The organism is Kitasatospora sp. NPDC059648 (assembly GCF_042734825.1).
Classification (GTDB): domain Bacteria; phylum Actinomycetota; class Actinomycetes; order Streptomycetales; family Streptomycetaceae; genus Kitasatospora.
Map to the genome: position 1 here is coordinate 11,814 of NZ_JBHWDU010000002.1, position 55,455 is coordinate 67,268.

The 55,455-nt window shown below is 72.0% G+C and carries 54 protein-coding genes and 2 riboswitches (1 of these 56 cut by a window edge); of the genes, 28 read left to right on the forward strand and 26 right to left on the reverse strand.

Going from position 1 to position 55,455, the window contains the following annotated elements; all coding sequences use genetic code 11:
* The first annotated feature begins 197 nt into the window (after positions 1–197).
* A complete protein-coding gene (locus ACFV1W_RS01645; protein ID WP_380411921.1) occupies positions 198–785 on the forward strand; it encodes a CGNR zinc finger domain-containing protein in 588 nt (195 codons plus the stop codon).
* 8 nt (positions 786–793) lie between these two features.
* Here ACFV1W_RS01645 and sodX read toward each other — a convergent pair whose 3' ends face one another.
* Positions 794–1,156, reverse strand: a complete 363-nt coding sequence (gene sodX, locus ACFV1W_RS01650; protein WP_380412436.1) for a nickel-type superoxide dismutase maturation protease — start codon at positions 1,154–1,156, stop codon at positions 794–796.
* Between the two features lie 257 nt (positions 1,157–1,413).
* Between sodX and sodN the strand changes: the two genes are divergently transcribed.
* From sodN to ACFV1W_RS01685, 7 genes are all read left to right on the forward strand, one after another.
* Positions 1,414–1,809, forward strand: coding sequence for a superoxide dismutase, Ni (gene sodN / locus ACFV1W_RS01655; RefSeq protein ID WP_030057980.1), 396 nt, complete (start codon positions 1,414–1,416; stop codon positions 1,807–1,809).
* A gap of 99 nt (positions 1,810–1,908) precedes the next feature.
* Positions 1,909–2,018, forward strand: a riboswitch (cobalamin riboswitch).
* Positions 2,019–2,144: 126 nt separating this feature from the next.
* Positions 2,145–3,182 (forward strand): FecCD family ABC transporter permease, encoded by a 1,038-nt coding sequence (locus tag ACFV1W_RS01660; protein WP_380411924.1) that lies wholly within the window; start codon positions 2,145–2,147, stop codon positions 3,180–3,182.
* Entirely contained in the window at positions 3,113–3,382 is a 270-nt protein-coding gene (locus ACFV1W_RS01665) for a hypothetical protein (RefSeq protein ID WP_380411926.1), read from the forward strand. Before ACFV1W_RS01660 ends, ACFV1W_RS01665 begins: the two co-directional genes overlap by 70 nt.
* Before the next feature lie 91 nt (positions 3,383–3,473).
* Positions 3,474–3,857, forward strand: a complete 384-nt coding sequence (locus tag ACFV1W_RS01670) for a nuclear transport factor 2 family protein (RefSeq protein ID WP_380411927.1) — start codon at positions 3,474–3,476, stop codon at positions 3,855–3,857.
* A gap of 9 nt (positions 3,858–3,866) precedes the next feature.
* Entirely contained in the window at positions 3,867–4,343 is a 477-nt protein-coding gene (locus tag ACFV1W_RS01675; protein WP_380411929.1) for a GNAT family N-acetyltransferase, read from the forward strand.
* Between the two features lie 260 nt (positions 4,344–4,603).
* Entirely contained in the window at positions 4,604–5,014 is a 411-nt protein-coding gene (locus tag ACFV1W_RS01680) for an anti-sigma regulatory factor (protein ID WP_380411932.1), read from the forward strand.
* 157 nt (positions 5,015–5,171) lie between these two features.
* Positions 5,172–6,164: an RNA polymerase sigma factor SigF gene (locus ACFV1W_RS01685; RefSeq protein ID WP_380411934.1), complete on the forward strand. Its 993-nt coding sequence runs from the start codon at positions 5,172–5,174 to the stop codon at positions 6,162–6,164.
* Between the two features lie 95 nt (positions 6,165–6,259).
* Here ACFV1W_RS01685 and ACFV1W_RS01690 read toward each other — a convergent pair whose 3' ends face one another.
* Entirely contained in the window at positions 6,260–6,676 is a 417-nt protein-coding gene (locus ACFV1W_RS01690; protein WP_380411937.1) for a hypothetical protein, read from the reverse strand.
* A gap of 51 nt (positions 6,677–6,727) precedes the next feature.
* Here ACFV1W_RS01690 and ACFV1W_RS01695 point away from each other — a divergent pair, with 51 nt between their 5' ends.
* Entirely contained in the window at positions 6,728–7,699 is a 972-nt protein-coding gene (locus ACFV1W_RS01695) for a diacylglycerol/lipid kinase family protein (RefSeq protein WP_380411939.1), read from the forward strand.
* A 369-nt stretch (positions 7,700–8,068) separates the two neighbouring features.
* The gene (locus ACFV1W_RS01700; protein ID WP_014138019.1) at positions 8,069–8,320 is read left to right on the forward strand and encodes a WhiB family transcriptional regulator; all 252 of its coding nucleotides are present in this window, start codon (positions 8,069–8,071) and stop codon (positions 8,318–8,320) included.
* Between the two features lie 444 nt (positions 8,321–8,764).
* On the opposite strand, the gene ACFV1W_RS01705 is transcribed toward ACFV1W_RS01700, so the two are convergent.
* From ACFV1W_RS01705 to ACFV1W_RS01735, 7 genes are all read right to left on the reverse strand, one after another.
* A complete protein-coding gene (locus ACFV1W_RS01705) occupies positions 8,765–10,285 on the reverse strand; it encodes a sensor histidine kinase (RefSeq protein ID WP_380411942.1) in 1,521 nt (506 codons plus the stop codon).
* Positions 10,286–10,732: 447 nt separating this feature from the next.
* The gene (locus ACFV1W_RS01710) at positions 10,733–11,818 is read right to left on the reverse strand and encodes an SIS domain-containing protein (protein ID WP_380411944.1); all 1,086 of its coding nucleotides are present in this window, start codon (positions 11,816–11,818) and stop codon (positions 10,733–10,735) included.
* Between the two features lie 202 nt (positions 11,819–12,020).
* Positions 12,021–13,295 carry an extracellular solute-binding protein gene (locus tag ACFV1W_RS01715; RefSeq protein WP_380412437.1) on the reverse strand — a complete coding sequence of 425 codons (1,275 nt, stop codon included), beginning with the start codon at positions 13,293–13,295 and terminating at the stop codon, positions 12,021–12,023.
* A 372-nt stretch (positions 13,296–13,667) separates the two neighbouring features.
* A complete protein-coding gene (locus tag ACFV1W_RS01720; protein ID WP_380411947.1) occupies positions 13,668–15,221 on the reverse strand; it encodes a glycoside hydrolase family 3 protein in 1,554 nt (517 codons plus the stop codon).
* A 6-nt stretch (positions 15,222–15,227) separates the two neighbouring features.
* On the reverse strand, positions 15,228–16,055 hold the full coding sequence (locus tag ACFV1W_RS01725) for a carbohydrate ABC transporter permease (protein WP_380411949.1): 828 nt from the start codon (positions 16,053–16,055) through the stop codon (positions 15,228–15,230).
* The gene (locus tag ACFV1W_RS01730; protein ID WP_380411951.1) at positions 16,052–17,080 is read right to left on the reverse strand and encodes a carbohydrate ABC transporter permease; all 1,029 of its coding nucleotides are present in this window, start codon (positions 17,078–17,080) and stop codon (positions 16,052–16,054) included. Before ACFV1W_RS01730 ends, ACFV1W_RS01725 begins: the two co-directional genes overlap by 4 nt.
* Positions 17,081–17,170: 90 nt before the next feature.
* Positions 17,171–18,454: an extracellular solute-binding protein gene (locus tag ACFV1W_RS01735; RefSeq protein WP_380411953.1), complete on the reverse strand. Its 1,284-nt coding sequence runs from the start codon at positions 18,452–18,454 to the stop codon at positions 17,171–17,173.
* 334 nt (positions 18,455–18,788) lie between these two features.
* Here ACFV1W_RS01735 and ACFV1W_RS01740 point away from each other — a divergent pair, with 334 nt between their 5' ends.
* From ACFV1W_RS01740 to ACFV1W_RS01755, 4 genes are all read left to right on the forward strand, one after another.
* Positions 18,789–19,577: a GntR family transcriptional regulator gene (locus ACFV1W_RS01740; RefSeq protein ID WP_033350422.1), complete on the forward strand. Its 789-nt coding sequence runs from the start codon at positions 18,789–18,791 to the stop codon at positions 19,575–19,577.
* Between the two features lie 396 nt (positions 19,578–19,973).
* Positions 19,974–20,237, forward strand: coding sequence for a DUF3311 domain-containing protein (locus tag ACFV1W_RS01745; protein ID WP_380411957.1), 264 nt, complete (start codon positions 19,974–19,976; stop codon positions 20,235–20,237).
* The gene (mctP, locus tag ACFV1W_RS01750; protein ID WP_380411959.1) at positions 20,234–21,844 is read left to right on the forward strand and encodes a monocarboxylate uptake permease MctP; all 1,611 of its coding nucleotides are present in this window, start codon (positions 20,234–20,236) and stop codon (positions 21,842–21,844) included. The genes ACFV1W_RS01745 and mctP overlap by 4 nt, the downstream gene beginning before the upstream one ends.
* Positions 21,845–21,998: 154 nt before the next feature.
* Entirely contained in the window at positions 21,999–22,862 is an 864-nt protein-coding gene (locus ACFV1W_RS01755; protein ID WP_380411962.1) for a histidine phosphatase family protein, read from the forward strand.
* A 7-nt stretch (positions 22,863–22,869) separates the two neighbouring features.
* Here the strand turns inward: ACFV1W_RS01755 and ACFV1W_RS01760 are convergent, their stop codons facing one another.
* Positions 22,870–23,817 (reverse strand): helix-turn-helix domain-containing protein, encoded by a 948-nt coding sequence (locus ACFV1W_RS01760; RefSeq protein ID WP_380411964.1) that lies wholly within the window; start codon positions 23,815–23,817, stop codon positions 22,870–22,872.
* Positions 23,818–24,217: 400 nt separating this feature from the next.
* Between ACFV1W_RS01760 and ACFV1W_RS01765 the strand changes: the two genes are divergently transcribed.
* Both ACFV1W_RS01765 and ACFV1W_RS01770 read left to right on the forward strand, forming a co-directional pair.
* The gene (locus ACFV1W_RS01765) at positions 24,218–24,712 is read left to right on the forward strand and encodes a GNAT family N-acetyltransferase (protein WP_380411967.1); all 495 of its coding nucleotides are present in this window, start codon (positions 24,218–24,220) and stop codon (positions 24,710–24,712) included.
* 194 nt (positions 24,713–24,906) lie between these two features.
* Entirely contained in the window at positions 24,907–27,066 is a 2,160-nt protein-coding gene (locus ACFV1W_RS01770; protein WP_380411969.1) for an acyltransferase family protein, read from the forward strand.
* A gap of 22 nt (positions 27,067–27,088) precedes the next feature.
* On the opposite strand, the gene ACFV1W_RS01775 is transcribed toward ACFV1W_RS01770, so the two are convergent.
* The 5 genes from ACFV1W_RS01775 to ACFV1W_RS01795 all read right to left on the reverse strand — a co-directional run bounded on the left by ACFV1W_RS01775 (position 27,089) and on the right by ACFV1W_RS01795 (position 33,323).
* Positions 27,089–28,288: a glycoside hydrolase family 113 gene (locus ACFV1W_RS01775; protein ID WP_380411972.1), complete on the reverse strand. Its 1,200-nt coding sequence runs from the start codon at positions 28,286–28,288 to the stop codon at positions 27,089–27,091.
* Positions 28,289–28,303: 15 nt separating this feature from the next.
* Positions 28,304–29,755, reverse strand: a complete 1,452-nt coding sequence (locus tag ACFV1W_RS01780; protein WP_380411974.1) for a glycosyltransferase family 2 protein — start codon at positions 29,753–29,755, stop codon at positions 28,304–28,306.
* 66 nt (positions 29,756–29,821) lie between these two features.
* Positions 29,822–30,679, reverse strand: a complete 858-nt coding sequence (locus ACFV1W_RS01785; RefSeq protein ID WP_380411977.1) for a hypothetical protein — start codon at positions 30,677–30,679, stop codon at positions 29,822–29,824.
* Between the two features lie 192 nt (positions 30,680–30,871).
* On the reverse strand, positions 30,872–32,326 hold the full coding sequence (locus ACFV1W_RS01790) for a glycoside hydrolase family 26 protein (RefSeq protein ID WP_380411979.1): 1,455 nt from the start codon (positions 32,324–32,326) through the stop codon (positions 30,872–30,874).
* A 139-nt stretch (positions 32,327–32,465) separates the two neighbouring features.
* Positions 32,466–33,323 (reverse strand): hypothetical protein, encoded by an 858-nt coding sequence (locus ACFV1W_RS01795; protein ID WP_380411982.1) that lies wholly within the window; start codon positions 33,321–33,323, stop codon positions 32,466–32,468.
* 503 nt (positions 33,324–33,826) lie between these two features.
* Positions 33,827–33,969, forward strand: a riboswitch (cobalamin riboswitch).
* 191 nt (positions 33,970–34,160) lie between these two features.
* Here ACFV1W_RS01795 and ACFV1W_RS01800 point away from each other — a divergent pair.
* From ACFV1W_RS01800 to ACFV1W_RS01810, 3 genes are all read left to right on the forward strand, one after another.
* Positions 34,161–36,581 carry a ribonucleoside-diphosphate reductase subunit alpha gene (locus ACFV1W_RS01800; protein WP_380412439.1) on the forward strand — a complete coding sequence of 807 codons (2,421 nt, stop codon included), beginning with the start codon at positions 34,161–34,163 and terminating at the stop codon, positions 36,579–36,581.
* A complete protein-coding gene (locus ACFV1W_RS01805) occupies positions 36,572–37,597 on the forward strand; it encodes a ribonucleotide-diphosphate reductase subunit beta (RefSeq protein WP_380411984.1) in 1,026 nt (341 codons plus the stop codon). The genes ACFV1W_RS01800 and ACFV1W_RS01805 overlap by 10 nt, the downstream gene beginning before the upstream one ends.
* Before the next feature lie 84 nt (positions 37,598–37,681).
* Positions 37,682–38,155 (forward strand): hypothetical protein, encoded by a 474-nt coding sequence (locus tag ACFV1W_RS01810; RefSeq protein WP_380411987.1) that lies wholly within the window; start codon positions 37,682–37,684, stop codon positions 38,153–38,155.
* Between the two features lie 58 nt (positions 38,156–38,213).
* Here the strand turns inward: ACFV1W_RS01810 and ACFV1W_RS01815 are convergent, their stop codons facing one another.
* Together ACFV1W_RS01815 and ACFV1W_RS01820 are read right to left on the reverse strand one after the other, a co-directional pair.
* Positions 38,214–38,402, reverse strand: a complete 189-nt coding sequence (locus tag ACFV1W_RS01815; RefSeq protein ID WP_380411990.1) for a DUF397 domain-containing protein — start codon at positions 38,400–38,402, stop codon at positions 38,214–38,216.
* A 25-nt stretch (positions 38,403–38,427) separates the two neighbouring features.
* The gene (locus tag ACFV1W_RS01820; protein WP_380411992.1) at positions 38,428–39,291 is read right to left on the reverse strand and encodes a helix-turn-helix domain-containing protein; all 864 of its coding nucleotides are present in this window, start codon (positions 39,289–39,291) and stop codon (positions 38,428–38,430) included.
* 205 nt (positions 39,292–39,496) lie between these two features.
* Between ACFV1W_RS01820 and ACFV1W_RS01825 the strand changes: the two genes are divergently transcribed.
* From ACFV1W_RS01825 to ACFV1W_RS01840, 4 genes are all read left to right on the forward strand, one after another.
* Complete coding sequence (locus tag ACFV1W_RS01825; RefSeq protein WP_380411994.1) at positions 39,497–39,910, forward strand: ATP-binding protein; 414 nt, start codon at positions 39,497–39,499, stop codon at positions 39,908–39,910.
* The gene (locus ACFV1W_RS01830; RefSeq protein ID WP_380411996.1) at positions 39,907–40,179 is read left to right on the forward strand and encodes a hypothetical protein; all 273 of its coding nucleotides are present in this window, start codon (positions 39,907–39,909) and stop codon (positions 40,177–40,179) included. The genes ACFV1W_RS01825 and ACFV1W_RS01830 overlap by 4 nt, the downstream gene beginning before the upstream one ends.
* 97 nt (positions 40,180–40,276) lie before the next feature.
* On the forward strand, positions 40,277–40,495 hold the full coding sequence (locus ACFV1W_RS01835) for a hypothetical protein (RefSeq protein WP_380411999.1): 219 nt from the start codon (positions 40,277–40,279) through the stop codon (positions 40,493–40,495).
* A 173-nt stretch (positions 40,496–40,668) separates the two neighbouring features.
* Entirely contained in the window at positions 40,669–41,712 is a 1,044-nt protein-coding gene (locus ACFV1W_RS01840; protein WP_380412002.1) for a ferritin-like protein, read from the forward strand.
* Positions 41,713–41,773: 61 nt separating this feature from the next.
* Here ACFV1W_RS01840 and def read toward each other — a convergent pair whose 3' ends face one another.
* The 8 genes from def to ACFV1W_RS01880 form a co-directional block, all read right to left on the reverse strand.
* Positions 41,774–42,427: a peptide deformylase gene (gene def, locus ACFV1W_RS01845; protein ID WP_380412005.1), complete on the reverse strand. Its 654-nt coding sequence runs from the start codon at positions 42,425–42,427 to the stop codon at positions 41,774–41,776.
* Positions 42,428–42,455: 28 nt separating this feature from the next.
* Positions 42,456–43,442 (reverse strand): tetratricopeptide repeat protein, encoded by a 987-nt coding sequence (locus ACFV1W_RS01850; RefSeq protein ID WP_380412007.1) that lies wholly within the window; start codon positions 43,440–43,442, stop codon positions 42,456–42,458.
* A 353-nt stretch (positions 43,443–43,795) separates the two neighbouring features.
* A complete protein-coding gene (locus ACFV1W_RS01855) occupies positions 43,796–45,070 on the reverse strand; it encodes an HD-GYP domain-containing protein (protein WP_380412010.1) in 1,275 nt (424 codons plus the stop codon).
* Positions 45,071–45,147: 77 nt separating this feature from the next.
* Entirely contained in the window at positions 45,148–46,569 is a 1,422-nt protein-coding gene (locus tag ACFV1W_RS01860; protein WP_380412012.1) for an HD-GYP domain-containing protein, read from the reverse strand.
* Between the two features lie 339 nt (positions 46,570–46,908).
* On the reverse strand, positions 46,909–47,358 hold the full coding sequence (gene rsrA / locus ACFV1W_RS01865; RefSeq protein WP_380412015.1) for a mycothiol system anti-sigma-R factor: 450 nt from the start codon (positions 47,356–47,358) through the stop codon (positions 46,909–46,911).
* Positions 47,355–48,005: a sigma-70 family RNA polymerase sigma factor gene (locus ACFV1W_RS01870; protein ID WP_167352976.1), complete on the reverse strand. Its 651-nt coding sequence runs from the start codon at positions 48,003–48,005 to the stop codon at positions 47,355–47,357. The genes rsrA and ACFV1W_RS01870 overlap by 4 nt, the downstream gene beginning before the upstream one ends.
* A gap of 430 nt (positions 48,006–48,435) precedes the next feature.
* Positions 48,436–49,074 (reverse strand): alpha/beta family hydrolase, encoded by a 639-nt coding sequence (locus tag ACFV1W_RS01875; RefSeq protein ID WP_380412017.1) that lies wholly within the window; start codon positions 49,072–49,074, stop codon positions 48,436–48,438.
* Positions 49,075–49,095: 21 nt separating this feature from the next.
* Positions 49,096–49,848, reverse strand: coding sequence for an SOS response-associated peptidase (locus ACFV1W_RS01880; protein ID WP_380412019.1), 753 nt, complete (start codon positions 49,846–49,848; stop codon positions 49,096–49,098).
* Between the two features lie 138 nt (positions 49,849–49,986).
* Between ACFV1W_RS01880 and ACFV1W_RS01885 the strand changes: the two genes are divergently transcribed.
* From ACFV1W_RS01885 to hisN, 5 genes are all read left to right on the forward strand, one after another.
* Positions 49,987–50,709: a M50 family metallopeptidase gene (locus ACFV1W_RS01885; RefSeq protein WP_380412021.1), complete on the forward strand. Its 723-nt coding sequence runs from the start codon at positions 49,987–49,989 to the stop codon at positions 50,707–50,709.
* A gap of 57 nt (positions 50,710–50,766) precedes the next feature.
* Positions 50,767–52,119: a 3-phosphoshikimate 1-carboxyvinyltransferase gene (aroA, locus tag ACFV1W_RS01890; protein ID WP_380412024.1), complete on the forward strand. Its 1,353-nt coding sequence runs from the start codon at positions 50,767–50,769 to the stop codon at positions 52,117–52,119.
* Between the two features lie 15 nt (positions 52,120–52,134).
* On the forward strand, positions 52,135–53,190 hold the full coding sequence (rsgA, locus tag ACFV1W_RS01895) for a ribosome small subunit-dependent GTPase A (RefSeq protein ID WP_380412026.1): 1,056 nt from the start codon (positions 52,135–52,137) through the stop codon (positions 53,188–53,190).
* Between the two features lie 119 nt (positions 53,191–53,309).
* Positions 53,310–53,633: a DMT family transporter gene (locus tag ACFV1W_RS01900; RefSeq protein ID WP_380412029.1), complete on the forward strand. Its 324-nt coding sequence runs from the start codon at positions 53,310–53,312 to the stop codon at positions 53,631–53,633.
* A gap of 52 nt (positions 53,634–53,685) precedes the next feature.
* Positions 53,686–54,483 (forward strand): histidinol-phosphatase, encoded by a 798-nt coding sequence (hisN, locus tag ACFV1W_RS01905; RefSeq protein ID WP_380412032.1) that lies wholly within the window; start codon positions 53,686–53,688, stop codon positions 54,481–54,483.
* Positions 54,484–54,558: 75 nt separating this feature from the next.
* Here hisN and ACFV1W_RS01910 read toward each other — a convergent pair whose 3' ends face one another.
* Positions 54,559–55,455, reverse strand: the 3' portion of a protein-coding gene (locus tag ACFV1W_RS01910) for a catalase (RefSeq protein ID WP_380412035.1). It continues 579 nt past the right edge of the window; the window shows 897 of its 1,476 coding nt (coding positions 580–1,476); its start codon lies off the right edge, out of view — the gene reads right to left on this strand; the stop codon is at positions 54,559–54,561.

A 55,455-nucleotide genomic window follows, 5' to 3' on the forward strand; every position in this document is an offset into this window, starting at 1 on the left:
CGCCCGCCCCCCACCCCCCGGGGGGGCCACACAACCCCCCCCCCCGCCCCCCCCGGGCCATCCAACCCATGGGTTCTCTCCCCCCGTCCGGGGGGCCCCGGCCGGGCAATGCCGGGCCGGGCGCCGCCGTTTTCCCCAGCCGGGTAATAGGCTGGAAGCAGTCAGCCCGTTACCAATAACCCCCTGGAAGGACCGCCGTGGAGCTCGCCTCGTACGCCGATCTCGCCGTTCGGCTGGTGAACACCGAGGAACCCGAGCGCGGCACCGACACGCTGACCTCGGTGGACGCGGTGCGCGCCCTGTTCTCCGACTCCGCCCGCGCCGCCGCGCTGGCCGACGAGTCCGACGTGCCCCGGCTGCGGGCGGTGCGGACCAGGCTGCGCGGGGTCTTCGAGGCCGCCGCCGAGGGCGACGAGGTCCGGGCCGTCGACCTGCTGAACAGCCTGCTGATGGAGTACCCCGTCAGCCCGCTGGTCTCCGGGCACGACCACCTGGACGACGCCGGCCGGCCGCGCTGGCACCTGCACCTGGCCGACAACTCGCCCACCGCCACCGCGCACTTCAGCGCCGTGGCCTGCATGGGCCTGGCCGTCCACCTCACCGAGCTGGGCGCCGACCGGCTCGGCATCTGCCAGGCCGCGCCGTGCCGCAACGCCTACCTGGACACCTCGACCAACCGCTCCCGCCGCTACTGCTCCGACCGCTGCGCCACCCGCGCCAACGTCGCCGCGTACCGGGCCCGCAAGCGGCAGGAGGCCGAGGCCGCCCTGCACCCGGGGGGCTAGCCGGCGGATCAGACCTCTTCGACCCACACGCCGAGGCGGCGGGCCAGGCCCGGCAGCCGGGACAGCCGGGGGCCGAGCAGCAGCCGCTCCAGCCTCCGGCCCGGCGCCAGCCAGGCCGGGCTCGGGCGCAACCGCAGCAGGACCCGGCCGAGCACCAGTTCGTCGGGGACCGGGCCGTAGCTGCGGCTGTCGCTGTCCACCGGGCGGTTGTCGGACAGCAGCCACCAGCCCTTCGCGCGGCGCTCGGCGGCCCGCTTCACCACCAGCAGGTCCTGCTGGAAGGGGTGCCGGAACAGCACCACCGCGCCGGGCCGGATCGGCGCGCCGTAGCGGACCAGCAGCTGGTCGCCCTCGCGCAGGGTCGGGACCATCGACGGGCCCGCCACGTCGACCAGCCCGAACGGCACCACGCCGCCGCCCGCGCCGCCCTGCGGTTCCGTGCTCCGCGACACGACTCCTCCTCCTGGCCGCCCGTCCCCAGTCTGCCGTACGGACCGTCATCCGTTCGATGTCCGGATTACCCCGGTTGCGGGTCCGCCTTTTGCCCTAGGCCCACCGCCCGGCCGCGAAACCCGGAGGCCGGAAGGGTAGTCTCGGGCGCGGGAAGACGATCTAAGGAAGGACTCCCATGTTCTCTCGTCTGTTTGCACCGCGTGCCACCGCCCACGCCCACTGCGACCTGCCGTGCGGTGTGTACGACCCGGCGCAGGCAAAGCTGGAGGCCGAGTCGGTCAAGGCCACCCAGGAGAAGTACCAGGCCAACGAGGACCCGCACTTCCGCGCCCGCGCCATCATCATCAAGGAGCAGCGCGCCGAGGCCGTCAAGCACCACATCTCGGTGCTGTGGAGCGACTACTTCAAGGCCCCGCACTTCGAGAAGTACCCGCAGCTGCACAAGCTGATCAACGACACCCTGAAGGCCGCCTCGGCCGCCAAGGCGTCCACCGACCCGGCCACCGGCCAGGCGCTGCTGGACCTGATCGCCGAGGTCGACAAGATCTTCTGGGAGACCAAGCAGGCCTGAGCCTGACGCGTCGCCACCCGGCCGCCCCCGCCCGATCCGTCGGACGGGGGCGGCCGTGCGTTCACGTGCGATCCGCGCCGGTAAGGAGTGCTCGGCATGAGTGACTGTTATGCTGCCCGGGGCGTCCGAGGGGGAAGTCCGGTGCGAATCCGGCGCTGACCCGCAACGGTGAGCACGGCCCGAAGCCCTCGGGTCGCGCCAGCCCGATCGCCCCCGGCCGCTGACCTCCCGACAACTCGCCGTGGACTGCGAGGGGAAGGCGCCCGGGCACGTCCCCCGGCCGGCGCCCGCCCCGGCACACCCCGCGGCCCGTGGCAAGGCGCGACCGCACGTGAGTGATCCCGTTCGCCGAATCGACCGTCCCGCTCGCCCTCGGCCTGGCCGCCGCCCTGCTGCTCTCCCTGCTCTGCGGGGTCGCGCTCGGCGCCTCCGGGATCGAACTCCCGCAGGCGCTGCGCCTGTTGGGCGCCGGGCTGACGGGTGGCCGGCTGGCCGCGGACGAGGCCGCCGGGTACGCCATCGTCTGGGAGATCCGGCTGCCGCGCACCGTGCTGGCCGCCGTGGTCGGGGCCGGACTGGCCGCCACCGGGGTCGCCGTCCAGGCGCTGGTGCGCAACGCCCTCGCCGACCCCTTCGTGCTCGGCATCTCCTCCGGCGCGGCCGTCGGCGCCAACGCCGTGCTGCTGTTCGGCGCCTTCGCCTCGCTCGGGGTGTGGGCGATCTCCGTCTCCGCGTTCGGCTCCGCGCTGGCCGCCATGGCGCTGGTCTACCTCGCCGCCCGCACCGCCTACGGGCTCACCCCGCTGCGGCTGGTGCTCACCGGCACCGCCTTCTCCTACGGCTTCTCCGCCGCCACCACCCTGATGGTCTTCTCCGCCGACCACGCCGAGGCCGCCCGTGACGCCATGATGTGGCTGCTCGGCAGCCTCGGCGGCGCCACCTGGGGCTCGGTGCCGATCGCCGCCGGCACCGTCCTGGCCGGGCTGGCCCGTCTCGCCTTCGCCGCCGGACGGTTGGACGCACTCGCCATGGGCGACGAGACCTCCGCCTCGCTCGGCGTGGACCCGGGCCGGCTGCGCCGGGAGCTCTTCACGGTGACCGCCGCCGTCACCGGCACCGCGGTCGCGGTCAGCGGGGCGATCGGCTTCGTCGGGCTGCTGGTGCCGCACCTGGCCCGGATGCTGGTCGGCGCCGGGCACCGCCGGGTGCTGGTGGTCGCGCCGCTCGCGGGGGTGCTGCTGCTGGTCTGGGTGGACATCGCCTCGCGCACCCGGTCATCGCGAGGACCGGCGGCACCAACATCATGGGCGACCTCGCGGACACCTGGGTCACCGCCGGCTGGGAGAGCGTGGTGCGGCGCGATCCCGAGGTGATCGTGATCAACAGCTACGCGACCCCGAGCGCCGAGGAGAAGCGGGCCTTCCTCAAGTCCTTCCCGCCGCTGGCGAACGTCTCCGCGATCAGGAACGACCGGATCGTCGTCATGGACTACGCCGACCTGGTCGAGAGCCCGCGCAACCCGGCCGCGATAGGCACCCCGGCCGACTTCCTGCGCACCGTCCCGGCCGGCTGACCGGCCCGCCGGGAGCCCCCGTTCGAAGCCTCCGGTCGGGCGTACGCTCGAAGGTGCGAAGCCGACGGAACCCGACCGGAGGAGCGAGACCATGAGCACCATGGCGGCCCCCGCCGCCTTCGACACCCGAGCGCTGCGCGAGGGCATCGAGCGCCGCGACGCGGAGGCCCTGCTGGCGCTGTACGCCGAGGACGCCGAGCTGCGCGTGGTCGACCGCACGACCCAGCCCAGCCACCCCCTGGTGATGCACGGGCGGGACGAGATCGGCGCCATGCTGGACGACGTCTACGGCCGCGAGATGACCCACAAGCTGGAACAGGTGGTGGTCCAGGGCGACCACGTCGCCTTCCTGGAGTCCTGCCGCTACCCCGACGGGGTGCGGGTGCTCATGGCGTCGATGGCCGATCTGCGGGACGGCCGGATCGTCGACCAGACTTCCGTCCAGGCCTGGGACGAGACCGGGCCCGAGCAGTAGGCTCGCGGCATGATCCGCACCGCCGTCGTCACCGACGTCCCCGTCGTCCTGGCCATGATCCGCGAACTGGCGGAGTACGAGAAGGCCCCGCAGGAGGCGGTGGCCACCGAGGAGCAGCTGCGCGAGGCGCTGTTCGGTGCCGACCCGGCACTGTTCGGCCTGATCGCCGAGGACGACGCCACCGGCGAGCCGGTGGGCTTCGCGGTCTGGTTCCTCAACTTCTCGACCTGGCGCGGCACCCACGGGATCTACCTGGAGGACCTGTACGTCCGCCCCGCGGCCCGCGGCGGCGGCCACGGCAAGGCGCTGCTGCTGGAGCTGGCGCGGATCGCCGTCGAGCGCGGCTACGCGCGGGTGGAGTGGTCGGTGCTCGACTGGAACCAGCCCTCGATCGACTTCTACAAGTCGCTCGGCGCGGTTCCGATGGACGAGTGGACCGTCTACCGGCTCACCGGCGAGGCACTCCGGGCCGCCGGTAGCCGTTGAACACCCGGAGCACGGGCGACGTAGTGCCGGTCCCGGGGAATGGAGTACGGACAAAGGCCCTGCCACCCTGCGTCGCAATGCCTTACCATGAGTAACTCCCGCACCGGGTGCGGAGGACACGCCCGACGCTGGCGGAACTTCGGCTTCGATACCCCCGGTTAGGGGTACCAACGGCGGAACCGGTAGCGGTAGAACAGCGGTAGCAACGGCCCCCCACCGGGGGAACCAAGCAAGCACAGCGCGTCACCCAGGAGGCAAGGGTGTCCCAGATCGACAGCGATCTCGGAGTTCAGGACTTCGTGGAGGTCCGGCTGCCCGCGGCGGGGGCCTATCTCTCCGTGCTGCGAACAGCAACGGCCGGGCTCGCGGCCCGGTTGGACTTCACCCTCGACGAGATCGAGGACCTGCGGATCGCGGTCGACGAGGCCTGCGCCATCCTGCTCCAGCAGGCGGTGCCGGGCTCCGTGCTGTCCTGCGAGTTCCGGTTGGTCGGCGACTCGCTGAAGGTGACCGTCGCCGCTCCGACCACGGACGGCAAGGCGCCCGAGCGCGACACCTTCGCGTGGACGGTGCTCTCCGCGCTGGCCGGCGAGGTGGACTCCTCGGTCGCGGAGGACAACACCGTGTCGATCAGCCTGCACAAGAAGCGCGGCGGGTCCGCCGCCCACTGACGGGCACCGAGCAGCAGCACCCTGCAAGGGCCGTCCGCCGTTCCCCGCCCGGGGGCCCGGCGGGCGGCTCCCGGTACCGCCCCCGGGCGGTACGACCAACGAGACGATGCCGGGGCCGACGGCCCCGGTGCTCCCGGAACGGAACGGGGGAATGGCCGTGAGTGATCTGGACCGTACCGGCCTCGCGACGGCGGGACCTGCCGTACCGACCCAGGCGAGCGTTTCCGGCCTCGCCGCCAACGACGAAGCGCACCCGAAGGACGCCCACCGGATGAGCCACCCGACCGAGCCGACGTCCGAGCCGACGCCCGCCTCCGCTCCTCCGCCGGAACCGGCGGAGGACGCCGCGGAGCTGCACGGGGCCGTGCCCGCCCAGGGCTCGCACCGCACCGGCGCCCCGGACCGGGAGGCCGCCCGCGCGCTGTTCGTCCGGCTGTCCGCGCTGCCCGAGGGCTCCCCGGAGCGCGTCGAGCTGCGCAACCAGCTGGTGCGGATGCACATCCCGCTGGTCGAGCACCTCGCCCGCCGGTTCCGCAACCGGGGCGAGCCGCTGGACGACCTGACCCAGGTCGCCACCATCGGACTGATCAAGTCGGTGGACCGCTTCGACCACGAGCGCGGGGTCGAGTTCTCCACCTACGCGACGCCGACCATCGTCGGCGAGATCAAGCGGCACTTCCGCGACAAGGGCTGGGCGGTGCGAGTCCCGCGCCGCCTGCAGGAACTGCGGCTGTCGCTCACCACGGCGACCAGCGAGCTCTCCCAGCGGCACGGCCGCTCCCCCACGGTGCACGAGCTGGCCGAGCACCTGGGCATCTCCGAGGAGGACGTCCTGGAGGGCCTGGAGTCCGCCAACGCGTACTCCACGCTGTCCCTGGACGTGCCGGACAGCGACGACGAGTCGCCGGCCGTGGCGGACACCCTGGGCGCCACCGACGAGGCCCTGGAGGGCGTCGAGTACCGCGAGTCGCTCAAGCCGCTGCTGGCCCAACTGCCGCCCCGCGAGCAGAAGATCCTGGTGCTGCGGTTCTTCCGGAACATGACCCAGTCGCAGATCGCCGCCGAGGTGGGGATCTCCCAGATGCACGTGTCCCGGCTGCTGGCACGGACCCTGGCCCAGCTGCGGGAGAAGCTCCTCGTGGAGGAGTGACCGCGCGCGGGAATACCGACGGCCGCCCAGCTCCCGCTGTGGCGGCCGTCCCGGCTGTCCGGGGCGCTCCGGGGCCTCCCTGCGGCCCCGTGCGCTCAGCTCTCCCGCGGCGCGTACAGGGCCGCCGTGGACTTCGGGTTGAGCAGCGCGCCGATGCCCACCAGGCCGAGCAGGCCGACCAGCACGCCGACCGCGACCATCGCGCCGCCGCTCTGGGTCATGTAGTAAGCGACCGGCAGGCAGATCGAGTTGGTCAGCACCGCCGGGCTGCGGCCCCAGCGACGCTCCTTGAGCAGCGCCCGGGCGGCCAGCACCGGCAGCACCCCCAGCAGCACGATGACCAGGCCGCCGAACTCGTTCAGGGCCAGCTGCTTGGCCTGCCCGGACAGCGCGGACACCATGTCCGAGACGCCGACGACGGCCAGCGCGGCGCCCTCCAGGGCGGTGATGGCGGCGCCCAGGGTGAGCGAAACCGGGCGAGCGGATGCGGGGGCGGAGGTTTCTGCGGTCACTCCAGCAGGGTAGCCGCCGACCGGTCCGTACCGCCCCGTAGGCTTTCCCCCATGCGCGCTCTCCTGGTCGTGAACCACAAGGCCACCACCACCAGTGGCCGGACCAGGGACGTACTGATCCACGCCCTGCGCAGCGACCTCAAGCTGGACGTCGCCGAGACGCAGTACCGGGGCCACGCGCGCGACCTGGCCCGCGAGGCGGCGGCGGACGGCACGGTGGACCTGGTGGTGGCGCTCGGCGGTGACGGCACCGTCAACGAGGTGGTGAACGGGCTGCTGACCCACGGCCCGGGCGAGAAGGTCCCGCGACTGGCCGTGGTGCCGGGCGGTTCGACCAACGTCTTCGCCCGCGCGCTGGGCCTGCCCAACGACCCGGTGGAGGCCACCGGCGCCCTGCTGAACGCGCTGGAGCGGGGGCACGAGCGGCCGATCGGGCTGGGCAAGGCGATGACCGAGGGCCTGCCGGACCGCTGGTTCACCTTCACCGCCGGCCTCGGCTTCGACGCCGGGGTGGTCGGCCGGGTCGAGGAGCAGCGCCGGGCCGGCCGCAGGTCCACCCACGCGCTGTACGTCGGGCAGGCCCTCCGGCACTACTTCACCCAGCGTGAGCAGCGCCGCTCGGGGCCGGTCGTCCTCGAACTCCCGGGCCGCGAAGCCGTTCCGGGCCTGGTGCTGGCCATAGTCAGCAACACCTCGCCGTGGACGTTCCTCGGCAACCGTCCGGTCTATCCCTCGCCCCTCGCCTCCTTCGACACGGATCTGGACGTCTTCGGCGTCACCCGGATGACGGCGTTCGGCACGGCTCGAACGGTCCGTCAGATCCTGCGGTCGCACACGCCTTCGAGCGACGGCGCCCCGCCTGCCGGCCCGTCCGGAAAACACGTCGTCTCCTATCACGACGTCAGGCACTTCACCTTGGTTTCCCAGGAACCCGTCCCGTTCCAGGTCGACGGGGACCATCTTGGAGACCGGAGTCGCGTCAGTTTCACAGGCGTACGGCGGGCACTGCGTGTGATTGTGTGACCGGAAGCGGGGTTCGCCCTTCTTCTCGAACGCACAAGCCCCCTTCACTCCATAGAAGTACTGGCTGTGAGCTAGGCGACACCGAAGAATCAAAAATTCCTCCCCGAAGGGGGTTGTATCCGAGCCTGAGGTTTGCGAACCTCTACATGGCGATCGGGACACGTCGCAGCGACGGCGACTCCGGAACCACAGGAGCACCGACCGCGGGGTGTCCCTCGAATCGCCGAATCCCCTCCCAGCACAGACCACCCGGGCCCGGCGGCCTCTGGTCTCTTTTGCTGTTGTGGGATTCGTGAAAGCGTTCACATTCACAAGCCATTCGATTATGCCGATCGGGCCACCCCCCGCGGCAGGAGGAGTTGGACGACCATGGACTGGCGCCACCGCGCTGTCTGCCGCGAAGAGGACCCGGAGCTGTTCTTCCCGATCGGGAACACCGGTCCTGCTCTGCTGCAGATCGAGGAAGCCAAGGCCGTGTGCCGCCGCTGTCCGGTGATGGAGCAGTGCCTCCAGTGGGCGCTCGAGACCGGCCAGGACGCCGGCGTCTGGGGCGGTATGAGCGAGGACGAGCGCCGCGCGATGAAGCGCCGTGCCGCCCGCAACCGCGCCCGCACCGCCTGATCAGCAGCGTCTGATCACACGCCGTAGCACCAGCAGTAACCGCCGTACCGATCAACACATGATCAAAGGCTTCCCTGCACCTCCTGGTGAAGCCTTCCGCACCAAGGGCCTTGCCCGGCGAGGTCCCGCGACACAGGACCGTCCAGCCACTTGATACTGTTCACTTAGAGCAATATCGTGGAGCTGTGGCGCTCACCGTGTGCAACGCACATGTCAGGTGTCGCACCACCCAGAGCCCCCGCTCCGGCCGACTCCCCCCGACGGCCGGAACGGGTTGAGAGGCCCTGTCGACCCACCCCCCCCGGTCGACAGGGCCTCGTTTCTGTTTCCGCCCCCACCCCTGGTTCCGCACGCCCGTTCCGCGACCCGATTCGCCCCCCGGCGCACGGAGCGTGCACCCGGCGCGCCCGCCGAACGCACGCCCCGGCCGCGCGCCGCAACGCATCAACGCACCGGGATCTCCAGGATCACCTTGGTCCCGCCGTCGGGGCCGGCCACCATGTCGAAGGTCCCGCCCAGCTCGCCGGTGGCCAGCGTCCGGACGATCTGCAGCCCGAGGTTCCCGGCCGTCTTCGGGTCGAAGCCCTCGGGCATGCCGCGGCCGTCGTCCTGCACGGTGATCAGCAGGTACTCCTCCGGCCGGGCGCCGCCGTTCCAGCTGTCCGACCAGCCCTTGCCGGTCGCCGGAGCCCGTCCGCGCAGGGCGCTCACCTCCAGGTTCCCGGAGGCCGTCGGGCCGAAGGCGTGCTCCAGGGCGTTCTGCAGCAGCTCGGTCAGCACCATCGACAGCGGGGTGGCCACCTCGGCGGAGAGGATGCCGAAGCTGCCGCTGCGGCGGGTCGCCACCCGGCCGTCCTGGGACAGCTCCATCACCATCGCCAGCACCCGGTCGGCGATCTCGTCGAAGGCCACCTGCTCGTCCAGCGCCTGGGAGAGCGTCTCGTGCACGATCGCGATCGAGCCGACCCGGCGCACCGCCTCGTCGAGCGCGGCCCGGCCGGACTCGGACTCCATCCGGCGGGACTGCAGCCGGAGCAGGGCGGCGACGGTCTGCAGGTTGTTCTTCACCCGGTGGTGGATCTCCCGGATGGTGGCGTCCTTGGTCATCAGCTCGCGGTCGCGCCGGCGCAGCTCGGTGACGTCCCGGCAGAGCACCAGCGAGCCGGTGAGGGTCCCCTTGGGCTTGAGCGGGATGGCGCGCAGGGTCACCACTCCCCCCTGCGCCTCCACCTCGGTCTGCCGGGGCGCCCAGCCGCTGGCGAGCTTCACCAGCGCCTCGTGGACGGCCGAGCGGGAGGGCGGGGCGAGGTCGGCGGTGGCCCGGCCGAGGTGGCTGCCGACCAGGTCGGAGGTGAGGCCGAGCCGGTGGTAGGCGGAGAGGGCGTTGGGGCTGGCGTAGGTGACGATGCCGTCCGCGTCCAGGCGGATCAGGCCGTCGCCGACCCGGGGGGCGGCGTCCATGTCGGCCTGCTCCACGCCGGGGAACGGGAAGCTGCCGGCCGCGATCATCTGGGCCAGGTCGGAGGCGCTCTGCAGGTAGGTGAGCTCCAGCCGGCTGGGAGTACGGACGGTCAGCAGGTTGGTGTTGCGGGCGATCACCCCGAGCACCTTGCCCTCGCGCCGGACCGGGATCGACTCGACCCGCACCGGCACCTCCTCGCGCCACTCCGGATCGCCCTCGCGCACGATCCGCCCCTCGTCGAAGGCGGCGTCCAGCAGCGGGCGGCGCCCGCGCGGGACGAGGTGGCCGACCATGTCGTCCTGGTAGGAGGTGGGTCCGGTGTTGGGCCGCATCTGCGCCACCGAGACGTAGCGGATGCCGTCCCAGGTGGGGATCCACAGCACCAGATCGGCGAAGGAGAGGTCGGAGAGCAGCTGCCACTCCGAGACCAGCATGTGGAGCCATTCCACGTCGGCCCCGGTCAGGGTGGTGTGGCGGCGGACGAGTTCGTTCAACGAGGGCACATGGCGAGGGTAGCGCCGCCGGTCGGGGGCGGGCTCGGCGGACCGCGCGGTGGCGGTGGACGACTGCCCGGAGTTGTTTAGACCAATTTGCCAGGTGGCCTGGACAACCCGGATTGGTCTAGTCCACAATGGAGGAGCACCAAGGAGAGGCCCGCCGCGCAACTGCCCTGACCGCGCGCGGCTTCTCCTCGGTCGGACGCCGCCGATCGAGGACACCGCACAGTCCTCGATCGACACCGGTGCCCGACGACAGCTCCGGGCTGCGGTGCCGCACGGGTTGAGGGTCCCGTGTCGGCGCCGTGGCCCGTAGTGTTTGCCGGCCCTTTCCGCGACCCCGCGAACCACGTTCCGCCGCTCAGCGGGCCGGTCCCCGTCCACAGCCTGTGGACGGGGACCGGTTCGCCACCCCGGGCCGGGCCGCCGTAGGCGAGTGGGCGAGTGGCGGCCTCAGTGGGTCTCGGTGACCTTGGCCAGGGCGCGCGGGGCATCCGGGTCCTGGCCGCGGGCGATGGTGACCTCGTAGGCCAGCTGCTGCAGCGGCAGGATCTCCAGGATCGGCTGCACCTCCTCCGGCACGCCGGCCGGCAGCGCGAAGCCCGCCGAGGCGGCGTCCACCTGGGCCTGCTGCCCGATCACCACCAGGTCCGCGCCGCGGCCGCGCAGCCGGTCCAGCACCGGCTGGAGGGCCTCGCCGCCCTTGCCGTCCGGAACGATCGCGATCACCGGTGAGACGTTGTCCACCATGGCCAGCGGGCCGTGCAGCAGGTCCGCGCCGGAGAACGGGGTGGCCGGGATGTACGTGGTCTCCATCAGCTTCAGCGCCGCCTCCCGGGCGGTCGGGTAGCCGTAGCCGCGCGAGGTGATCACCAGGCGCTGGGCGAAGCGGTAGCGCTCGGCCAGCGCCTTCACCTCGGCCTGGCGGGCCAGCACGCCGGCCGCCAGGCCCGGCAGCTCCTTGACGGCCGAGCCTCCCCCAGCTTCCGGGCGGAAGGTGCCCCCATCGCCGCGCAGACCCTCGACCAGCAGGTAGAGCGCCAGCAGTTCGGCAGTGTAGGTCTTGGTGGCCGGCAGCGCCTTCTCCGGGCCGGCCAGCACGTCGATGTGGAACTCGGAGACCTCGGCGAGCGGGGAGTCGGGGTTGTTGGTGACGGCGAGGGTGATGGCCCCGGCCTCGCGGGCGGCCTTGGTGGAGGCCACCAGGTCCGGCGAGCCCCCTGACTGGCTGACGGTGATCGCCAGGACGTCGGTGAGGTCCGGCTGGGCGCCGTACGCCGTGATGGTGGACATCGAGGTCAGGCCGGCCGGCTTGCCGAGCAGGATCTCGACCAGGTACTTGGCGTAGAGCGCCGCGTTGTCGGACGTGCCGCGCGCGGTGAGCAGGACGAAACGGGGGCTGCGGGCGGCGATCCCGGCCGCGATCTCGCGGATCTTCGGCGCTCCCTCGTCGAGGATGCGCTGGAGGACGGCCGGCTGCTCGGCCATCTCCGCCGCCATGATCCGGCCGGGGACGGAACCGGTGTGCGGGTCGGACATCTGGATGCCTCCGATGGGACGGGTCGACCCCGCCCGGGCGGGTTGCCCGGCGGGGACCTCCACGGCGGCGAGTCCGCACACTCGCTGCGGTTCTTCGCGGGCAATCCTACGAGCGCGCCCCCGCCGTGGCACCCCCGTACCGCCGCTTCCCGGAGGGCGGGAGGGGCGGGCCGGGGGCGCTCTGCGGTACGGATCCGGACCGTCAGGACGGCTTGTTGATCAGCTGGTCGATCGCCGCGTCGGCGTCCTTGGTGGCCTGGTCCACCGACTTGCCCCTGAGGATCGCGGTCAGCATGCCGGGGATGATCTTCTGCTTCTCCACCGCGCCCCAGCCGGGCGCCAGCGGGGTGAACCAGGCGTCCGGCACGGCGTTAGCCGCGGCGGCGGTGGTGGGCTTGGTCTTCAGCGGGTTCAGCTGGGTGAGGTTGTTCGGCAGGATGTCCTTGTCGGCGAGCGCCTGCTCGGACTTGGCGCTGGTGAACATCCGGATCCAGTCGGTGGCCGGCAGCACCTGCTGGGACTTGGCGGTGACGGCCAGGTCCGAGCCGCCGATGAAGGTGGGCAGCGGCTTGCCGTCCGGGCCGGGCATGGTGGCCACCTTGACGGCGTCCTTGAGGCCCGGGTCGCCGGTGACCGGCGCGATGACGCCGGCCGCCTCGAAGCCGTTGCCGTAGAAGGACGCGGCGTGTCCGCGGGCCATCGCCTGGTACTGGTCCTGCTCGTTCTGCGTCAGGTCGCCCCTGTTGTACCTGCGGACGAGGTCGACGAAGTGGCCGATGCCCTGCTGGGACCTGGCGTCGTGCAGGGTGCCGTGCCAGTTGCCGGAGCTGTCGAACCTGGCGATGCTGCCGCCGTACGCGGCCACGTAGCTCATCGCGGCGTACCAGTACGGTCCGGGCAGGTAGAGCGGGGAGAAGGTCCGGTCGCTCCGGTTCTTGTCCGAGATCCTGTCCAGGGCGGTCAGCAGGTCGCTCTCGCTCCTGGGGAACTCGGCGCTGCCGGTGGCCTGCTGGAAGGCGGAGGAGTTGTAGATGGCGACCCGGGCCCCGGCGTAGTACGGGACGCACCACAGCTTGTCCTGGTAGGCGCAGGTGTTGGCGAGCGCCTTGATCCAGCTGTCGGAGTTGTCGAAGGTCGTGCGGTCCACCGGGGCGAGCGCGCCGGAGAGCACGTACTTCATCGTCTCGGTGTTGCCCAGCTCGACCACGTCGGGCGCGTTGCCGTCGGCGAGGGCCTTGTCGAGCCTGCCGACCTTGTCGGCCCAGCCCTGGTACGCGAGCTTGAGGCTCACCCGCGGGTACTTGGCCGCGAACTCGTCGTTGACCCGCTGGACCAGGTCGGGCCAGTTCTTCTGGGCGTCGTCCATCAGCCAGACGGTCACGGTGCCGGTGGCGGCCTTCGGGTCCGCCGCGGCGCTCCCGCCGCCCGAGGGCGATCCGGACGAGGAGCAGGCCGTCAGTCCGACCGCCAGGGTCATGATTCCGAATGCGGACACGAACTGACGCTTCGTCACGTCATTCTCCGAGGTGCTAGAGCCGAGGGCGGTGCCGGGAGGGACTGGAGTGGACTTTGGCCTAGACCAACGGTGGTGTCAACGCTCAACTCCCCTTCCTGTCAAGGCCGTTGTCGTTCCGTTGCACCTGTCGGAGTTCGGTGGCGATCGGTCGTCGGCCTGTCACCCCAGGTCGCGCTCAAGGCGGATCCAAGGCCCTCTTGAGGGGACGCGGTCACATGGCGACGACGCAGGTCGACAGCCGGGAAGCGGGATGGGCCCGCCATGTGGCATGCACATGACGGGCCCGTCGGCCGATGCCTCCCGGACACGGCCGGTGACGTCGCCCCGTGCGGTTCAGCCGATCGCTCCCGGCTGCCCGGTGAGCACCTCCACGGCCGCCAGCCCGCAGACCCGGGCGGCGCCGTGGGTGGCGACGTACAGCCCGCCGACCGGCTCGGACTGGGGCAGCCCCATCTCCACCACGGCGGCGTCCGGCCGGGCCGCCACCAGGCGGCTCAGCGCAGCGGCCATCCAGGCGTGCCGGTGCGCGTCCCGCACCACTAGCACCAGGCGGCGGCCCTCGGCGCCGGCCACCAGCTCGGCGACCAGCGCGTCCAGCAGCTCCGGCACGGCCTCGGCGGCCGACACCTCGCGGGTGCGGCTGCCCGGGAAGCGGTCGGCCAGCATCCCGGCCACGCCCCACGGGGTCACGTCGCCGACCGCGATGTTCGGCTCGTCCGAGAACGAGGCCACGTACGGGCGCTCGCTCACCGGCAGCACCTCGCGGCCCGGCGCCCGGACCACCTTCAGCGCCCGGCGGGCGGCCCGCAGGCCCACCGCGAGGTCCGGCTCGGGCTGCTCGCCCTGGGCCGCGATCCGGCCCCAGCTGCCCAGTGCCCGGACACGGTCGGCGGCGTCCGCCAGTCGCTCCTCGGAGAGCCCGCCGGAGCGCACGCCCGCCACGATGGCGTCGCGCAGCATCAGCACGGTCTCCTCGTCGGCCAGCCCGCCTCCGACGCAGATCGCGTCCGCGCCGGCCGCCAGCGCGAGCACGGTGCCCTCGCCCATGCCGAAGGTGTCGGCGATGGCGCCCATCTCGATCGCGTCGCTGACGATCAGGCCCTGGTAGCCGAGGCCGCCGTCGGCCGGGGCGGCGCGCAGCAGGTCCCGCAGCACGGTCGGGCTCAGGGTGGCCGGCAGCTTCGGGTCCAGCGCCGGGACCATGATGTGGGCGGTCATCACCGCCTTGGTGCCGGCCGCGATCGCGGCCTGGAACGGCACCAGGTCGCGGGCGCGCAGCACGTCCAGGTCGACGTCGATGACCGGCAGGCCGTGGTGCGAGTCCACCGCGGTGTCGCCGTGGCCGGGGAAGTGCTTGGAGCAGGCGGCCACTCCGGCCGACTGCAGGCCCTCCACCCAGGCGGCGGTGTGCCGGGCGCACAGCTCCGGGTCGGCGCCGAAGGAGCGCACGCCGATCACCGGGTTGCGCGGGTTGGAGTTGACGTCCGCGGTGGGCGCCCAGTTGTAGTTGACGCCGGCCGCGGCCAGCGCCCGGCCCAGCTCGCGGGCGACGTCCCGGGTCAGCGCCGGGTCGTCGATCGCGCCGAGGGCGAGGTTGCCCGGCCAGGAGGAGCCGGAGCCGGCCTCCAGCCGGGTGACGTCGCCGCTCTCCTCGTCGATCGCGATCAGGAGGTCGGGGTTCTCCGCGCGCAGCGCCCGGGTGAGCGTGGAGAGCTGGTCGAGGTCGACCACGTTGCGGTCGAACAGCGCGACCGAGCCGAGCCCGGCGGCCAGGTGGCGGCGCAGCCAGGCGGGCGGCTCGGTGCCGACGAAGCCGGGCTGCAGGACGGTCAGGGCGTCCCGGTGCAGCTGGTCGCTGGCCGGGGCGGTGGGTACGAGGATGCTCACGGTGGCTCAGCCCTTCACGGCGCCGTCGGTCAGACCGCCGACCGCCTTGCGCTGCAGGAAGACGAACAGGATCAGCACGGGGATGGCGAACATCGTGGAGGCCGCCATGGTCGCGCCCCAGTCGTTGCCGAAGGCCGTCTTGAAGGAGGACAGCCACAGCGGGAGGGTCTTGCCCTGCTCCTTGTTGACGATCAGGACGAGCGGGAACTCGTTCCACGCCGTGATGAAGCCGAACAGCGAGGTCGACATCAGACCGGGGGCCAGGAGGGGGAGGATCACCTTCGCGAAGGCCTGGGTGCGGGTGCAGCCGTCCACCATGGCCGACTCCTCCAGCTCCTTCGGCACCGCGGCGATGAAGCCGCGCAGCGTCCAGATGGTGAAGGGCAGGACCATCATCATGTAGAAGAGGGTCAGCGGCAGCAGGCTGTTCAGCATGTCGTTGTCGCGGGAGATCATGTAGACCGCGATGGTCATGACCTCCCAGGGCGCCATCTGCGCCATCATGATGACCAGCACGAAGGCCTTGCGGCCGCGGAACCTCATCCGGGCGACGGCGAAGGCCGCCAGGGTCGCGACCACCAGCGAGATCAGCACCGCGCCGACCGTGACGGTGACGCTGTTGGTGACGTACGTCCAGAAGTTCGGCGCGTCGACCGCGGTGGTGAAGTGCTCGAAGGTCGCGTCGAAGGGGATGAAGACCGGCGTCTTGCTGATGATGTCGTTGTTCTGTTTGAACGCGGTCGCGATCATCCAGTAGACGGGGAAGACGAAGAAGACGATGAGGACGACCGCGATCACGTTCGGCCAGGCACGTCCGAAGAGAGAGCGCCTCACAGCTCGTCCTCCTGCTTGATCATGATGCGGAAGTAGTAGGCCATCAGGACGCCCAGCATCAGGATGGTGAGCACCGCGATCGCGGCGCCGACGCCGTAGTGCTGGCTGCCCGAGCCCTCCAGGAAGGCGTGCACCGGCAGGGTCCGGGTGAGCTTCTCGGGGCCGCCGCCGTTGATCGCGTAGATCTGGGTGAAGGACTTGAACACCCAGATGACCTCCAGGAAGGTCGTGGCCAGGAAGAACGGCTTCAGGTTCGGGAAGATCACCGCGCTGAAGATCTTCGAGGAGCCTGCGCCGTCCATCCGGGCGGCCTCGTAGAGCTCCTTGGGGATGGTGGTCAGCCCGGCGTACATGTTGAAGGCGACGAAGGGGATCGACTGCCAGACGATCAGCAGGATGACGACGAAGAAGGTCGAGTACTCGTCGCTCATCCAGTTGTAGTGCGCCATCGAGTGCCAGCCCAGCTGGTCCAGCAGCCAGTTGACGACGCCCCACTGCTCGTCGAACAGCCAGGTGTAGACCGTGGTCGCGGCGACCACCGGCATCGCCCAGGCCAGCAGCAGCGCGATCGACAGCGCCAGCCGCATCCTCTTGCCGAGGTGGTTGAGCAGCAGGCCGACCAGAGTGCCGCCGACCATGATCAGCACCACGTTGACCAGGGTGAAGGCGACGGTGCGGCCGGTGACCGACCAGAACTCCGGGTCGCCCAACTGCTCCTTGTAGTTGTCGAAGCCGGTCCACTCGGTCAGGTGCATCACCAGCTGGCGCCGGTTGAGGTCCTGGAACGACAGCAGGAAGGTCTTCAGCAGCGGCCAGCCGAGCAGGACGATGGTCGCCACGACGGCCGGCAGCAGCAGCAGGTACGGGGCGAGGCGGGAGCCGATGCCCGGTCCGCCCGCCGGTCTGGTGCGCTTCGGCGCGGCGGCCTCGGCCCCGCCGCCGGCGGCACTGGTGTCGATCTCGGCCACAACGGCCTTCCCTGACTCCGGGGACCGCGTCCGCACCCGATCCGAATGCACAGCCATCGTTCTCACTTCCTCACAACCCGGCCACGACGGACGGGCGTCGCCCACCGGCCCTCCGCCGGGGGCCGGTGAGCGACGCCGCTCAATGCCTCAGTTCTTCTGGTTGAGCCGCTTGGCGATCTCGTCGTCGTACTTCTTCGCGGTGGACGCGTAGTCGGCGCCCTGGAGGACCGCGGTCAGGAAGTCCTTGATCGGGTTCGGGACGTTCTCGACGCTGGCCCAGTTCGGGGTGATCGGGGTGGTCCCGCCGACCGCGGTGCCCACCTGGGCGGCCTTCGCGAAGTCACCGGTGAGCTGGCTGTTCAGGGCCGGCTTGTTCGGGATGTTGCCGGCCGCGGCGACCATGCCCTCGTTCTTGTCGTTGAGGGCGACCTTCAGGAAGTCCTTCGCCATCTCGGTGTTCTTGCTCTGCGAGGAGATCGCGAGGTTCGAGCCGCCGATGAAGACGCCGGACGGCTTGTCGGCGGTCTTGCCCGGGATCGGGAAGAAGCCGATCTTGTCCTTGGCCATGGCCTTCTCGTCCGGGAGCTCCCAGCCGAGGGCGACCATGGTGCCGATGTCACCCTTGGCGAAGACGTCCTTCTGCTGCGGGGTCGCCTCGTCCTTGTCCTTCGGACCGGTGACCGAGTAGCCCTGCAGCTTCTTGTAGGTCTCGAAGGCCCGCTGCGCCTCGGGCGACTCCAGGCCGCCGACCCACTTGCCGCCCTCCTGCTTGGCGATCTTGCCGCCCTCGCCGGTGAGGAAGCCGAAGTAGGTGTACCACTCCTGGCCGGGCAGGTAGATCGGGTCGGCGACGCCCTGGGTGGCCTTGAGCTTGTCCAGGTCGGCGTAGAACTCGTCCAGGGTCTTCGGGGCGGCGCTCAGGCCGGCCTTGGCCCACAGGTCCTTGTTGTAGGCGATCACGCGGTTGGAGACCCACCACGGGGCGGCGTACTGCTTGCCGTCCAGCATCGCGGCCTCGTTCTGGTTGGCGGCCCAACCGTCACCACCCAGCGCGGACTTGTCCTTGGTGATGTCCAGCAGGCCGCCCGAGGCGGCGTAGCCGGAGGTCTGGGTGTTGCCCAGCTCCAGGACGTCGACCGAGCCCTCGGACAGCGCGGCGGTGATCTTCGGGCCGATGTCGGTCCACTCCTGGGTCTGGAAGTCGACCTTGGAGCCCGGGTAGGTGGACTCGAACTCGTTCTTGACCGAGTCGGTCCAGCCCTTGGGGGCCGAGCCGCTCATCACCCACACCTTGAGCGTCTTGCCCTTGTACCGGTCGGCGGCGGTGGAGGACGACGAGCCGCCGTCGTCCTTCTTGCCGTCCGAGCCACAAGCCGCGAGACCGACGACCATTGCTGCGACGCCGACCGCCGCGATGAGCTGACGCTTCACGCCATCCTCCTGAGGGATGCCTGGGTTACCCCCGTCGGGCGGCGGCGGCAGATCCACGCAAAGCGGGAGAACTGGTGCCGCGGACCCCTTCGAACGGGTGGGGATTCATCGATACCGGCCTAGTGGTGTAGACCAGATGCCTGGAGCTTGGCCTAGACCAATGGGCCTGTCAACGGCTGTTCGACGGATCCCGACCACCCGTTATCAAGCCGACACCGCACATCGTTCATCGCGTGATGAGGTATTCGTTCCGTAGCCATACATGCAACGATGTGGTCCGTTAACGATGTGGCGGGGCGGTAGAAGCCCCGCGAGAAGCGGGAGAACAGGTCCGATGAGCAGCGACGGGGGAACCACCGCCCAGGCCGACGACCCCGAGGTGAGGAACCTCCCGACGCAGAGCGCCGACCCGACCGCGCGCGTCCCCAAGTACTACGGCCTCAAGCGCCACCTCCTCCAGCTCACCGAGACCCAGCCCGCGGGCACCCCGGTCCCGCCCGAGCGGGCGCTGGCAGCCCAGTTCGACACCTCGCGCACCACCGTCCGCCAGGCCCTGCAGGAACTGGTCGTCGAGGGCAGGCTGGAGCGCATCCAGGGCAAGGGCACCTTCGTGGCCAAGCCCAAGGTCGCCCAGGCGCTGCAGCTCACCTCCTACACGGAGGACATGCGCGCCCAGGGCCTGGAGCCCACCTCCCGGCTGATCGAGATCGGTTACATCACCGCCGACGACCGGCTCGCCCCGCTGCTGGACATCAAGCCCGGCGGCCGGGTGCTGCGGATCGAGCGGCTGCGCCTGGCCAACGGCGACCCGATGGCCATCGAGGTCGCCCACCTGTCCGCCAAGCGCTTCCCCGCTCTGCGGCGCAACCTCGCCAAGCACAACTCGCTGTACGCGGCGCTGCGCGAGGTCTACGGGGTCACCGTGGCCGAGGCCGAGGAGACCATCGAGACCACCCTCGCCAACCCGCGCGAGGCCGGGCTGCTCGGCTCCGACCTCGGCCTGCCGATGCTCCAGCTCTCCCGGCACTCCTTCGACGGCGAGGGCGACCCGGTGGAGTGGGTCCGCTCGATCTACCGCGGCGACCGCTACAAGTTCATCACCCGGCTGAAGCGTCCGGAGTGACCGGGCGCCGTCGTTCCACCACGGGCACCGGCGCACGCGACCCGCGCGCCGGTGCCCGCACCTCCCCGAGCCGAAGGCCCGCACTGGTGCCGAAAGGGAGGAGCGAGGGAGCGCCGGAGAAGCGAGGGAGCGCCGACCGTCGGCACCGGGTCGGAGCGGCCCGGGGGCGAGCGGGCGGGTGGCGGCGTCCGGATGGCGGGAAGTTGCGCCAATTCCGGTGACATGGATCACTCCATGCTCTAGATTGCGCAGCCGTACTGACTGCCGATCACCGATGGTGCTGCTCGGCGGGCCCACGGGGGTGCGCAGCGCTTCCGGGGGCTGCGGCGCCGACGGGGAGAACCCTCCGGAGCGGAGCCCGAGATGCCCTCTGACCCATCCCCCGACAAAGCTGTCATGCCCGAGCCAGTCGGAGCCCCGGTCCCGGCGGTGACCCCCGAGCGGGTGCTGGCCGGACTCGCCCTGCTCGTGCCGATCGTCGCGATGCTCTGGGTCTCCTCGTACGACAAGTCCGACCCGGCGGTGGCCGGGATGCCCTTCTTCTACTGGTACCAGCTGCTCTGGGTGCCGGTTTCGGCGGTCTTCACGGTCGCCGCCTACCTGCTGATCAACCGGGACGAGAAGGCCCGCAAGGCGGCCGGGAACGGCGGTGCGCGATGAAGGACGTCAACGTGCCGGCCCTCGTGGTCTTCGTGCTGTTCTTCCTGCTGGTCACCGTGATGGGCTTCCTCGCCTCGCGCTGGCGCCGCGCGGACGACGCGGCGCACCTGGACGAGTGGGGCCTGGGCGGGCGCAGCTTCGGTACCTGGGTGACCTGGTTCCTGCTCGGCGGCGACCTCTACACCGCGTACACCTTCGTGGCCGTCCCGGCAGCCGTCTACGCGACCGGTGCGGCGGGCTTCTTCGCGGTGCCGTACACGATCATCGCCTACCCGCTGGTCTTCCTGTTCCTGCCGCGGCTCTGGTCGGTCTCCCGGGTGCACGGCTACGTCACCCCGGCCGACTTCGTCCGCGGCCGCTACGGCTCCCGGCCGCTGTCCCTGGTCGTCGCGCTGACCGGGATCCTGGCCACCATGCCGTACATCGCCCTGCAGCTGGTCGGCATCCAGGCGGTGCTGGACGTGCTCGGCGTCGGCGGCGGGGAGCACGCCAACTGGTTCGTCAAGGACCTGCCGCTGTTCATCGCCTTCGGCGTGCTGGCCGCCTACACCTACTCCTCGGGCCTGCGCGCCCCGGCGCTGATCGCATTCGTCAAGGACGCCCTGGTCTACATCGTGATCATCGTCGCGGTGATCTACATCCCGATCCGCCTCGGCGGCTACGGGCACATCTTCGGCGCGGCCGCCGACCACTTCAAGCAGGCCAAGGCCGGGTCGATGACCGTCCCGGACAACAAGCAGTGGACGTACGCCACGCTGGGGCTGGGCTCGGCGATGGCGCTGTTCATGTACCCGCACTCGGTGACCGGCGTGCTGGCCTCCAAGTCCCGCAACACCGTGCGCCGCAACATGGCGATCATGCCCGCGTACTCGCTGATGCTCGGCCTGCTGGCGCTGCTCGGCTTCATGGCGATCGCGGCCGGCGTGGGCAGCGGCGTCAAGGGCTACAACTCCCAGCTGTCGGTGCCGCAGCTGTTCGCGAACATGTTCCCGGACTGGTTCACCGGCGTGGCCTTCGCCGCGATCGGGATCGGCGCGCTGGTGCCGGCCGCCATCATGTCCATCGCGGCGGCCAACCTGTTCACCCGCAACGTCTACAAGGAGTGGCTGAAGCCCGCCGCCACCCCCGCCGACGAGACCCGGATCGCCAAGCTGGTCTCGCTGCTGGTCAAGGTCGGCGCGCTGGTCTTCGTCCTCGGCATGGACAAGCAGGCCGCGATCAACCTCCAGCTGCTGGGCGGCCTGTGGATCCTGCAGACCTTCGTGGCGATCGTGGGCGGCCTGTTCACCCGCTGGTTCCACCACTGGGCGCTGTTCGCCGGCTGGGCGGCCGGCATGGTCTACGGCACCTGGAAGGCGTACGGGCTGGCCAGCCCGGCCACCAAGCACTTCGGCGGCAACGCGGCCGAGATCCCCGGCATCGGCGAGCTCGGCTACATCGGCCTGACCGCCTTCGTGCTCAACCTCCTCGTGGCGGTGGCGCTCACCCTGGTGCTGCGGGCGGTCAAGGCACCCGACGGCCCGGACGAGACCAAGCCCTCCGACTACAGCGCCGAGGCCGGCGACGAAGAGCTGAAGAACGCGCCGGAGCCCGTAGCGGCGCACTGATTGGCCGTGCGCGCGCCCTGTGATCGCGCCGCCTTCTCCGTGAACACTGGAGGAGGCGGCGCGATCATATGTATGAACAGGCGTGCACGCCGGGCACCACCAGACCGGACCGGCATCCGGCCGGGACCTGATCGACCACGGGGAGCTCGCGGCCATGGCAGAACTCGGCATCACCCTGAACGGCCAGCACAAGTCCACCCAGCACCAGCCGGTCCTGACCACGGTGACCGCGGTCGGCGTGGCCGGCACGAACGGCGCGGCCGGCGCGGTCGGCGCGGCCGGTTCGACGGATGCGACCAACGGCTCGGCGGCCACCCGGCTGCCGTCCGTCCTGATCGCCACCCGGCACGGCGAGTCCACCGCCAACGTCGAGTTCCAGCTGGCCGAGGCCGCCGGCGCGCTCAGCGTCCCGATCAGCTGCCGCGACGCCGACATCCCGCTGTCGCTGCGCGGCCAGCGGCAGGCCCGGGCGCTCGGCCGGTGGTGGGCCGCCCTGCCCAGCGCCGACCGGCCCCGCAGCGTCTGGTGCTCCCCGTACGTGCGCACCGCCGAGACCGCCCGGATCGCACTCGCCCAGGCCGCCGGGCTCGGCGCCGTGCCCGTCACCCTGGCCGTCCGCTACGACGAGCGGCTGCGCGACCGCGAACTCGGCGTCCTGGAGATGCTGCCGAAGGCCGCCATCGAGGCCAAGCACCCGGAGGAGGCCGCCCGGCGGCGCAAGATGGGCGAGCTGTACTACCGCCCGCCCGGCGGCGAGTCCTGGGCCGACGTCGCCCTGCGGGTGCGCAGCCTGCTGCGGGACGTCTGCGAGGAGGACGCCGGACGGCCCGTCCTGCTGGTCGCCCACGACTGCACGGTGCTGATGCTGCGCTACGCGCTGGACCGGCTCACCGAGCGGCAGCTCACCGGGCTCGGGCCGGTGCACAACTGCTCCACCAGTCTCTGGCGCGCCCAGGAGGGGCGACTGCGGCCGGACGGCTGGAACGGCGTGGCCCACCTCGGCGCCGAGACGGACTGACCTCCCCTCACCCGCCCCCGAAGCAGCGCCGGTAGGCCAGCGGCGTGGTGCCCAGCCGGCGCCCGAAGTGGTGCCGCAGCGCCGCCGCGTTGCCGAAGCCGCAGCGGGCGGCTATCGCGTCCACCGACTCGGTGGTCGACTCCAGCAGCCGCTGGGCCAGCAGCACCCGCTGCCCCACCAGCCAGCGGTGCGGGGTGGTGCCGGTCTCCTGCTGGAAGCGCCGGGCGAAGGTGCGCGGCGACATGTGCACCCGGGCGGCCAGCTGCTCGACGCTCGCCTCCTGGTCCGGGTGGTGGCGCATCCAGTCCAGCAGCGGGGCCAGCGAGTCGCCGCCGCCCTGGGGCAGCGGGCGGTTCACGAACTGCGCCTGCCCGCCCTCCCGGTGCGGCGCCACCACCATCCGGCGGGCGATCCCCCGGGCCACCTCGGCGCCCTGCACCTTGCGCACCAGGTGCAGGCAGGCGTCGATGCCGGCCGCCGTACCGGCCGAGGTGATCACCGGGTCGTCGTCCACGTACAGCACGTCCGGCTCGACCACCGTCGCCGGGAAGCGCTCTGCCAGCTCGTCGCTGTGCCGCCAGTGGGTGGTGGAGCGGCGGCCGTCCAGCAGTCCGGCGGCGCCGAGCACGAAGGCGCCGCTGCAGATGGACAGCACCCGGCCGCCGTCCGCCACCACCGCGCGCAGCGCCTCCAGCAGCGGTTCCGGGTAGTGCGCGCGGATCGCCGAGGCGGTGACCACCGCCAGGTCCGCCCCGGCGAGGCGCTCCGGGCCGTACGGGACGTCCACCGCGAAGCCCGAGTGGGTCGCGTGCGGCCCGGGCCGGGCGCCGGCCAGCGCGAAGTCGTACCCCGGCAGCCCGTCCGCGGTCCGGTCCAGACCGAACACCTCGCAGGCCACCCCCAGTTCGAAGGGGTGGACCTCCTCCAGCACCACCGCGACCACGTTCTTCAGCATGCCGCCCAGGATGCCCCGCCGGTCCCGGCCCGGGAAGGGCCGGCCCTGGCAGGATTTCGACGGAACCCGGCATTCCTGCCGCTCGTGGGCACCCGGGCCGCCCGGCCACAGTGGTGGCCATGGACAGCGACACCCTCGCCAGCGCACTCGGCCTGCTCGGCGCGGTCGGCGGCTTCGGCCTGCTCGGCACCCTGATCGGCCGCGAACTCTCCCGCGGCCCCGCCGCCGCCCGCGACAACTACCACCGCCCCGGCGGCTACCCGGCCGACCCCGGTCGTGCCGACCGGCTGTACGGCACCCTGCCCGCCGCCTCGCTGCGCCCCTCCGCCGACCCGGCCACCCTCCCGGTCCGCTCGACCCCCGGGATCAGGGCCCCGCACGGCTCCGGCACACTGGCCCGATGGACTACCTCATCCGCCACGCCCTCCCCCGGGACCTCGAAGAGGCCGGCCGGATCACCGTCGACGCCTTCGTCGGCGGCGGCTTCACCGACCCGGCCGGCGGCTACGTCGACCTGCTGCGCGACGCCGGGCGCCGCTCCCGGGAGGCCGAGCTCCTGGTCGCGGTCGCCGGGGCGGACGAACGGGTCCTCGGCTGTGTGACCTTCGCCGTCGGCGGCACCGAGTGGGCCGACATCGCCACCCCGCGCGAGGGCGAGATACGGATGCTCGCCACCGCCGCCGCCTCCCGCGGCCGCGGCGTCGGCGAGGCCCTGGTCCGTGCCTCCGTCACCCGCAGCCGCGAACTCGGCCTGGCCGGCATGGCGTTCTCCACCCGCCCTGAGATGACCACCGCCCACCGCGTCTACGAACGCGTCGGCTTCCGCCGCACCCCGGAACGCGACTGGGCTCCCTTCCCCGGGATGGACCTGATGGTCTACACCATGGCGTTCTGACGCCCCCACGGCCGCTCACCGGCCTCCCCTTCCCGGTGACCGGCAGACGATCAACAGACGTCTTTTGATATAAACCACAGATCAAGACACGTCTCATTGACACGTCGCGACAGACGATCGACCCCGGGGGGACGCACCACATGGACGACGGGCCCGGCCTCGGCGCCCCCGGAAGCGGCCCCACGCTCCAGGACATGCGCGAAGCACGGGGCCGCCAAGCCCCGACCGCCAGCCGTTACGCGATCCCCGCGCCGGTCCCCGCGCCGCGCGGTCCCCTGCCGCCCTCGGTCCGCTTCAAGGCGGTCGACGGGCTGCGCGGCCTCGCCATCGCCTCCGTGCTGCTGTACCACACCGACTGGTTCCAGAACGGCCTGTTCGGCGTGGACGTCTTCTTCGTGCTCTCCGGCTTCCTGGTCAGCCTGGTGCTGATCCGCGAGCTGGACCGCACGGACGGCATCCGGCTCGGCGTCTTCTACCGCCGCCGCGCCAAGCGGCTGCTGCCCGGACTGTTCGCCACCATCATCCTGGTGGTGGGGCTGTCCGCCCTGGTCAGCCCGCTACGGGACGTCAAGGACCTGCGCCCGCAGGCGCTCGCCACACTCGCCCAGATCGCCAACTGGGCCCAGTTGGAGCGCGGCGACGCGTACTGGCAGCACTTCGCCTCGATCGACCCGCTCGCCGCCATGTGGTCGCTCAGCATCACCGAGCAGTTCTACGCGCTCTGGCCGCTGCTGCTGCTCACGGTCTTCGGCCTGTGCCGGCGCTCGCTGCGCGCCACCGGCATCGTCACCGCCGTCCTGTTCGCCGCCTCCGCCGCCGTCGCCCCGCTGATGTGGAACGGCGACAACAGCGACCGCCTCTACCTTGGCACCGAGACCCGCGCCGTCGGCTTCGCGGCCGGCGCCACCGCCGCCTTCGGGGTCTACCTGTGGCTGCGCGGCCGGGTCCGCGCGCAGGCCGCCTCCGGCGCGGACGGCGCCCGGACCGGGCGCGGCCTCCCGGGCGGCGCCGCCCTGCCCACCCTGGTCGGCACCGCCGCCCTCGGCGGTCTGGTCTGGGCCAGCCTGTCCGTCGGCTCGTACCACGAACCCTGGCTCTACCAGGGCGGACTGGCCGTGGTCGCGGCACTCGCCGCCGTCCTGACCGCCTCGCTCTGCTTCGACCGCGGCCCCCTGGTACGGCTGCTGTCGCTGCCCCCGGTACGGCTCACCGGCACCATCTCGTACAGCCTCTACCTCCTCCACCTGCCGGTGTACTGGCTGCTGCAGCACTACGTCGACGACATCTCGCCGCAGAAGCTGCTGCTGATCGGCGGACCGGTCTCCTGGGTGCTGGCCTGGCTGCTGCACACCGCCACCGAGAAGCTGCGGGTGCTGCGCTGGCGGGCCTTCCCCGCGGTCCCGCTGCTGGCCGTCACGGCCGCGGTGGCCACCACCGGCGCCTGGTACCTGCCGGCCTGGGTCACCCACGACATGAAGTCCGGGCCGAGTGACGAGCCCGTCGTCCTCGTCCTCGGCGACTCCTTCGCCCAGGACCTCGCCACCGGCCTGTACCGGCACGGCGACCGCTACCGGGTGGTCGACGGCGGCATCAGCGGATGCGGCGTGTTCGACCCGGACAAGGTGCGCACCACCTCCGGGACGGAGTTCGAGACCAGCCCGGACTGCCGCGACCGGACCGCCGAGTGGGACCGGAGCCTCGCCTCCGCCGCACCGAAGGCCGTCGTGATCCACCTCGGCTGGGACGCCGCCGAGCAGTACCTGGACGGCACCTGGCTCAACCCCTGCGACGACGACTACCGCAGCCGGTACCGCACCCAGCTCACCCAGGCCGTGGAGCAGGTCCGCCGGCGCGCCCCCGGCGCCCAGGTGCTGCTGATGAACGAACGCGTCGAGAACGGCGCCATCAACAAGACCTGGGGCGGCTGCTACAACCAGCAGGTCGGCGACTTCGTGAAGTCCGCCGGCGGCACCGTCCGGCTGGTCGACCTCGACACCTTCTACTGCCCGTACGACACCTGCGTCTGGAAGGACAAGGACGGCCACTGGGTCACCCCCGCCAACGACGGCGTGCACCTCACCCCGGCGGGCATGCGGTTCGTGACGCCGTGGCTGGAGAAGGAGATCGCGGGCGCGCTGTCCGGTGCCAAGCCCGACCAGCCGGCCGGCCCGGCGCCCACGCCGAGCCCCACCGCGGTCCCGACGCCCACCCCCGCGCCCACGGCCACGGCCGCCCCGACGCCCACGGCGACCACCAGGCCGACGGGCCGTCCGTCCACCGCCAAGCCGAACCGGACGCCGACCGGCAAGGCGACCTCCGGCGCCGGAGAGCACCCGGCCGGGCCCCAGCAGTAGCCGGGGCCCGGTCCGGGGGCCGCTACTGCTGCGGCACCTCGTAGGTCTGCGCGAAGCAGTCGCGGATCGCCTTCTCCGACTTCGGGCGCCCGGCGTAGTCCATCCGCGGGGTGTCCGGCGTGGTCGGCAGGGTCGGGTCGATGCCGAAGTACAGCGACCAGAAGTACAACCCGCGCAGCTTGCGCTCCTGCGCCACCTGACAGACCGCGGTGAACCAGGTGGCCTGGACGGTCTCGTTCAGCTCGGTCTTCTTGTAGTACTCGCCGGGGGTCTTGTAGGCGCCGTTCTGCGCCGGGATGCCCACCTCGGTGAGCTTGGTGGTCGGCTGGGGGCCCTTGGCGCGCTTGTCGAGCCAGGCGTTCCAGCTGGCCTCCAGGTCGGCGATCGGCGCGTCGTCGTCGGAGTTCTTGGCCGGGGGGTAGGCGTCCGCGCCCGTCCCGTCGGCCGGCACCGCTATCGCGCCCTTGGCCCAGTTGTCGAAGTTCGCGTCGTACACCAGCTCGCCGTGGAAGGTCTTCCGGGCATCGTCGATCAGGCCCTGCCAGCGCGGGTCGCCCTCCAGCGAGTTGAACTCGGTGCCGATGGTGAACTCGGCCGCCGAGTGGTCCTGGGCGGTCTTCAGGTACGGCGCCAGGAAGGCGGCGTAGCTGGCGAACCAGGCGTCCCGGTCGGTCGGCGTGATGTTGCCGCGCCACTTGAGGGTGTGGACGTAGTCGAACACCTCCTCGTCCATGATCGGACGCACGGTGGTGCGCAGCCCGGCCCGGTGGGCGGCGTCCAGCAGCAGCGCGAGGCGCTCGGGGCTGGGCGAGGTCGGCCGGGCGGCGACGGCGTTCGACTTGGTGCCCGTGGTGTAGTAGGGGAACGTCACCGACAGGGAGTTGGCGTTGAGCCCGACCACGTACTTGACGATGCGGTCGACCTTCCCTTGGACGTAGCTGTCCGGGTCCGCCGGGTCGTCCAGCCAGTACACCTGCACACCCCACTCCGGGCTGCCCTTGGTCCACGGACGGGCCACCCTGGGGCCGGTGTCCGCGGGGGTCTGCGGCACGTCCTTGCCGAAGCCCCAGACCCGGCCCTGCTCGGTCGGGGCACCGGCCCAGTGCACCTCGGTGGGGCGGCGGTGGTCGAAGCGGATCGGGTGGTCACCCCAGACCATCGGGACGACGACGGTGATGCCGAGCACCAGGGTGGGCAGGACGAAGATCGCGGGGCGTTTCACAGGCGTGGTTTCCGATCAGGCCGGCTTGGCGATGACGACGAACTTGTTCTCCTCGCGCTTGAGGAACTTGATCAGTCCCCGCAGGCCGCCCCAGCCCTCCAGGAAGGAGAAGAGCGGTATGCAGGCCACCACGACGATCGGCTCCCACCACTTGCGCCGGTGGTTGGCCGAGGCGACCACGTTCAGCCGCAGCCCCTCCCAGTAGGTCCAGATCACGTAGGCGAAGTTGATCGCCCACAGCAGCACCACGGACTGGGTGACGGGCGAGGTGTTCCAGGTGCCGGTGAACCAGGCGACCATCAGCACCAGGCCGACGTGCTGGAGCGGGCCGAGCACCCAACTGACCATGCCCATCCCGATGAAGAGCCGGTACCGCAGCGGGATCGTCTTGTTGAAGCAGAGCGCGACCAGGCCCCAGGCCCAGCGCTCGCGCTGCTTGAGGAAGTCCTTGACGCCGGCCGGCGAGGCCCCGTAGCAGCGCCCGTTGAACCAGTCGCTGCGCCCCGGGTAGCGCTGGCAGAAGTTCAGCGCCATCTGGGCGTCCTCGACGATGGTCTTCGGCCCGAAGTCCCAGCCGATGGTGGCCTCCACCGAGGAGCGCACGATCAGCAGTTCGCCGTGCACGCCGGCGATCGGGGTGCCGGTGCCGGTCATCGCGCGGAAGCGGGCGATGTCGTCGGCCGGGCGGATCGCGTCGGCGAGCCAGGTGAAGGTGGAGACGGCGTTCTCCCGCGGGTACGTCAGGATGCCCTGCGCCATGTGCTTGGCGTCGTCCCCGGCCCGGCGCTGCCGGTTGACGAACTGGGCGACGGCGGCGGCGGTGTCCGGCCCGACGCCGGTGTCGTCGTCCATGTGCAGCACCCAGACGTCGTCCTCGGCCTCGCCCTCCTCGATCCGCAGCTCGTGCGAGTAGTGGTTGGCGCGGGCCTTGAACTTGGTGCCGTTGGCCGTCTCGTACGCCTTCGGCACGGTCACCACCCGGATCAGCGGGTGGCGCTCGGCCAGTTCGTCGATCTTCTCGGCGGCGGCGCAGCCCTCCTCGGTGAGGATGTCCACCCGCATCCACGGGAAGTACGGGGGCAGGTGCTCGACGTACGAGAGCACCGAGCGCTCCAGCGCCGGGTAGGTGTCGTGGCGGCCGATCGTCGGCACCAGCACGATCAGGAAGTCGTCCTCGACCGGAGCCGGCGGGGTCATCCTGCTCACGTGGCGCAGCCGCCGGCGCACCATCAGCACGCCCTGGAAGCCGATCAGCACACCGAACACCGGCATGCCCCACAGGATGGTGATCGCCCAGCCCAGCGGGGTCGGGTTGGGCACGTACGCCCAGAGCGAGAAGGCGAAGATGATCAGGAAGGCGACGTAGAACGGCAGCACCCGGGGCTTCCACGACATCTGTCGCTCGGCGAGCCGGGCGGCCTCGCGGGACGTGGTGAGCACCGTCCGCACCGGGGCTGTCGATGTCATGGCGAAAGTCGTTCCTCGTCTGGTAGCGGTCCGGCCCCGGGGTGGGGCGCGGGTCTCGGTGAGCGGTCAGGCCTGCGGCGGGCGGTCCGCCGGCGGGGCGGCGGCCGGTGGCGGCGCCACCGGTCCGGGGGCGACCGGCCCCGGGGCCACCGGGCCGGCGGCCGGCTGTCCGGGAGCGGGCGGCGCGGCGGGCCACGGCTGCGGGGCGGGGGCCGGGGCCGGGGCCGGGGCCGGCTGGTACGACGTCGCGGTCTGAGTCGGCTGCTGGGCGTACGGCAGCGGCTGCGGCGGCTGGGCCTGCACGGGCTGCGGCTGAACCTGCTGGGGCTGGGCCGGGGGCCAGGCGGCGGGCTGGGGCGCGGCCGGCTGCTGCGGCCACGCGGGCTGCGCCGGCGGCTGCTGCGGCCAGCCGGGCTGGGGCTGGGGCTGGGCGTACGGCACGGGTGTCGGCGCGGCCGGGACGGTCTGCAGGATCGACCAGTGCGGCTCCCCGCCCTGCGCGCCCTCCGACTGCTCCCGCCACTTGGAGCGGGCCAGCAGCACGATCAGCGCCGCGGTGACGACCACGCCGAGCGCGAAGGTCGCGAGCTTCAGCCCGCCCTCGGTGGTCCCGGTGAACCACTCCCGCTGCGGCTCGTCCAGCAGCGCGCCGGTCAGGCTGCGCACCCGGTTGTAGCCCTCGACCAGGGCCACACCCGCCGCCACCCCGAGCGCCCAGTTGCGCCCGCGCAGCAGCAGGATGCCCGCGATCAGGTACAGCAGGCCGTAGTTGAGGCTTCCGGTCTCGGCATCGACCGAAGTCCCGCCGTAGTAGAAGATGCCCTTGAGGTACGTGGCGAAGCCGACCTGGCCGAAGCAGTTGTAGGCCGCCCAGCCGAGCAGCACCACGCCCCAGCCGATCGCCAGGCCCCCGGCCCCACGCATCGGACGCGTCCGTTCCATCCCCTACCCCCGCCCCTTCGGCCCTCTCCCGACCGTCCACCCAGCCCTCGGTTTCGCCGCCACAGGATGCCACACGGCGCAACGGACCCGGAATCCAGCCCGTTCAACGGGTTCCGGGCCGGGCCCCGTGGATCTCACCGGAGCCCGGCGGGCCCCGTCGTACCCGGGCAGGCCTCAGCGGACGTGCAGCCCGGCCCAGTCGATGCTCCCGCCGGAGGGGCCGGACCCACCGGTGATCGCCAAGGGGCTGTGGTAGGTGGCGTTGACGTCCGCGGCGGAGTTGCGCGGCTGGTCCGGGGCCAGGTTGTCGGCGGTGAGCGACTGCCCCCAGACCGTCCAGATCGTCCAGGGCGTGCGACGAAGGGTGTCCGGCTGGCGGGAGTTGACGGGTACGGCGAAGGACTCGGCCAGCATCCGCGGCTTGTCGTAGGCGGCGAGCCCGTCGTAGTAGCGCTTGGTCCACACCTCGCCGGTGCCGATCGGATGCGCCGGGCTGCCGCTGTAGTCGTCCACTCCGACCACGTCGACGTACTGGGCACCCGGGTAGTAGTCCCACGGGTCCACGCCCGGGGCTCCGTCCCAGGACACCGGGCTCCAGACGAACAGCAGGTTGTGCAGGCCCCTGGTCTCCACCAGGTACTTGTAGGTGATCTTCCACAGCGCCTGGTAGTCGCCCGGCTTCTGGCCCGCCCACCAGAACCGGCTGGAACAGTCCTGGACGTTCATCTCGTGGTACGGGCGCAGCAGCACCGGCACGTCGTGGGCGGCCAGGTAGTCCAGGTGGTCGGCCAGGTAGGACAGGTCGGTGATCAGCGCGCGGTACTCGGGGGTGCCGTCCGCGGCGTCCACGACCCGGCCGAACCAGCCCGGGTCCTTGGCCGCCGGGGAGTTCGAACAGAGCACCCGGTCGAAGGACTTGACGTCCGATCCGGGGTAGGGCTCGTGGAAGGACATGCCGACGATCCCGGCCGGGGCGCCGCCGTTGTCGGGCAGCTCCGTGCTGCTGCCGTCGCAGTTCCGCTGGACGCCGGAGCTGTCGTAGGTGCCGTCGTCGGCCCTCGGGTGGCCGGACCAGACGGCGGTCATCAGGTCGACCGCGTCGTCGGTGTACTGCCAGCCGGTCCGGCAGGTGGGCCAGCGGCCGGCCGAGTAGGAGCGCGGGTTGCCGACGCCCCAGGCGTTCTGGCCGTAGCCGGGGCCGAGGTCGGTCTCCAGGAAGCCGGGCAGCCGGCCGGTGATGTCGGCGGCCTTCTTGTAGTAGTAGCCGACCTGCTTGGTGCCCCGGTAGTCGCCGTACTCGGGGTTGTTGCGCTCGTTGTGCGCCTCGACGTGCTGGCCGATCACCGTGCCGCCGCTCTGCCCGGTGCGGGCCTGGGTCTCCAGGTCGGTGAGGAACTGTTCGACGGCGCGGGCGTTCGGCGAGGCCTTCGGGTCCCGGGCGAGAAGGTCCCGGCCCACGTCCGGCGGCAGGGTGCGCCCGGGGGCGCCGACCGACACCGGCACCCGCGCGGACCCGCCGACGCCGGTCCGGTCGTCGCGGTCCAGCAGCGCGAAGGTGCCCGCGACGACCACGATCCCCGCTGCGGCCAGGACGGCCGACTTCCCGCGCAGGGCACTGGGCAGGGCCACGACCGCTCCTCCGGTTGCTCGCCGGTACCGACCCCCACGGACGCAACCGGAACACGCGTACGAATGACTCCGACGAGAGCCTGCCACACTCCCCCGGTCCCGGCGAACGGATCCGCCGGCACCGGGGCGTCACGGCGGGTCAGCCGGCCGGGGTGCCCTGCGAGCCGGGCGTGGCGGAGCCCGCCGCCTTGGCCCGCTGGAGCAGCTGGCCCTTCACGTGCTCGGCGAACCCGGAGGCCGCCGCCGTCGCGGTGGCGTCAGGGGCGTTGCCGCCCTTCGCCGAGCCCTCGACGGTGAAGTAGGCGTACCGGCCGAGGCTGTTGTGCGTGCTGGTGCAGCCGGGGTTGGCACAGAAGGCCGGAGCGCCCGGCGCGGGCAGGCCCTTGAGCTGGCCCGTGTAGCTCTTCATCGCGGTCTCGGCCTGGATCTTGTGGTCGAAGACCGCGACGCCGACGGTCACCGCGCTGTCGCCGGAGACGTACGTCGCCCGGAGCACCTTCTGGCAGCCCTGGTCGCCGAGCGCCTTGCCGAGCCCGCCGGTGGTGGAGTTGCCGTCCCAGCAGGGCTGGTCGAGCGAGACCACGGTCCGGTTCCAGGTCGCGCCGTTCACCGTCACCTGCATCGCGGAGAACAGCGCCCCCGCGTCCTGCGGCGCCGGGTCGGTGGCGGCCTCCCAGATCGGCTTCGACGGGTCGTCCGGCTGACCGCCCGGGCCCGAGCTCGCGCTCGACGGGCCGGGGGCCGGCTTGCTGGAGGTGGACGAGGTGACGACCGGGCCGGTCTTCTTGGGATCGTCCTTGCCGAGCAGCAGCACACCGCCCGCGACACCGCCGCCCACCAGGACGACGGCGGCCACGATGCCGATGACCTTCATCCGGCGCTTGCGCTTGCCGGCGGCCTCGTTGCGGTCCGCCAGCGCCTGCCAGTCCGGCTCGACGCGCTGCGGCGGCACGGCCTGCTGGGGCGGCTGCTGCTGCCACTGCGGCTGAGGGGCCATCGGCTGACCCGGCTGCGGCTGCGCGACGGGCTGGGGCGCCGGCGGGACGGGCTGGGGCTGGGGCACCGGCGGGACGGGCTGCGGAAGCGGCTGCGCGGACGGCGCCACCGGCCCGTACGAGGCCGGCGGCGGTCCGAAGCCACCGCTCGGCGGCGGCACCGGACCTGGCACCGCCGGCTGCTGATTCTGTGCGCCCCCCGGCCCGGCGGGAGGCGTTCCCTGCGGCCCGTGCCCAGGTACGCCGGTTCCGTCGCTCATGCGCCCAGATCGTAGGGCATCCACCTGACCGTCGATCCGCCCGGTGACCATTCCGTATCGAAACCAGGACGACCGGCGCGCGGATCCGGCCCGTCCGACGCGCCGGCCCGGCTCTCCCGGGGCCCGGTTCCGGCCCGCCCCAGGCGCGGATCCCGACTCCGGACGGACACGAACCACCCCTGCCCCGGCACCGCCGGTCATCGCGCCGACACACCGCGCCGCACTACATGTGGTGTCGCATCACCGAGACACCACTACATGTATGCTCATCCTGCTGTCGATGCAGGGGAACCCGGTGGGAGTCCGGGACTGCCCCGCAGCGGTGTGCGGGCGGCTCCAGCAGCTGTGCCCGCGAGTCCGAGTACCTGCCGACAGCGTGCGCCACGGCCCTCCCGCAGAGGCCGCGCCGGCACTCAGCACCACCCCTCCGGGCCTCGCGGGCGGGCCGGGGAGACACCTCGCGCGGCGCTTCCTCGCGTCCGCGCCGTGCTCCCCTGCCCAGATCGGCCCGGGTGACCCCGATCACGCCGCCGATCGCCGCCAGGAGAGAGCGCCTTGACCACCGCTGCCTCAGCCACCCTGCCCGCCCAGGGCTCCGGTACCGCCTTCACCGACCCGACGGTCTCCGACCCCGGGGGCGCGCTGCTGCGGCTGCTCACCGACCGCAGCGCCGACCTCACCGAGGTCGACCCCGGCCATGTCGCCGCCGCCGCGCTGCGCGGCCGCCACGCCGGCTCGGACTTCGCCGAGCTGCGCGGGCTGGCCGTGGACGCCGCCGCGTCGATGATCGCCGAGGACCCCCAGTACTCGAAGCTCGCGGCCCGCCTGCTCGCCCTGGAGATCGTCGACGAGGCGAACAGCCAGGGCTCGGTCTCCTTCTCCGCCTCGATCGCCGTCGGCCACGCCGAGGGCCTGATCGGCGACACCACCGCGGCCTTCGTCGCCAAGCACGCCGCCGCCCTCGACGCCCTGGTCGACGCCCAGGGCGACGACCGCTTCGAGTACTTCGGCCTGCGCACCGTGCAGTCCCGCTACCTGCTGCGCCACCCGATCACCCGCAAGGTCATCGAGACCCCGCAGCACTTCCTGCTCCGCGTCGCCTGCGGCCTGGCGGTCGGCGACTCCGAGCAGTCGGTGCGCGAGGTGGCCGAGCTGTACGGCCTGATGAGCCGCCTGGAGTACCTGACCTCCTCGCCGACGCTCTTCAACTCCGGCACCCGGCACCCGCAGATGTCCAGCTGCTACCTGCTCGACTCGCCGCTGGACAACCTGGACTCGATCTACAACCGCTACGCGCAGATCGCCCGCCTCTCCAAGCACGCCGGCGGCATCGGCCTGTCGTACTCGCGCATCCGCTCGCGCGGCAGCCTGATCCGCGGCACCAACGGCAAGTCCAACGGCATCGTCCCGTTCCTGCGCACCCTCGACTCCTCGGTCGCCGCCGTCAACCAGGGCGGCCGCCGCAAGGGCGCGGCCTGCGTCTACCTGGAGACCTGGCACGCGGACATCGAGGAGTTCCTGGAGCTGCGCGACAACACCGGTGAGGAGGCTCGCCGGACCCACAACCTCAACCTGGCCCACTGGATCCCGGACGAGTTCATGCGCCGGGTCAACGCCAACGCCGACTGGTCGCTGTTCTCCCCGGCCGACGTGCCCGAGCTGGTCGACCTCTGGGGCGAGGAGTTCGACGAGGCCTACCGCAAGGCCGAGCAGGCCGGCAAGGCCGTCCGCACCATCCCGGCGCAGACCCTCTACGCCCGCATGATGCGCACCCTCGCGCAGACCGGCAACGGCTGGATGACCTTCAAGGACGCCTCCAACCGCGCCGCCAACCAGACCGCGCTGCCGGGCCGCACGGTGCACTCCTCCAACCTGTGCACCGAGATCCTGGAGGTCACGGACGACTCCGAGACCGCCGTCTGCAACCTCGGCTCGGTCAACCTCGGCGCCCACGTGGCCGCCGGCGCCTCGGCCGACGACCTGCTGGGCGCGATGGACTGGGAGCGCCTCGACGCCACCGTCCGCACGGCCGTGACCTTCCTCGACCGCGTGGTGGACATCAACTTCTACCCGACCACCGAGGCCGGCACCTCCAACTCCCGCTGGCGCCCGGTCGGCCTCGGCGTGATGGGCCTGCAGGACGTCTTCTTCAAGCTGCGGATCGACTTCGACTCGGCCGAGGCCAAGCAGCTGTCGACGCTCATCTCCGAGCGCATCATGCTCACCGCCTACGAGCGCTCCGCCGACCTGGCCGAGCAGCTGGGCCGCCACGAGGCCTACGGCGAGACCCGCGCCGCCCGCGGCGAGCTGCACATCGACCACTTCCCGTCGGCCGCCCCGCAGTGGGCGGACCGCTGGACGGCCCTGCGCGCCCGCATCGCCGAGACCGGCCTGCGCAACTCGCTGCTGCTCGCGATCGCGCCGACCGCGACCATCGCCTCCATCGCCGGTGTGTACGAGTGCATCGAGCCGCAGGTGTCCAACCTGTTCAAGCGCGAGACGCTCTCCGGCGAGTTCCTCCAGGTCAACCCCTACCTGGTGCGCGAGCTCAAGGAGCTCGGCGTCTGGGACCAGCAGACCCGCGACGCGCTGCGCGACGCCAACGGCTCGGTGCAGGAGCTGAACTGGCTCCCGGCCGAGGTCCGCTCGCTGTACCGCACCGCCTGGGAGCTGCCGCAGCGCGCGCTGATCGACCTGGCCGCGGCCCGCATGCCGTACCTGGACCAGAGCCAGTCGCTGAACCTGTTCATGGCGGCGCCGACCATCGGCAAGCTCAGCTCGATGTACGCCTACGCGTGGAAGGTCGGTCTCAAGACCACCTACTACCTGCGCTCGCGCCCGGCGACCCGCATCGCCCAGGCCGCCTCCGGTGCCGCCCGCACCGCCGCGCCCGTGCCCGCCAACACGATTCCCGTGGGCACCCCCGCCCTCACGCCGGAGCAGGAAGCCGCCATCGCCTGCTCCCTGGAGAACCCCGAGTCCTGCGAGGCATGCCAGTAATGACCGCCGACGACCGCAAGATGCTGCTCGACCCCGGCTTCGAGCTGACCCTGCGCCCGATGCGCTACCCGTCGTTCTACGACCGGTACCGCGACGCGATCAAGAACACCTGGACCGTCGAGGAGGTGGACCTGCACTCCGACGTCGCCGACCTCGCCAAGCTGAGCGAGGGCGAGCGGCACATGATCGGCCGCCTGGTCGCCTTCTTCGCGACGGGCGACTCGATCGTCGCCAACAACGTCGTGCTGAGCCTCTACAAGCACATCAACTCCCCGGAGGCGCGCCTGTACCTGTCGCGCCAGCTGTTCGAGGAGGCCGTGCACGTCCAGTTCTACCTGACGCTGCTGGACACCTACCTCCCGGACCCGGAGGACCGCGCGGCGGCCTTCGCCGCGGTGGAGAACATCCCCTCCATCGCGCAGAAGGCCAAGTTCTGCTTCAAGTACATGAACGCGGTCGACCACATCGAGTCGCTGCAGACCAAGGAGGACCGGCGGGCCTTCCTGCTGAACCTGATCTGCTTCGCGGCCTGCGTCGAGGGCCTGTTCTTCTACGGCGCGTTCGCGTACGTGTACTGGTTCCGGAGCCGCGGTCTGCTGCACGGCCTGGCGACCGGCACCAACTGGGTGTTCCGCGACGAGTCCATGCACATGGACTTCGCGTTCTCCGTGGTGGACACCGTCCGCGAGGAGGAGCCCGACCTCTTCGACGACGAGATGGCCAAGCAGGTCACGGAGATGCTGGAGGAGGCCGTCGAGGCCGAGCTCCAGTTCGCCCAGGACCTGTGCGGTGACGGCCTGCCCGGCATGAACACCGCGTCGATGCGGGAGTACCTCCAGGCCGTGGCCGACCAGCGCCTGGCGCGCCTGGGCCTGCCGATCCGGTACGGGTCGACCAACCCGTTCGGGTTCATGGAGCTCCAGAACGTCCAGGAGCTGACCAACTTCTTCGAGCGCCGGGTGTCGGCGTACCAGGTCGCGGTCGAGGGCTCGGTGTCCTTCGACGACGACTTCTAAGTCGAATATCGTTCAGCAAAACAGCGGAGCTGCCGTTTACGGCAGCTCCGCTGTCGGTTCTCGGTGCTCGGGGGAAGAGCAGGCATGTCCAAGCTCCAACAGCGTGTGGTCGACGGCCCCTTCGGGCCGATACAGGTCAGTCACGACCGCTGGCCGTCCGTCGTGGCGCGGGTGCAGGGGGCGGGGATGCCCACCGTCACCGTGGTGCCCGACCGCGACCACGGCGCGATGAACATCAACGGCCACAGCGTGCCGACCACCCGGAAGTCCCGCACCCGCACTGCCGTTGTCGGCGACCGCAGCTACGAACTGCGGTCGACCAGCCTGCGCAGGGCGGAGCTGCGGCGCAACGGGACGCTCATCGCCCACGCGCGCGGCACGTTCCGCTCGTACGCCCCCGACCGCACCATCCCCGGCCTGGATGCCGAGGTGTCGTGGTCGCACGGCATCGACCCCACCGATGTCGCGGTCGGACAGGCCATGGTCCTCGCCTTCGGCGCCGGCGGCCCGGGTGCGGTCCTACGGACCATCTTCTTCTGGTACGACAACCTCAGCTGAGGCGAGTGACAGAGTGGTGCCCCGCACGCCACAGCCCGTGCGGGGCACCACTGTCAGGTCAATCGGTCGGAAACTCGCCAGACTTGACCCCCGCGACGAACGAAGACCAGGCCTCAGCCGCGAACAGCAGTACAGGGCCCTCGGGATCCTTGGAGTCCCGAACCGCCGTCGCCATCAACCTGGCCTGTGTCTCAACGCAGTTCCCGCCCTGCCCGCTGTATGTGCTCTTGTGCCACTCGCCGGTCATGACTCACCCATCCCTTGCCCGGAGTTCAGAACTCCTGCCGTACCTGAGCGATCTTGTCGAGACTGTCGGCCGGACTCAAGGCGATTGAGCGGAGCGAGTCGAAGATCAATGTGTACTCATCGATCTCGGCTGGCGTCTCCATGTAGAGCGTCCCTGTCCGATGCTCCACGCAGACCACATCCGAATAGTCCGGCGACGGGAAGCTGAACATCACGAACGATCCCATCAGACCGGCATGGGCACCGGCTCGATCCGGCAAGACTTGAAGCTCCACATAGGGATGCTCGGCCATCTCAACCAGCTTGTCGAGCTGTCCAGCCATCGTCTTCGCTCCACCCACCTGAACACGGAGCGCCGACTCGCCTTCGATCACACAGAGACGCGGAGGGCTGGGCTTGTTGAGCACCTGCTGCCGCTCCATTCGAGCAGTCACCAACACATCTACCTGCTCGGCTGTCAGCCCAGAGGGCTTGGCCTGCATCACCGCGCGAGCATAGTCAGGCGTCTGCAACAAGCCCGAGATCAGCATGTTCTCGAACGACCTGATGTAGTCAGCCGTCTCCTCGTAGTCGATGAAATCCGAGTACGACGGCCGGGCCAGACTCGCCCGCTGCACCCATCCAGGCTCACGACCGCGACGGGCAAGCGCGATCAGCTCCTCGACCCGCCCCTGATCTTCCACTCCATAGAACGTGAGCAGATCCCGCAGTTCGCCGAGCGAGATGCCCAATCTGGCGTTCTCTATCCGACTGATCTTCGAACGATGGCAGCCGATTCGCTCCGCCGCCTCTTCAGGAGACTTGCCTGCCTCATCCCGCAGGCTGACCAGAGCGGCCGCCAACCGCCTGCGACGCACTGTGGGTCGCACTTGGCTCATCTGATGCTCCATCACGCCGATGTGACCCCAGAGCATACTCCTCAAAAAACGATCTTGGAAAATTTCCATCGAGCAAGTTGCACTGAGGCTATGTTCCAGACAATGCTACTCAACGTAGCCCATCAGGCGACACACCGTGATCATTGCGGGCTTTCGCCGAGCATCCCCATGCCTTTTTCAGCCGCTCTCACCTGCACACTCCAGAGGTGGCCCTGCCATGCGCGAACTGACCTGCTGGCTCCCCCGGCACCCCAAGTCCCCCCGCACCGCCCGCCAGGAGCTCCGCTCCTTCCTCCTCCCCCACCCCTCCGCCGAACCCCTCCTCCCGACCGGCGAGTTGCTCCTCTCCGAGCTGGTCACCAACGCCGTCACCCACGCCCGCACCCCGCGCGGGCGCCTGATCTTCGTCCGGCTGCAGCTCCTCCCCCACGGCACCCTCCGGATCGAGGTGCACGACGCCGACGGTGAGAAGCCCGCGCTCCGCCCCTCCTCCCTCACCTCCGAGAGCGGCCGAGGCCTGCTCCTCGTCCGGGAGTTGGCCTCCGAGTGGGGCTGCTGCCCGCGCCGGGGCGGCATCGGCAAGTTCATCTGGTGTCACGTCACCGCCTCCCCCGAGGCGGCCGCCGCGTGAGCGCCGTCCGGGCCGGGATCTCCGGGATCATGCTGCCGACCGTCTTCCCGAGCCTCGACCACGCCCTGCCCGTCCTCTGGGACCAGGTCCGCCGGCGCCCGGTCCGCGCCGCCCACCGGGACTTCATCCGCCTGTGCATCGGCCCGGGCGGCGGCGACGGCGTCGCCGAGTGCCTCTCCCGCAGCGGCCGCTGGAGCGTCACCCTCTACATCGGCGACATGACCGAATGGACCGCCCACCCGATCACCATCACCACCCACTCCCCCTGAACTCTCCCACCCCCGCCCCGCGTTCACGCCGGGCGGGGACGCCGCCCAGGGCTCGGTCCTGACGAACCATCGGAGGAGCCTCAGGGGCGGATCGGAGTTGATCCCGATACCGAACCACCCGCTGCCGAACGGCACCGTGCTCTGGGGCAGGACCGGTCACGACGACGGCTACGCCAACGGCATGTTCGCCACCCGCGACCTGTCCATCCATGCCGTGCGCTCGGCCTCCAGCCTCGGCCTCGACTTCGGCGCCCCGACACCCCTCGCCAACCGCCTGCTGATGGCGGTCCCGGCCCCCTCCGCCCCGCACAACTGAGGCAGTCCCCGAACTCCCCCGCCGACGCCCGGTGTTCCCGCCAGAGGGGGCGGGAACCGGTCCGCGCACTCCACCCGTCCGGCTGAACTCCCCGGCCACACCGGCATCACACGCATGCGCACGACCGACCCCCGGCTACCGTCCGGCGCACAGCCGAACGAAAGGGGTCCCCCGTGACGAGCGGAATCCTGGACTACGAGAGCGACGCGATCCTCCAGCTCATGAGCATGGCCGAGGAGGACTGGACCGAGCAGGAACTCAAGGACGCCCTCCAGCGGGCGATCATGCTGGAGGTGTCGACCATCGCGCCGTACGCCACCGCCCTCTGGTCGATCACCGACCCGGACGCCAGCCAGCCGGTCCGCCACACCATCCACGAGATCATCCTCGACGAGATGTACCACTTCGGACTGGTCTGCAACATGCTCACCAGCATCGGGGGCACGGTCGTCCTCACCGACCCGCTCACCGTCCCGAAGTACCCGGGCGCGCTTCCCGGCGGCGTGAATCCCGGGCTGACGGTCTACCTCGGCGGGCTGACCCGCGACTCGGCACAGCTCTTCTCCGACATCGAGAAGCCCGAGAACCCGCTCGCCTTCGCGGCCGACGGCAACACCATCGGCGCCTTCTACCAGCGCATCGCCAACGTCTTCCCCAAGTTCGCCGACCTCCTCACCGGCCAGCGGCAGGTGACCTCCTCGCCTGGGCCGAACCGCAGGATCACCGCGATGAACACCATCGACGACGTACTGAACGCGATCCACGTCATCCAGAGCCAGGGCGAGGGGACCACGGCCTCCCCGGAGGACCCCTTCCCCAGCGCCCCGGGCGAACTCGCCCACTACTACGCCTTCAAGGAGATCGCCGTCGGCAAGAAGCTGGTCTTCGACGACAGGACCCGGAAGTGGGAGTTCACCGGCGCCGACGTCCCGCTGCCGGACACCTCCCCGGTCGCCCGGGTGCCCAAGGGCGGCTGGCCCCGCGCGGGCGACCCCAACTCGCCCGACCAGCCCACCGCCAAGCTCCTGGACGCCTTCAACCAGCAGTACAGCGACATGCTGCGCGCCCTCGAAAAGGCCTGGAGCGACGACCCCTCCGCGATCGGCGGCGCGATCGGCCTGATGTTCCAGATGCGCGACACGGCCCAGCAGATCACCGTCGTGAAGCTGCCCGCCGACCCCCGCTCCACCTACGGCCCGGAGTGGCTCCTCGTGTGACCGGACGACTCGGAGGCCAGTGCGGACCGCGCCGCACCGGCCTCCGACTGACGATCAGGCCCTACTCGTTCGGCACGGTCGCGTACTTCGCCGTGCCCTCGGCCATCTGCTTCAGGGCGTCCTTGCGGTCCCGCTTCGACAGCTTGTCGATGTAGAGGGTGCCGTACAGGTGGTCGGTCTCGTGCTGCAGGCAGCGGGCGAAGAAGCCGGTGCCCTCCACGCGGATCGGCTCGCCGTCCTTGTCGACGCCGGTCACGGCCGCGTAGTCCGGGCGCGGCAGCTCGGCGTAGGCGGTCGGGACGGACAGGCAGCCCTCGTTGCCGTCGTCGAGCACCCGGCGGCGGTCGGCCGGGTACTCCTCCAGCTTCGGATTGATCACGTGGCCGATGTGGCGCACGCCCTCGTCGTCCGGGCAGTCGTAGACGAAGACCTTGAGGTCGACGCCGATCTGGTTGGCGGCCAGGCCCACGCCCTCGGCGGCGTACATCGACTGGAACATGTCGTCGATCAGCGCGGACAGTTCGCCGTCGAACACGGTGACGTCCTTGACCTCGCGGTGCAGGACGGGGTTGCCGACCACGGTGATCGGGCGGGCGGTGCCCTTGCTGAGGTCGGGCTCCTCACCGATCACCTTCGCGGGGGCCTCGGGCGCCGTCCCCTCCACGTCGTGCTCGTGCTCGTGGTCGTGCTGCTCCGCCATGTCTTCCGCTTCCATAGGTCCTACGCGTACCTCACCAGGGTACTCAGCACACTTCTTCGAGATCCCGGTAAGCCCGGGTTCCGGGGGCGGCAGCGACCCAGCGGTCCAGCAGCACCCGGACCAGGTGCGCCGGGGCCGCGATCCCGCACTCCCGCTCGACCAGCCAGGACATCCCGGCCGCACCGCCCTGGCTGAGGTGGCTGAGGTGCCCGGGGTGGGCGGCGTCGCCGTCGTCGTGCGGGTCGTGGTGGGCGACGACGCCGTCGTCCGAGGCCATCCGGCTCTCCGAGCAGGCGCGGCACAGCAGCCGCACCGAGGAGGTCCAGTCCTCGGCCGCGTACCCGGCCTCGGCGACCAGCCGCTCCAGGGCGTCCCGGTCACCGGCCGTGGCGGCCTGCAGCAGCACCACGTAGGTCGGCACCGGGGAGGGCGCCCACAGCTCGATCTCGTCGAAGACGGGGTAGGCGACGCCGTCGGTGACCCGCTCGCCGTGCGGGGCGCCGTCGTGCAGCACCACCTCGCCCCAGCGGCGGCCGGAGGAGGGCAGCGGGATGGACAGCACCTCGATCCGGGCCGGGTCGAGCCGGCGGCCCCACACCACCTCGGACTCGCCGTCCGGGGACAGCCGCACGGGGGTGGTGCCGAGGTCCAGGCTGACCGGGCCGTCCCCGCCGGGGCCGCCGGGCAGCTTGAGCCCGTAGGCCTGCCAGGCGCGGCGGGCCAGCGGCCAGTCCTGGAGCGCGGTGGCGGTGATGCCGAGGTTCCACCAGTCGGGGGCGCCGTGCTCGCGGTCCAGCAGGGCGACGGCGCGCAGGCCGGCCGAGCGGGCCTGCTCCCAGTCGCGGCGGAACTTGTGCAGCAGGGCGAGGTTGAACCAGGAGTCCGACAGCCAGGGCTCCAGGTCGGCGGCCATCACCAGCAGGGCGCCGGCGTCCTCGTAGCGGCCGTCGCCGATCAGCGTGAAGGCCCGGTCGGTCGTCTGCCGCCAGGTGGCGGACGGCCGGTGCCGTGCCCGGTGGAAGATCCTCACGTTCGTCCCTGCCGTCGTCGTCCGCTCAAGTCCCGTACCGCCGGGCCCGTCCCGTCCTCGACGGAGCCCGGGTCCCGGTGTTCCGGGTCGGTGTTCCACGCTACGACCGCATCCAACCACGCCCGCCCCCGCCCGCGCTCCCCACCGCCGAGGTTGGGGCCCGCCCCTCCCCAGCCTGCCCGCCGCGGCGCGCCTCCTCAACCCCGGACGGCCGCCGCTCGACCGCACTGCGGGCCGGGCCCGCGCATGAGGGCCCCGGAGGCCCCGCCCGGCCCCGACGTGCCCGGGGCCGTACCCGCCGCAGCCCAGGAACGGCCCGCCGTGCCCCGCCGCAGCCCAGGGACGGCCCCGCCTCAGCCCCGGCCCTGCCCGCCGACCCGGACGAGCGCGTCCACCACCCGGGCGTCGTAGACCCTCCCCCGCCCCAGCCGCAGCACCTCCAGCGCCTCCAGGCGCCCCACCGCCTCGCCGAGCCCCCGGCCGCGGGCGGCGGTCAGCAGGTCGTCGTGGGCGTTGGCGACCCGGATGATCCGGGCCGCGAGCGGCACCGGCCGCTCGCCGCCGGCCGGCCCCTGGCAGGGGTCGGCCAGTCGGGCGACCTGCTCGGCGACCTGCCGGGGCACCCCGGTACGGCTGATGACCTCGCTGCCGAGCCGGGCGATGCGCTGCTGCTCGGCGCAGGACAGCAGCGCGGTGGCGCCGTCCGGCACCGGTTCGACCAGGGACAGCTGACCGACGTCGTGCATCAGCGCCGCGTACTCCAGCAGGGCGAGCTCGCGGGTGCCCAGACCCAGCTCGCGGCCGAGCGCGCACGCCGTGTCCGCGACCCGGCGCGCGTGCCCGTGCGGGGTGTAGCCGGCGACCTCGGTGGCCCGGGCCAGGCTGGCGATGGTCTGCCCGGTGGTGGCCCGCACCGCCGCGGCCCGCCGGAAGGAGATCTGGGCGAGCAGCAGCGGGGTGCAGAACAGCGGCAGCGCCCACAGCCCGACCTCGCCGGCCGCGAGGCTGACCAGCATCCCGGTGGCGACGATCGCCGAGCCGATGCCGAACAGCGAGCGCAGCTCGTCGTCCAGCGCGGCCGGGAACCGCAGCCCCTTGGCGGAGGCGCGCAGCAGCGCGGCCAGGGTCGCGTCGCAGAGCGCGGCCAGCGCGGCGACGGCGGTCAGGAACACCCCGTAGGCCGGGCCCTCGGGCGAGAAGCGGTCGACCAGGCCGCCGTTGTAGAGCGGTTGGAAGACGGCCGCGGCGAAGCCGACCGCGAGCAGCCGGCGGGCGGCGCTGTCACGCCGGGCCGGGTCGGCCCAGGGCGGGCGCCGGTACGGACGCCCGGGGAGGTGCGGGGCGAGGCCGGGCAGCCAGCCCAGCAGCAGGCCGATCCCGGTGACCGCGACCACCTGGAGGGTGCCGTGGGCGGTCGGCACCCCGCGCAGCGGCCCGAGCAGGGCGTACGCCAGCGCGCCGGCGGCGCCGATGGGCGCCTGCTCACGGTCACCCGGAAGGGTGATCCGGACGCACTCGCCGAGCGCGATCAGCCCGGCGAACGCCAGCGCGATACGCGGTTCGGCGACCCCGCGCGCCGCGACCGCGCCGAGCGCGAGCGCCAGCAGCGCGGCGGCGGCCACGTGCATCGCGCGGGCGGTGCTCCCCCGCGCTGCACGGATGCGGGCGGCCCGGCCGGGTGCCGCGGCCACGCGCCCGGAGCCGGTCACGACTTCCCGGCCGCGGCGGCGGCCCCGCCCTGGGCTGGCACCCGGCGGGGCGCCGCCCGCACCGGCTCGGGCACCCCGAGCGGGATGTCCGGCACGGCCCGTACGCAGTCCTCCGGGTGCACCACGGGCTGCCAGTCGTGCACGGCCAGGGCGTCGATCAGCGCCCGCACCATCACCGGGTCGAACTGGCTGCCGGAGCAGCGCTCCAGCTCGGCGACCGCCTCGGTGACGGGGCGGCCGCGCCGGTAGGAGCGGGTGGAGGTCATCGAGTCGAAGGCGTCGGCGACGGAGATGATCCGGGCGAACTCGGGGATCTGCTCGCCGGCCAGCCCGCTCGGGTAGCCTCGCCCGTCCATCCGCTCGTGGTGGTGCAGGATCCCGGAGTGCGCCTCGCCGAGGAAGTCGATCCCGCGCACCAGCTCGTACCCGTACACCGGGTGGACCTCCACCGCGCGGCGTTCGTCCTCGCTGAGGGGACCGTTTCTGCGCAGCAGCTCGGTGGCCACCCCGAGCTTGCCGACGTCGTGCAGGATCCCGGCGAAGCGCAGGGTGCGCAGCCGCTCGGGCTCCATGCCCAGCTGAGTGGCGATCAGCACCGAGGCCCGGCCGACCCGTTCGCTGTGCCCGCGGGTGTACGCGTCCTTGATCTCCACCGCCTGCACCAGCGACTGCACGGTGGCCTGGTGGGCGTCCCGCTCGCGCTGGCCCTGGGCGAACACCCAGGCCGAGATGGACAGCGGCAGCAGCGCCAGCAGCGCGGCGAACGCCCCGTACGGGCCCTGCCAGAGCACCGCGACCATCAGACCGCCGGCCGCGTGCACCAGCACCGGCAGCCCGCACACCGCGCAGGCTCCGCGCAGCACCTCACCGGTCCGCCGCCCCTCGCTGAGCACCACCATGACGCCCACCACCAGCCCGTTGACCAGGCAGAACGCGGCGACGGCGGCGAAGCCGGGCAGCAGCGCGGCCGGGAAGCGGGAGCCGAGCAGCAGTTGCGGGCCGTGCAGCAGGTGGAAGGCGACGGAGGCGGCGAAGGCGCACAGCGCGAGCTGGGAGCCGTTGAACAGCTGGCGTTCGCGGCAGCCGGGGCCGGTCGGGCCGCCGAGCAGCGCGGCCGGGGCGGCGACCAGGGCGGCGGCGGCCGGCGGGAGCATCAGCACCCCGGCGAACAGCACCGGGAAGAAGGCGTTCACACCGGGGCGGGCCGACGCCCGTTCGGCGGGCACGGGGCGGCGCAGCAACCGGCGCAGCAGGAGCGAGCAGGGGGTCGGCAGGCCCTGGGCGAGCGACTCCCAGCAGCCGTGCAGGAAGCCCAGCAGTCCGGCCTTGGGCCAGTCCGCCGGGTGGCCGAGCCAGTGCGGCATCCCGGGCGTGACGGACTGCGGCAGCAACGGCAGCAGGCAGCAAAGGGCCGCCACCGGAACGGCCGTCAGATAGCGTGCCGCTCCCCGCGGCAGGGTCGCGCCTCCACTGTCGTTAGCGATCTCGACCTCCCCGCGTCCGGGCCCCGTGTGCCTCAGCGCGCCGGTGGGTGACCGGCGGTGAGCGTCCGTCAGGAGGATAGGCCGCCGTCCGGGCACGGGGACGCATGATCGCGCAATGGCGCAGTTGGCGCACCGCCAACTCACCCGAACGAGTGAGGGCGCATGCGAGCAGAACAGGAGCGGCCCCGGGAGCACGCGCTCCCGGGGCCGCCGAACTCCTGGTCCGAACCGTTTCGCCCGCCCTCACCGGCGGGCCGCACGGCCACCCGCGGACTACTCCGCGGGGGCTCCGGCCTCGACCGGCGCACCGGGGCGCGTGGCCGACTCATCGGACGCGCCGTCCTGCGCCCCGTCCTGCGCCCGCTCCTGTGCCCCGCCCTGCGCGAGCCTGGGCGCCGGGCGGGCCGCCTCGGCGCGCACCTCGACCGAGGAGTCCACGGCGACGACCACCGGCTCGCCCGGGCGCTGCCCGGCCCGGATCGAGTCGATCCTGGCCAGGACCTTGCCGCGCAGGTCCGCCGGGGCGTCGTCACAGCCGCAGGAACGCTTGATCAGCGCCTTGATCGCCTGCTCCAGCCCGTACTGCTTCAGGCAGGGCGAGCACTCCTCGAAGTGCACGCGCAGCTTGGCGCAATCGCCCTCGGCCATCTCGTTGTCGAGGAATTCATAGAGGTGGTCGAGGACCTCGCCACACTCGGTTTCGTGCGGATCGCCGCAGCTCATGAGCCCGAGCCCTTCGCTTCCTGCCCTGCCCCGCTGCCGGCCGGAACCAGCCCGCGCTCACGGGCGTAATCCTCCAGCATGCCGCGCAGCTGCCGGCGGCCGCGGTGCAGCCGGGACATCACCGTACCGATGGGAGTACCCATGATGTCCGCGATCTCCTTGTACGCAAAGCCTTCTACGTCCGCGAGATAGACGGCGATCCGGAATTCCTCCGGAATGGCCTGGAGCGCGTCCTTCACATCACTGTCGGGGAGGTGGTCGAGCGCCTGGGTCTCGGCCGAGCGCAGACCGGTCGACATGTGCGACTCGGCCCTGGCCAGCTGCCAGTCCTCGATCTCCTCCGCCGCGGTGCGCTGGGGCTCGCGCTGCTTCTTGCGGTACGAGTTGATGAACGTGTTGGTGAGGATGCGGTACAGCCAGGCCTTGAGGTTCGTACCCTCACGGAACTGGTGGAAGGACGCGTACGCCTTCGCGAACGCCTCCTGGAGCAGGTCCTCCGCGTCCGCGGGATTGCGCGTCATGCGCAGCGCCGCGGAGTACATCGGGTCGAGGTACCCCAGGGCGTCGCGTTCGAAGCGCTCCCGCCGGGCCTCCTCGGACTCCTCCGCCGACACCCGGAAGGTGTCCTCACCGATCGCCTCGGCCAGCTCCTCACCGGTGAGCGCCTCGCCCGCAGGCAGGGCCTCGTCCGGGCCACGGCCCGGATCGGCCTCGTGCTCGGTCCCGACGACCGGACCCACCTCCTCGGCATGACGGGCACGGCCCACGGCGGGCCGCCCAGAAATGGAGGATATCGGGCTGACGGGCTTCTCGCCCGCGTCAAGCCACTCCGACCAGGAGGGGGCGAACGCCGCGGTGGCCTCGCGCTCCTCAGGCCGTTCGGGGCACGCGATCGAACCCATCTGCCCTGCCTCTCACCGGTGACTCCTGCTGACGGAGACGACAACCACCCCGGCCCCGCCCGCATTCCCGCCCCGGCCCTCCATTCACTCGCACGAGTGAGCGAGCGGAAACGCCCTGCTCACAGCAGCGGGACCACGGCGGCGGGATCACAGCAGCGGGACCCCGGCGGCTCGGTCACACCAGCCCGAGCACCCAGTCCCCCACCGCCGAGCAGATCAGCCCCAGCACCTCCTCCTGCCCCACCGCCGCCCGCTTGGGCACCTCGAAACCGTGGTTGCCGTACGGCAGCCCCACCAGCTCGTGCCCCTCCGGCAGCTCCGGGAACTCCTCCGGCCCGCCGAACGGATCCGCCGCGCCCTGCACCACCAGCGTCGGCAGCCCCGACTCCAGCAGCTCCTCCGCCCGGCTCTTCTCCGGCTTGCCCGGCGGGTGCAGCGGGAACGCCAATGCCACCACCCCGACCGCACCGGTCGCCGCGCCCGTCCGGCAGGCCACCCGCGCCCCCGCGCTGCGCCCGCCGACCACCAGCGGCAGCCCCTGCCCGGCCAGCCGCTCCGCGACCGGCCGCCAGCCGAGGTCCAGCGTCCTCGGCGCCGGGCCCAGCTTCCTGCCCGCCACCCGCCAGGGCTGCTCGACCAGCGCCACGGTGATCCCGCGCTCCGGCAGCCGCTCGGCCAGCGCCACCAGGTCCCGCGCGCCGATCCCGCCGCCCGCGCCGTGCCCCAGTGCCAGCACCGCCCTCGCGGCGTCCGCCCGGTGGTGGGTGATCCGGGCGTCCCCGGCCTCCGTGGCGACGAGTTCGGAGGTGGTCATCTCAACGGCTCCCAACGACGTTCAGAACAGTGTGGTCTCGTACTCGACCTCGACCCACGGCTCCTTGAGCTCCGGGCCGTTGTTGCGGATGTTGCCCACCGCCGGCGACACCGGCGTGGCCAGCAGCGCCCCCGGCGGCGGGGGTATCAGCAGCCGGCGCAGCTCGTCCGGGTCGTCCAGCCCCGGATCCAGCCACTCGCCCCAGGAGTCGCGGTCGAGGAACAGCGGCATCCGCTCGTGGATCGGCGCCAGCACCTCCTCGGCGTCCGTGGTGACGATCGTGAAGGTCACCAGCCAGGCCTGCGGGTGCCCCGGCGGCACCGCCCGGTTGCGCCAGAACTCGTACAGCCCGGCCAGCGCCAGCGGACCGCCGTCCGCCCGGGAGACGAAGAACGGCTTCTTGCGCGCCTTCCCCCGCTCGCCCGGCAGCGTCTGCCACTCGTAGTAGCCGTCCACCGGCAGGATGCACCGGCGCGAGGAGAAGGCCTGCCGGTACGCGGGCTTCTCGTGCACCGTGTCCGACCGCGCGTTGATCATCTTCACCGCCGTCTCGGCGGAGTTCGACCACTGCGGCACCAGCCCCCAGCGCAGCGCCCGCAGCTGCCGCACCGGCCGCGCCGCCCCCTTCGCCGGCCGCTCCAGCACCACGAAGGCGCTGTTGGTCGGCGCCACGTTCCAGTTCGGGTCCAGGGACTCCTCAGGATCCCAGAACTCCACGTCGAACAGTTCGACGAGGTCCTCGGGCTTGCTGCTGGCTGCGAAGCGACCGCACATGCGGGCCAGCTTGCCACGCCGCCCGCCCTCACCACTTCCTCATCCACGGAGCAGAACCGCCCGCTCCCGCCCGCCCGTCCCCGCATGGGAGGCTGCCCCGAACGGCCCAACGCAGCGAACGGAGGCGCAGACCCCGCGATGAACCCGAACAACCAGAACCTCGGCGAACTGTGGGACCGGGTCACCGGCACCCAGGCCGCCCCGCCCGGCTGGCTCGTCCTCGCCACCGGCTGCGCCGCCCTGCTCACCGTCCTCGCCAGGCCCCTGTGGCACGTCGCCCGCAACGCCGTCACGATCGCCCACGAGGGCGGCCACGGCCTCGCCGCGCTCGCCACCCGCCGCAGGCTCGCCGGCATCCGGCTGCACTCCGACACCTCCGGCCTCACCCTCTCCTACGGCCGCCCCACCGGCCCCGGCATGATCCTCACCGCCGCCGCCGGCTACACCGCCCCCGCCCTGCTCGGCCTCGGCTGCGCCGCCCTGCTCGCCGCCGACCGGATCACCCTGCTGCTGTGGCTGGCCGTCGCCCTGCTGCTGGCCCTGCTCATCCGCGTCCGCAACGCCTTCGGCCTGTTCATCGTCCTGATCGCCGGCGGCGCCTTCTTCCTGGTCTCCTGGTTCGGCAGCGCCCAGGTTCAGGCCGGCTTCGCCTACCTCGGCTGCTGGTTCCTGCTGTTCGGCGCGGTGCGCCCGGTCCTGGAGCTCCAGCACCAGCGCCGCATCGGCTGGGCGCGCGACTCCGACGCCGACCAACTCGCCCGGCTCACCCACGTCCCCGCCCTGGCCTGGGTCGCCGTCTTCCTGCTGATCGCCCTCGCCTGCCTCGCCCTGGGCGCCAGCTGGCTGCTCCAACCCCTGTAACGCTCACCATGCGGCCGTCGCCGGGTCCGTTCCGGTACGGCCCCTAGACTGGCCCCCATGACCGAGACCCCGTGGCCCGCCCCCGTCGCCACCGCCCCCGTCGACGCCACCGTCACCATCCCCGGCTCCAAGTCGGTCACCAACCGGGCCCTGGTGCTGGCGGCGCTCGCCGACGGGCCCGGCTGGGTGCGCCGGCCGCTGCGCAGCCGCGACTCCCAGCTGATGGCCGACGGCCTGCGCGCCCTCGGGGTCACCATCGAGGAGAAGGTCAACAACGACTCCGGCGGCACCGGCGGCGGCGAGGCCTGGCGGGTCATCCCCGCCCCCGTGCTGCGCGGCCCCGCCAACGTCGACGTCGGCAACGCCGGCACCGTCATGCGCTTCCTGCCCCCGCTCGCCGCCCTCGCCGACGGCCCGGTCCACTTCGACGGAGACCCGCGCAGCCACGAACGCCCCCAGCACGGCGTGATCAACGCCCTGCGCGCGCTCGGCGCCCGGATCGACGACGGCGGCCGCGGCAGCTTCCCGCTCACCGTCCACGGCACCGGCGGCCTCGACGGCGGCCCGGTCGAACTGGACGCCTCCTCCTCGTCCCAGTTCGTCTCCGCCCTGCTGCTCTCCGGCGCCCGCTACAACCACGGCGTCGAGGTCCGGCACGTCGGCGGCCCCGTCCCGTCGCTGCCGCACATCCGGATGACCGTCGAGATGCTGCGCCTGGCCGGTGCCCAGGTCGACGCCCCCGAGGACGGCGGCGAGAAGGACGTCTGGCGGGTCACCCCCGGCGCCCTGCTCGGCCGCGACCTGGTGGTCGAGCCCGACCTGTCCAACGCCGCCCCGTTCTTCGCCGCCGCCCTGGTCACCGGCGGCCGGGTGACCGTGCGCGACTGGCCCAAGCACACCACCCAGCCCGGCGACCAGCTGCGCGACCTCTACACCCGGATGGGCGGCGCCTGCGAGTTCACCGACGAGGGCCTGCAGTTCACCGGCAGCGGCCGCATCCACGGCATCGAGGCCGACCTGCACGACGTCGGCGAGCTCACCCCGGTGATCGCCGCCGTCGCCGCCCTCGCCGACTCCGAGTCCCACCTGTACGGCATCGCCCACCTGCGCCTGCACGAGACCGACCGGCTCGCCGCCCTCGCCAAGGAGATCAACGACCTCGGCGGCGACGTCAGCGAGACCGAGGACGGCCTGCGGATCCGCCCGCGCGCCCTGCGCGGCGGCGTCTTCCACACCTACGAGGACCACCGCCTGGCCACCGCCGCCGCGGTGCTGGGCCTCGCCGTGCCCGGCGTCGGGGTGGAGAACGTGGCCACCACCGCCAAGACCCTGCCCGACTTCCCGACGATGTGGGCGGAGCTGCTCGGCGAGGGCGCGGGCGGCGACGGCGGATCGGCGACGGACGCCTGAGCGGAGACTGGAACCATGCGCCGCTACGGCAAGGACGCCGACGAGGACGACATCCGCAACCGCCCCGCCCGCCGGGGCTCCCGGCCGCGGACCCGGATCCGGCCCAAGCACGAGGACGCCGCCGAGGCGATGGTGCTGACCGTCGACCGCGGCCGGATCACCTGCCTGGTCGACCCGGGGACCAAGCAGGAGCGCCAGGTCGTCGCCATGAAGGCCCGCGAGCTGGGCCGCAAGGGCGTCGTCGTCGGCGACGTGGTCAACCTGGTCGGCGACCTCTCCGGGGACACCGACACCCTCGCCCGGATCGTCCGGGTCGAGGAGCGCAGCTCCGTGCTGCGGCGCACCGCGGACGACGACGACCCGTACGAGCGGATCGTCGTCGCCAACGCCGAGCAGCTGGCCATCGTCACCGCGCTGGCCGACCCGGAGCCCCGCCCCCGGCTGGTCGACCGCTGCCTGGTCGCCGCCTACGACGCGGGCATGGAACCGCTGCTGGTGCTCACCAAGTCCGATCTCGCCCCGGCCGAGCCGCTGCTGGAGTCGTACGCCCCGCTCGGCATCAAGTACGTCGTCACCCGCCGGGACGAGCTGGAGACCACCGGCGCCGAGGCCGTCCGCGAGCACCTGCGCGGACTGTCCACGGTGTTCATCGGCCACTCCGGCGTCGGCAAGACCACCCTGGTCAACGCCCTCGTCCCGGACCGCCGGCGGCAGACCGGCCACGTCAACGCCGTCACCGGCCGCGGCCGGCACACCACCGTCTCCGCCCTCGCCCTGCGGCTTCCCCCGCCGCCCGGCGCCAAGCCCGGCTCCCGCAAGGCGCTCGACACCGGCTGGGTGATCGACACGCCCGGCTTCCGCTCCTTCGGCCTCTCCCACATCGACCCGTCCCGGGTCATCCACGCCTTCCCCGACCTGGAGCCCGGCACCGTCGACTGTCCGCGCGCGTGCAGCCACGACGAACCGGACTGCGCCCTGGACGCCTGGGTCGCGGACGGCCACGCGGAGGCCGCCCGGCTCTACTCGCTGCGCCGCCTGCTGTCCAGCAAGGAGGCCCGCGAGGGCGACTGACGGCTCTGCCGTCCCTTGGGTTCGTGGCCCGTTCGAGGTGTCGGACCGGTCCTCCCTGGCGATCATAGGAAAGTCGGGCCGGGCGCGGCCCGTCCGTCGATCGACTGGGAGGGCACACGATGGCATGGGCCCTGGTGGTCCTGGCCGGCCTGCTGGAGACCGGTTTCGCGATCAACCTCAAGCTCAGCGAGGGCTTCACAAAGCTCTGGCCCACCATCAGCTTCTGCGTGTTCGCGCTCGGCAGCTTCGGGCTGCTCACCCTCTCGCTGAAGAGCCTGCCGGTCGGCCCCGCCTACGCGGTGTGGACCGGCATCGGCGCGGCCGGCACCGCGGTCTACGGCATGGTCTTCCTGGACGAGACCACCTCGGTGCTCAAGCTGGTCTCCATCTCCCTGGTGATCACCGGCGTGATCGGCCTCCAGCTCAGCGGCACGGCCCACTGAGCCTGTGCTCGCCCACCGGGACGGGGCCCCGCACTGAGCTAGGGTTTCCGACATGGCCGACTACCACGACGATCTCCGACTCGCCCACGTCCTCGCCGACTCGGCCGACTCGGTCACCCTGGAGCGCTTCCGCGCCCTCGACCTGAAGATCGAGACCAAGCCGGACCTGACCCCGGTCAGCGACGCCGACAAGGCCGCCGAGGAGCTGGTGCGCAGCGTGCTCCAGCGCGCCCGCCCGCGCGACGCCGTCCTCGGCGAGGAGTTCGGGCTGCAGGGCTCGGGCCCGCGCCGCTGGGTGATCGACCCGATCGACGGCACCAAGAACTACATCCGCGGCGTCCCGGTGTGGGCCACCCTGATCGCCCTGCTGGAGGACGGCCCGGACGGCGTCGAGCGCCCGGTGGTCGGCATCGTCTCCGCCCCGGCGCTGCAGCGCCGCTGGTGGGCGGCCAAGGGCCTGGGCGCGTACGCGGGCCGCAGCCTCGCCAAGGCCTCCCGGATCCACGTCTCCGGCGTCTCCCGGATCGAGGACGCCTCCTTCTCGTACTCCTCGCTCACCGGCTGGGAGGACCGCGGGCGCCTCGACCCGTTCCTGGACCTCACCCGGGCCTGCTGGCGCACCCGCGCCTACGGGGACTTCTGGTCCTACATGATGGTCGCCGAGGGCGCCGTGGACGTCGCCGCCGAGCCCGAGCTGTCGCTGTGGGACATGGCCGCGCCCTGCATCGTGGTCGAGGAGGCGGGCGGCCGCTTCACCGGCCTGGACGGCGTCCCCGGCCCCGGCGGCGCCGACGCGGTGGCCAGCAACGGCCTGCTGCACGAGGAGACCCTGCGGCGCCTGTCCGTCTGAGCCCCCGACGCACGCGGTTGCGGGCCCTGTGACCAGTGGGAGCTGGTCACAGGGCCCGCCGCTCTTCCGGTCCGGCTACTGCTTGCGCAGTTCCCGGACCGCCGCCTCCAGCCGCTGCCCGTAGTCGGCGTCGGCCTTGCGGAAGTTGTCGATCGCCCGCTCCACGATGTCCTCGCGGTCGGCCGAGACCTTGGCGATGAAGCCCGCCAGGTTGGCGATCAGGCGCTGCTTCTCCTCCTCGGAGAACAGCCGGTAGAGGTTGCCCGCCTGCACGAAGTCGTCGTCCTCGGCGTGCGAGGGCGCCGCGTGGGTGCCGGTGTGGCCGTCGAGCGCGGTCGCGGCCCACAGCGGACGGCCGGTCTGCACCGGGCCGCCGAAGCTGTTCGGCTCGTAGTTCTTCTGCCGCCCGTGCCGACCGTCGTACAGGTGCCCGTCGCGTCCGTTGGTGCGGGCCTCGGTCGCGTGCGGGCGGTTGACCGGCAGGTGGTCGGCGTTGATGCCGACCCGGTAGCGGTGGGCGTCGGCGTAGGCGAACAGCCGGCCCTGGAGCATCTTGTCCGGGGACGGGCCGATGCCGGGCACGAAGTGCGCCGGGGAGAACACCGACTGCTCGACCTCGGCGAAGACGTTGTCGGGGTTGCGGTTGAGCTCCAGCCAGCCGATCTCGATCGGCGGGTAGTCGGCGTGCGGCCAGACCTTGGTCAGGTCGAAGGGGTTGAAGCGGTAGGTGGCCGCGTCGGCCGCCGGCATGATCTGGACCTGCACCGTCCAGCTGGGGAACTCGCCGCGCTCGATCGCCTGGCGCAGGTCGCGCTGGTGGCTGTCCGGGTCCTCGCCGGCGAGCTTGTTGGCCTCGGCCTGGGTGAGGTTGCGGATGCCCTGGTCGGTCTTGAAGTGGTACTTGATCCAGAAGTGCTCGCCGGCCTCGTTCTGCCACTGGAAGGTGTGCGAGCCGAAGCCGTCCATGTGCCG

Excerpts from the sequence above, each read along its gene's own strand:
- ACFV1W_RS01675 (WP_380411929.1), top strand. The coding sequence starts at position 3,867 with ATGATCCGCACCGCCGTCGTCACCGACGTCCCCGTCGTCCTGGCCATG.
- aroA (WP_380412024.1), top strand. The coding sequence starts at position 50,767 with ATGACCGAGACCCCGTGGCCCGCCCCCGTCGCCACCGCCCCCGTCGAC.
- ACFV1W_RS01825 (WP_380411994.1), top strand. The coding sequence starts at position 39,497 with ATGCGCGAACTGACCTGCTGGCTCCCCCGGCACCCCAAGTCCCCCCGC.
- rsgA (WP_380412026.1), top strand. The coding sequence starts at position 52,135 with ATGCGCCGCTACGGCAAGGACGCCGACGAGGACGACATCCGCAACCGC.
- ACFV1W_RS01885 (WP_380412021.1), top strand. The coding sequence starts at position 49,987 with ATGAACCCGAACAACCAGAACCTCGGCGAACTGTGGGACCGGGTCACC.
- ACFV1W_RS01665 (WP_380411926.1), top strand. The coding sequence starts at position 3,113 with ATGGGCGACCTCGCGGACACCTGGGTCACCGCCGGCTGGGAGAGCGTG.
- ACFV1W_RS01730 (WP_380411951.1), bottom strand. The coding sequence starts at position 17,080 with ATGGCTGTGCATTCGGATCGGGTGCGGACGCGGTCCCCGGAGTCAGGG.
- ACFV1W_RS01710 (WP_380411944.1), bottom strand. The coding sequence starts at position 11,818 with ATGTCCGACCCGCACACCGGTTCCGTCCCCGGCCGGATCATGGCGGCG.
- ACFV1W_RS01765 (WP_380411967.1), top strand. The coding sequence starts at position 24,218 with ATGGACTACCTCATCCGCCACGCCCTCCCCCGGGACCTCGAAGAGGCC.
- mctP (WP_380411959.1), top strand. The coding sequence starts at position 20,234 with ATGAAGGACGTCAACGTGCCGGCCCTCGTGGTCTTCGTGCTGTTCTTC.
- hisN (WP_380412032.1), top strand. The coding sequence starts at position 53,686 with ATGGCCGACTACCACGACGATCTCCGACTCGCCCACGTCCTCGCCGAC.
- ACFV1W_RS01740 (WP_033350422.1), top strand. The coding sequence starts at position 18,789 with ATGAGCAGCGACGGGGGAACCACCGCCCAGGCCGACGACCCCGAGGTG.
- ACFV1W_RS01795 (WP_380411982.1), bottom strand. The coding sequence starts at position 33,323 with ATGGCCCCTCAGCCGCAGTGGCAGCAGCAGCCGCCCCAGCAGGCCGTG.
- ACFV1W_RS01755 (WP_380411962.1), top strand. The coding sequence starts at position 21,999 with ATGGCAGAACTCGGCATCACCCTGAACGGCCAGCACAAGTCCACCCAG.
- ACFV1W_RS01805 (WP_380411984.1), top strand. The coding sequence starts at position 36,572 with ATGCCAGTAATGACCGCCGACGACCGCAAGATGCTGCTCGACCCCGGC.
- ACFV1W_RS01670 (WP_380411927.1), top strand. The coding sequence starts at position 3,474 with ATGAGCACCATGGCGGCCCCCGCCGCCTTCGACACCCGAGCGCTGCGC.
- sodN (WP_030057980.1), top strand. The coding sequence starts at position 1,414 with ATGTTCTCTCGTCTGTTTGCACCGCGTGCCACCGCCCACGCCCACTGC.
- ACFV1W_RS01745 (WP_380411957.1), top strand. The coding sequence starts at position 19,974 with ATGCCCGAGCCAGTCGGAGCCCCGGTCCCGGCGGTGACCCCCGAGCGG.
- ACFV1W_RS01810 (WP_380411987.1), top strand. The coding sequence starts at position 37,682 with ATGTCCAAGCTCCAACAGCGTGTGGTCGACGGCCCCTTCGGGCCGATA.
- rsrA (WP_380412015.1), bottom strand. The coding sequence starts at position 47,358 with ATGAGCTGCGGCGATCCGCACGAAACCGAGTGTGGCGAGGTCCTCGAC.
- ACFV1W_RS01900 (WP_380412029.1), top strand. The coding sequence starts at position 53,310 with ATGGCATGGGCCCTGGTGGTCCTGGCCGGCCTGCTGGAGACCGGTTTC.
- ACFV1W_RS01715 (WP_380412437.1), bottom strand. The coding sequence starts at position 13,295 with ATGACCCTGGCGGTCGGACTGACGGCCTGCTCCTCGTCCGGATCGCCC.
- ACFV1W_RS01760 (WP_380411964.1), bottom strand. The coding sequence starts at position 23,817 with ATGCTGAAGAACGTGGTCGCGGTGGTGCTGGAGGAGGTCCACCCCTTC.
- ACFV1W_RS01820 (WP_380411992.1), bottom strand. The coding sequence starts at position 39,291 with ATGGAGCATCAGATGAGCCAAGTGCGACCCACAGTGCGTCGCAGGCGG.
- ACFV1W_RS01815 (WP_380411990.1), bottom strand. The coding sequence starts at position 38,402 with ATGACCGGCGAGTGGCACAAGAGCACATACAGCGGGCAGGGCGGGAAC.
- ACFV1W_RS01770 (WP_380411969.1), top strand. The coding sequence starts at position 24,907 with ATGCGCGAAGCACGGGGCCGCCAAGCCCCGACCGCCAGCCGTTACGCG.
- def (WP_380412005.1), bottom strand. The coding sequence starts at position 42,427 with ATGGAAGCGGAAGACATGGCGGAGCAGCACGACCACGAGCACGAGCAC.
- ACFV1W_RS01785 (WP_380411977.1), bottom strand. The coding sequence starts at position 30,679 with ATGCGTGGGGCCGGGGGCCTGGCGATCGGCTGGGGCGTGGTGCTGCTC.
- ACFV1W_RS01695 (WP_380411939.1), top strand. The coding sequence starts at position 6,728 with ATGCGCGCTCTCCTGGTCGTGAACCACAAGGCCACCACCACCAGTGGC.
- ACFV1W_RS01875 (WP_380412017.1), bottom strand. The coding sequence starts at position 49,074 with ATGACCACCTCCGAACTCGTCGCCACGGAGGCCGGGGACGCCCGGATC.
- ACFV1W_RS01880 (WP_380412019.1), bottom strand. The coding sequence starts at position 49,848 with ATGTGCGGTCGCTTCGCAGCCAGCAGCAAGCCCGAGGACCTCGTCGAA.
- ACFV1W_RS01855 (WP_380412010.1), bottom strand. The coding sequence starts at position 45,070 with ATGCACGTGGCCGCCGCCGCGCTGCTGGCGCTCGCGCTCGGCGCGGTC.
- ACFV1W_RS01780 (WP_380411974.1), bottom strand. The coding sequence starts at position 29,755 with ATGACATCGACAGCCCCGGTGCGGACGGTGCTCACCACGTCCCGCGAG.
- sodX (WP_380412436.1), bottom strand. The coding sequence starts at position 1,156 with ATGGTCCCGACCCTGCGCGAGGGCGACCAGCTGCTGGTCCGCTACGGC.
- ACFV1W_RS01700 (WP_014138019.1), top strand. The coding sequence starts at position 8,069 with ATGGACTGGCGCCACCGCGCTGTCTGCCGCGAAGAGGACCCGGAGCTG.